This is a genomic window from Acidobacteriota bacterium (assembly GCA_012517875.1).
In the GTDB taxonomy this organism is placed as follows: Bacteria; Acidobacteriota; JAAYUB01; order JAAYUB01; family JAAYUB01; genus JAAYUB01.
The window spans coordinates 1-57,671 of sequence record JAAYUB010000139.1; the positions used below are offsets into that span (position 1 = coordinate 1).

Sequence of the window (57,671 nt, forward strand, 5' to 3'; positions counted from 1 at the left end):
CCGCTCCGGACGGGCCGCCGGCGGGCGGGCGGACGGCGGCGGTCTTGCGGACCGCCTGCTGCGCCGCCTGCTGGGCGCGGACCATCTGCTCCTCGCGGCTCTCGCCTTCCATGGCCGCGACCTGGACGGCAAACCCTTCGTCCAGGCTGTCCTGGCCTACCGTGACCACCTTCTCCCCCGGCTGCAGGCCGCTGGTTACCTCCACCCACGGCTCCTCGGTGAAGCCCAGGGTGACCTTGCGCTTCTGCACCTTGTCTCCCTCGCCGATGATGAAGACCCAATCCTCCTCTTTCTCGTGCCAGATCGCCTTGCGGTAGATGCGCACCACGTCCTGGTGCACCGAGGTGGTCAGGTAGACGTTGACGAACATGCCCGGTTTGAGCTGCCGGGAGGCGTCGCGGATCTCGACGGTCACCTTGCCGGTGCCGGTGGCGGCGTCGATGGTTGGGCTGATGAGCTTGACGGTGCCGAAGAAGCGCTTGTCGGGCAGCGATTCGGGCTCGATACGGGCACTGAGCCCCTCGCGGAGCCGGTGCAGCTCGGTCTCGGGGACAAACACCCGGGCCAGCAGCAGGTTCAGGTCGGCCATCGCGGCGATCTTGTCATTGGCCTTGACCATGTCGCCCGTTTCCACCAGCCGCTCGCTCACGACGCCGTCGATGGGCGAGAGGATTTCGGTGTTTTCGAGCTGGATCTTGGCGGCGGCGTAACGTTCCCGCGCCACCTTCAGTTCGAACTCCGCGTTCTCCAGGGCCAGTTGGGAGTAGTCGTCGTCCAGTTTGGACTTTTCATACTCTTGGGTGCTGACCAACTTCTCCCGGAAGAGCTCCTCGTTGCGTTTGTAATCGCTGGCGGCCTGCTCCTTGCGCACCTTCGCCTGTGACAGGGCGATCTCGGCCTGGCTGACGGCCAGGGCGTTCTGGTTGTACGTGTTGCGGATCTCCCGGTCATCCAGCTTGATGAGCACCTTGCCGGCGGCGACGTAGTCGCCTTCCTCGAAGTTGACGCTGGCGGCGATGCCGGTCGCCTTGGAGAAGACGTCGACGCTGCGGACGGCGTCCAGCGTGGTGGAGGCCATGATGAAGGTGGCCACGTCGCCGCGGTCGGCCAGCTGCGCCTTGACCGAGACCGTGGGGCCGGCGCCGCCGGGCCGAATGCCGTTGGCGCCGCTGGGGCGGCCGTTGGTGCCGTTGGCGGCCGGATTGCCACACCCGGCGGCGAGCAGGGCCAGAGCGGCCAGACCGACAATCGAAATGTGACGAAGCGCGTGTTTCATGATTTTAAAACCCGTTTATGGAATGCGAACTGCTTTCTACGCCGGTCAATGTGGAAAGTTGCAGCACCGGACAGATTCAATCCCGAATGTGTGTCCGGGATCACATGTGGAAAGATCAAGATGCGCAAAGTGCGGCCGCAGGTTCTGAAAATCCGTCGGCATCCGTCGACCGCCGCCGAGGCCCAGCGGGCGCCCGTGCAACTTTCGGGTGATTGGGAGTCCGTTCCCCCGCCGGTCGTGGCTCCAAGACATGTTCAACCCCGGACGGTCCTTTTGGTTTCTAAAAAACTGCCCGGCGTGCGATGACAGGGTCGGCCGGTCAGAAACTGGCCTCCAGGTTGAATTGGAGTCTGTTCCAGCGGTCGGAGCCCGACACGTTGTCGGTGATGTAGAGGGTCGGCCCGAAGGTGATGCGATCCTGGAAGTTGTACTTGAACGTAAGCTGAGAACCCTGCCGGTTGGCGTTGCCGAAGTCGCTGTCCACGTAAGCGCCCGCCAGGGCGTTGGCGTCGATGTGGGTGTAGCGGTAGAACAGGGACCATTGGCCGGTTTTCCGGTTCTGACCGATTTGGCCGCCCAGGCTCCAGGCGGTATTTTCGTCCGCGTGGGGTCCCTTGGCGCCGACATTGACGCCGTAGTCCGCGAAGGCCATCAGCGGATGCCGCCACCCCGTGTAATCGATCTGGACCAGGGCGTTGACAATGTTGAAATCGCCGGCGTCCAGCACGGTCGCGCCGTCGACGACGGTGGTGAAATTGCCTTTCGCGTACTTGAAGTTGGCGGCGTAGTTGTGAAAGTCGTAAAAACTGACGGCGCCGGCGAGCTGTACGGGGCCGGTGTCATACTTCAGGCCGCCCTGGTAGGCCAGCATGAAGGCGTCCTCCCCGTCGCTGACTTCGCGGATGACCGTCTGGCCCAGGGTGGCGAACACCTCGACCGGGTCGGCGGCGAAGCGGAACTGTTCGTAAAAACCTTCCGGATTGACATCGGTGTCCCAGACCATGGGGGTGGACATCCAGGGATTCTGAAATTTGCCGCCGGCGAGCGTGACGTGCCGGCCGAATTCCGGCGGCGTCCAGGCAAGGTAAGCCTGATCGAGCCAGATGCCCTTGCCGTCGAAACTGTCGGTGAATGTCTGGTTGGTGGAGATCGCATCGGCGCCGAAATCCCAGCCGGGCACTGCCTTGGCCATCCCGGAAGCCAGCCGGAAGACGCTCTTGACGCCATGGCCCAGATCGGCTTCGACCTTCACGCGGGCACGGAGACGGAAGGCTTGGCGGTCGGCCGTGGCGTCCTCGTCGAAGAAGATGCTGTCGTATCGCAGGCGCGAATCGCCGCTGAATGTGATCCGGGACAGACCGTGGGCCGCCAGTTCCTTCGCCGCTTCGGCTCGGGCAGTCTCCGGAGCGGCCGGCGGCTGGCCGGCCGCCTGCTGCCGCACCTCCGCCTTCAACTGGTCCAGCATGGCCTGCTGGGCGGCGAGCTGCTGCTCCAACTGCCGGATCCGTTCCTCCAGGGCAGCGGTGTCCGCTCGGAGGACGGGGCCGATGGCGACGGCGAGCGCCAGGATGAGAGTCCAACGCGCTGTTTTCATGGGATGGCTCCTTCGTCGGGCTGTTCCCCACGGATCGGGAAACGGCTACAGCCGGAAATTAACGTTCGGTTCAGATCATGTTAAAACAGCCGCCACCCATCCGGTCAACTGTTTTGAAGAGGCGGGATGGACGGAGAGACCGGCGGAGGGGATTGCCTTCGGCGGGCGATTCCGGTACATTGGGCCCATTCTGTCCCCGTCCAAAGGAGCGCTGAAGATGGTCTGGATTTTTCTCGGCTACCTGGTACTGACTCTGGTGTTGGGCCTGTGGCAGGCCACGCGCACGAAATCGCAGGCGGATTTCGTTTTGGGCGGCTCCAAGCTGCCCGGCTGGATGCTGGCGCTGTCGGAGCGGGCCACCGGCGAATCGGCCTGGCTGCTGCTCGGATTCACCGGCCTGGTGTTCGCCAAGGGGCTGTCGGCGATCTGGGTGGGAGTGGGCTGTCTCACGGGGATCAGCACCGCCTGGCTCGTGCTGGCAGCCAGGTTTCGGTCGGAATCGGAGCGGTACCGGGCCATGACCATGCCCGAGTACTTCTCGGCCAAATTCCCCGACAAGGCGAACACCATCCGGTTGCTGTCGACGCTCATCATCGTCTTCTTTTTCGTGTTCTACGTGGGCGCGCAATTCGCCGGGGCGGGCAAGACCATCCAGACCACCTTCGGGCTGGAGCCCCTCTACGGGCAGATCATCTGCGCGGCCGTCATCCTGCTCTACGCCACCATCGGCGGATTCATCAGCGTGGTGGCCGTGGACGTCTTCCAGTCCGTCCTGATGATCATCACCCTGATCGTGACGCCGGTGGTGCTGCTCGTCCAGGTGGCCGGCCAGGGGCTGAGCATCCCGGCTGCGCTGGTCGAAGCCGGTGCGGGCATGGATTCGTGGACCGGCGGCCTGGCCGGCTTCGCCGGCGGGCTCATCATCTTCAACCATTTCGCCTGGTTCTTCGGCTACCTGGGCGGCCAGCCCCAGCTCAACGCCCGTTTCATGGGTATGCGGGACGACCGCCAGGTGCGAATCGGCCGGAACATTGCCATCACCTGGACGGTGCTGGCATACGCCGGAGCGGCGGGCATCGGCCTGGGGGCGCTGACCCTGTTCGGGCGCCAGGCGGTGCCCGACGCCGAGATGGTTCTGCCCTACGTGCTCACCACGATGTTCCCCTGGTGGCTGGCCGGCGTGCTGCTCGCCGGCGCGGTGGCGGCCATGGTGTCCACGGCCGAGAGTATGCTCATCGTCGCCGGCACATCCATCAGCCAGGATGTCTATCAGGGCATTGTCCGAAGAGGGCGGGCGCCCGACCGCACGGTGCTGATGGTGTCGCGCGCGGCGACGCTGGCGGTGGGCATACTGGGACTGGTGATGGCCCTGACGACGGAAAAGCTGATCTACACCATCGTGTCCTACGCCTGGGCCGGGATCGGTTGCTCGTTCGCGCCGGCGGTGCTGCTGTCGTTTTACTGGGACCGCTTCCGCGGCGCCGGCGTGGTGACCGCGCTGGTCGCCGGCCTGGTGACCACGGTGGTCTGGATCGCCACCGGCCTGGACGCGTCCGTCACGGCCATGGGTGTCACCTTCGCCGTCGCCATGGCTGCGGCGATACTGGTCACCTTGGCCCGGCCGGCCGAATCAGCCGGTCATTGATGGGGAACCAGCCTCGAGTCCCGAGCCTCGCGCCATGTCGCATCATGGTGGGTTCGGCGAATATCAGATCTTGAACAAATCGTCGAATGCCTTGCGGGCGTCGTTGACGGGCCCCTCTTTCCGCTCCTCCACAACTTTCTCGAAGAGGATTTTGGGCCGGAACTGCAGACACTCGTTGCGGACGTTCTTGCCGTCGATCCGCCGCGTCACCGGCTGCATGCACTCGTTGGGGGCGCCGGGGTCGAAAAACTTGCAATTGCGGCAGGTGCGCAGGTCGGCGTTGCAGCTGCGGCAGGTGTCGGTGGGCTTCAGCTCGTCCATGAACTGGACGTTGGCGGAGCACTCGGTGCAGCGGATGGTCCGCCGGTAGCGCGTCTCCACCCGGCCGCGGACGTGGTCGCCGTTACCGGCGGGGCGCGGGCGGGCCGGCCGTTCGGAATCGCCGTCCTGATAGCCCTTTTGCTTGTACTTGCGGCTCATGCGAGCCTCCATGGAAAGAATAATCCCGTCCGGAGGGGGCGGTCGCGTTCGTCAACCTCACCATTGGAAACGAGCGGGCGGGGTCCAGGAAACATCATTATACACGAAACGACCGAGTCAAGAAAAGTGTTAGAATGGGGATACCCGGCGAAGGCCGGGGGCGCAATCCAAAATGAATACCGGGACTTGGAACATCCGGACAGACTATGAACCGGAGCGACTGGCAACGCTGCTGGCCGCCGCACCGGCGGAGCGGCCTTGCGGCGAGCGGATCCGCCGGTTGTGCGCCGCGCTGGCGGGCGCGCCGTATCGCACCGCGCCGCTCGGCGGCGGGCCGGGACAGCCCGAGGTGCTCACCGTCTCGCTGGACGCCTTCGACTGCGTGACGTTCCTCGAGACGGTCATGGCGCTGGCGCGGTCGGCGGACGAGGCGGAGTTCCTCGACCACCTGCGGCTCATCCGCTACTCGGGCGGCCGGGTGGCGTGGGCGTCGCGCCGGCACTATATGTCCCGCTGGCTCGAGGAGAACGCGGCCGAGGGCCGTGTTGCGCCGCTGCCGCATCCGGCGGGACGGACGCCGCGGGAATGGACGCGGCACCTGGCGGTAGTGCCGGGCCTGCCGCCGGCGACTGCCGCCGTGCGGGGCTGGCCCAAGCAGGCCGTCGCCACCTTCCGCCGCGTGGTGTGCGACGGCGACTTGGCATGCTTCGTCTCCACCCGCCGCGGGCTCGACTATTTCCACGTTGGCATTCTCTTGGCCGAGGCCGGTGGGCCCATGCTGGTGCACGCGGCTCGCTCGGCGGGCGGCGTCGCGCGGACGCCCCTGGCCACGTTCCTGGCGGCGAACCGAATGAGCGGCGTGACCCTGGCCCGGCCGTGGCCCGAGCTGCCGCGGCCGGCGGAACCGAACGGAGGGACGGTATGAACCGGTGGACGGTGGCCATCCGGGTGGACGATCCGGCCGCCGCGGCGGCGGCCGCCGCCGCGTGGGCGGAGCGGGAGTGGGTGGCCCGCGTGGCGCTCCTGGTCCCGGTTGAGGCCGCGGAGAGCCTGCCGCCCGGCGTGCCGGCGGACGTCCGGCGGGTACCGGCTTTCCTCCCGGGCCGGGAACTCGAGCGGCTCATCAGCGACATGGCCGGCGAGTACCTGGCGCTGGTGGAGGAGCCGGTGGCCGCGGCCCCGGAAGCCGGCTTCCCGGAGCGGCTCGTGGCCGCGTTCGAGCATCTGGGCGCCGGGTGCCTGTACAGCCACTGGCGGCGCGAAGCGCCCGACGGCGCCGTGGAAACGGTTTTCGCACCGCCGTTCCAACCCGGTTCAGCCCGTGACACCTTCCCCTGGGGGCCGCTGACGGCCTGGCGGCGCAAGGCGGTCGCGGCCGCACTCGACGCCGAGGGGCCGCTCGCTCCCACGCGCTGGTCCGGTCTGGCGGAGCTGCGCCTGCGCCTGGCCCGCGCCGGCGCCGTCGCCCGCGTGCCGGAGCCGCTGTACCGCGTGCGGCCGCCGGCCGGCCCCTCGACCGACCGTCACTTCGAGTACCTGATGCACGAGCACCGGGACCGCCAGGCGGAACTGGAAACGGTGTTCACGGAGCACCTGCGCCGCACCGGCGCCTGGCTGCCGCCGCCGGCGGCGCCGTTGCCACCCACCGGGGAATTCCCGGTGCTCGCGAGCGTGGTGATCCCGGTGCGGAACCGGGCACGGACCATCGGCGAGGCGGTCGAAAGCGCCGCGAGCCAACGGGTGGACTTCCCCTTCAACGTCCTGGTGGTGGACAACCACTCCACCGACGGCACCGGCGCCGTCGTGGAGGCGGCGCGGCGGCGCCACGCCTACGTCCACCGGCTGGTCCCGCCGCTCCCCGGCCGGGGCATCGGCGGCTGCTGGGGGCTGGCGGTCGAGTCGCCGCTCTGCGGGCGCTACGCGGTGCAACTCGACTCCGACGACCTCTACGCCGGGCCCGACACGCTGCAGCGCATGGTGGAAGGCCTCCGCGCCGGCGGCGCCGCGCTTGCCGTGGGGAGCTACCGGCTGGTGGACCGCGACCTCAACGAACTGCCGCCGGGTGTCATCGACCACCGCGAGTGGACGCCCGCCAACGGCCACAACAACCTGCTCCGGGTGGAGGGGATCGGCGCGCCGCGGGCGTACCACGTGCCGGCGCTCCGCCGCGTGGGCTTCCCCGACGTGAGCTACGGCGAGGACTACGCCGCCGCCCTTGGCCTGAGCCGCATCTGGCCGGTGGCCCGGATCTTCGAGCCGGTGTACCTGTGCCGCCGCTGGGAGGGGAACACCGACAGCGGCCTCACCAGCCTCCAGCAGGCGCTTCATCACGAGTACAAAGATTATGTACGCACTTTGGAGCTCGCCGCAAGGCGGAAGATGGCGGGAAGTGAAGAGTGAGCAGTGACCAGTGAGGGACGAGGAGGATGGGAGGGAGTAAGAGATTGGGACGTTCTGCCCGAGTTCATTCAAATCAAATGAACAAACTGTCACATCGGTAGGCCGAAGATGGACATGCGCCAGGAAGCGACCTCTGAAATCGATGCCGTTACCTGTCTCAACTGCAAGGCGGCGGCTGTGGGGCAGGCGTGCCAGGCATGCGGCCAGAAGAGAATCCCCCCAGACGCGACGAGCCTGCGCCATGTCGCGGGCACGCTGGTGGCGGAGACGCAGGAGCTGGACGGCAGGCTGCCCCGGACCTTGCTGAACCTCCTCTTTCACCTCGGCCGGCTCACCGTGGACTGCCTGGACGGTCGGCGGCAGCGCCACATCCGGCCTATCCCCCTGTGCCTGGCGCGTCGGGCGCATTTCTTTTCCTCAACCACGATGAGCCGGTCAATCTGGCCAGGCTGGTTTCCCATCAGCCGGCGGACAGCCAGCTCCTGCAACTTGTGGACGGGTAGGCCCGGGACCCCGGCCAAACCCGGCAGCAGTTCGTGGCCGAGCGGGATCCGCGCTACGTGGAGGCCCACAAGTCGGCCAGCACGGTCCTGGACCTGGGGCGCCTGGGTCCCGCCATGTTCCTGCTCTACCGACGCCGCCGGCTCTTCACGGCGCAGCACCTGGTGATGACCCTGCACATCAACAGCTTCGGCTGCCTGCTTGGACTGATGCCGCTGGCGGTCATGTCCACCAGCAGCGGTGAGTCGATCCCCGTCACCCTGTTGTTCATGGCGGTCTATTTGGGCTATATCTACCTGGCGCTCCGCCGAGTCCGCGGGCAGGGGCAAGGGATCACCGCGATCAGGCTGTTCACGCTGATTGTCCTGAACCTGGTCGCCGCGATCGTTGGCACTGCCGGCGCCATGATCGATGCCCTGTTCAGTTGAAATCGGGTACCTCGCGCTGCTGCCGTACGCGAGTTCAGCCATAACAGGAACAAGTGCCTCGCGCACTCCGTGCGCGAGATTGGCACGGCAAGATCAAACGTTGCCACTGACCAGCCGCGCAGATTACCCGAAATCCCCCGCGATCGGGCCGCTGGAACCCGCGGCCGGAGGCCGCGAGGTACCCGGAAGAAATTGCCGCATCTTTTCCCGCGCGGGATGCGTATATTAAGCTGATGTTATGGTTATGATCCGGGGAGAGGAGTGTCTGGACGACATGAGGCAAAAGACATGCAACCGGGCGATCCGGCTAATCCTGTTGTTTCTTGCCTTGGCCGCCGGCCTGTGCCCGGCGCAGGCCGCCGGCGCGGCGCGCACCGAGCAGCCGGTGCGGGACATCGAGACGCCGGTGCGGCTCGTGCACGTACAGAACCTGGCCGGTGACATTCTGGTGGAAACCTGGACCGAAGGCTACATCCGCATCCTGGCGGTGCGGCGCGACGGCGCCGAGGTGGACCCGGTGGCCGACGTGCTGGACCAGCCGGGCGATGCCGGCGAGGTGGACGTCTGGACCCGGCCGGAACTGGCCGGCGACGCGGCCGTGGATCTGCGGCTGCTGGTTCCGATCGGGGTGCAGGTGGCGGCGCGGAGCCGCACCGGCGTCATCACGGTGCGCGGGGTGGGGCGGGGGATCACCGTAGAGACCGACTCGGGCGACGTCCGCTGCGGCCTGCCCGCGGGCGCCGACGCCGACGTGTCGCTCCGCAGCCTCGAGGGGATGGTGGAAGCGCGGCTGCCGCTGGAGTTTTTCGGCACGCCCCAGCGGGGGCTCCTCGATGGGCGGCTGGGCCGCGGCGGCACGCCCGTGATGGCGCGCACCCGGTCGGGCCGCGTCACCGTGTTCGCCGACGACCCGGCCCGGATCGGCCGTCAAGCCGACGTCGTGCCAAGTGGCGTCCCGGCGGAGTCCACCTCCAGACCGACGGCTGCAGACGGAAGTCCGGCGAAGCGGGAGGCCCCATCTGCTGTGCCCGCCGCGGACCCGGCGGCGGGGACAGTCGGCGGTTTCCGGATCGGCGTGAGCACCCGGCTGGTGACCCTGAACGTCCAGGTGGCCGACGCCAACGGGGCGGCGGTGACGGACCTCGTTCGCGAGGATTTCCGCGTGCTCGATAACGGCGCCGAGCAACCGATCGTCTACTTCGAGCCGCAGACCGCGCCGCTCAACCTCCTCCTGCTCCTGGACCTGAGCGGCAGCACGAAGGAGATGACCAAGGTCATCAAGCAGGCGGCCGCCCGGTTCGTGGACATGCTGAACCCCGCCGACCGCGTCGCCGTGGCCGCCTTCACCAGCCGCTACATGCTGGTGTCGGGATTCTCCGAGAACCGCAGGCTCATCCGCCAGCGCATCGATGACATCAAGAACCGCGGCGGCGGCACCGCGTTCTACGAGGCGATGTGGTACGCTTTGGACGAAATGGCGGAGACCAAGGGGCGCCGCAACGTTATCGTGGTGATGAGCGACGGCGTGGACAACATCCTGCAGCGGCCCGACGACTACACCTCCAAGTGGTCGTACGAGGAGATGCGCGACCGCGTCGCTGCCGCCGACGTGACCGTCTTCCCCGTCTACATCGACACCGAGTACGAGCAGGTGGTCAAGGAGGGGAACGTGTCGAGCGTGGTCTACCGCACTGCCCGCCGGCAGATCGCCGGCCTGGCCGAGAGCACGGGCGGCCGGATGTTCCCCGTCCAGCGGTTCGAGGACCTGGAGGCGGTCTATCGGACGGTGGCCGCGGAGCTGCGCAACCTGTACAGCCTGTCGTACTACGCCCCGGCCAAGGCCGGCGCGGGGCGCGCGTGGCACGCCGTGGCGGTGGAGGTGGCCCGCCGCCCCGCCGTGCAGGTCAAGACGCGCCCGGGATATTTCCTCGAGTGACTTTCTGTTGAGCTAATCCGACTGCACCGGCGGCCGTGCGCGGTAGCGGTCCCGCTGGGCGAAACAGGTGACGTCGGCATAGCCGGCGTGGATCCGCGCCGAGTGGGGCACCCCGGCGGGGATGGTGTAGGAGTCGCCCGGACCGAACGTGCGGGGCACGCCGCCGATGACGAGGTCGATGCGGCCGGCCACGACGACGCCCCACTGGGCGGCGTGGGCGTGCTCCGGCACCTCGGCATCCGCGGCGAACTCCATGAAGAGGATCTGGATGTCCTCGCCCTGGGAGAGATAGGCGCGGACACCCGGCATGGGGATGTCCGCGCGGGGCAGGCAGCGGATCATTTCAGGGAACACGTCAGTCATGTCACGGCGCCTCCGGGTCGCCGGAACGGGCCCGCAGGGCCTTTACTTGAACGCCTTCTCCGCCGATGGCGGCGGCAGGCGCTTCGGCCAGCGGGGCGGGTTCTTCCGAATCTCCTCCTTCAGCAGGGCGATGGCCGTGTCTAGCTGCGGGTCCCGCCCGGCCACGAAGGCGTTCGGGTCGTCCTCCACCACGTGGTCCGGATTGAAGCCGTAGCCGTCGGGGAGCCACTTCCCCTCGGGGGTGAAGCTCCCCTGCTGCGGGCAGGATACCATGCCGCCGTCGATGGCGGCGAATCCACCCACCGCCATGTAACCGCCCCAGGTGCGCGTTCCCACGGAGGGTCCGAGCCCCATGTAGCGGAAGCCGGTGCTGAAGTACTCGCCGTCGGACCCGGTGCGCTCGTTGCACAGCAGCACCACCCGGCCCAGGTAGGCGGTGCGGTGGTACGGCTCCGGTATGCCATACCGGGCCTGGTCGTATTCGAAGATCACCCGGCGCAGACGCTCCAGGATCATGCCGGAGGTGATGCCGCCGCCGTTGTAGCGCACGTCGAGCACCAAACCGTCCTTGTCCAGGTTGGCGTAGAAGTGCTTGGCGAACTCGGCCATGCCGTAGTTGCCCATGTTGGGCACGTGGATGTAGGCCAGATTTTCGCCGCCGTGCCGCCGGACGTAGTCCCGGTTGCGGGCCACCCAGTCGTAGTAGCGCGCCTGATTCTCGTTGGCCATTGCCTGGACGCGGACCTGGCGCGCGCCATCGACGGCGGGCTTGTCGTTGACCTGGAGGAGAACCGGCTGGCCGCCCAACCCGACGAGCCGGGCGTTCGGATCCTGGTCCGGCGCCAGGGGCCGGCCGTTGACGGCGAGGATGTAGTCACCCGCCTTCACCTTGAGCCCGGGCGCGAGCAACGGCGAGCGCGCCGCGTCGCCGAAGCCGTCGCCCTCGAACAGCCGGACGATCCGGTACGCCTTCCCGGCGGCGTCCCATTCAAGTTCCGCCCCCAGCGCGCCGATGCCGGGAGCGGGCGGGGCGCTGCGGCGGCTGTAGCCTCCCCGCACGTATTCGTGGGAGACGTTGAGCTCCGCCTGCATGTCGCCGATGACTTCGTTGAGCTCGTCGCGGCAGCCAACCGCCGGCAGCAGCGCCTCGTACTTGCGGCGCATCGCCTCCCAGTCCCGGCCGTGCATGGCGGGGTCGTAGAAGGTGTCGCGGTGCACCCGCCACGCCTCCAGGAAGATCTGCCGCCATTCCAGTTCGGGATTCACCTCGAAACTCCAGGCAGCGGTGTTCACCTTGGGGGCGTCGGGTTTGACGGGGGCGCCGGCGTCCACGATCTGGAAGCCGGCCCGGGTGCGGAGCGCCACCTTCTTCCGGTCGAACGACAGGTCGTACCCCGTCACACCCGCGGCCATTTCGGTGACCTTCCTGGTCTTGAAGTCGTACACCTTCAGCTTGAAAGCCGGCTGGGACGGCCCGCCGGCCGCGTCCCCCTCGTCCTCTTCGGGGGCCAGGTAGAGGAGTTTACCGGCGATGGATTGAAGGCCGGCGTAGCGCCCGGCGGGCACCGGCACCTCCAGGATCCGCCCGGCGATCCCCTCCAGGTCCACCTTCATGTCGGGGAGCTTCGGAGGCCAAGCGGGTTTGTCGGCCGAAGGCATGTCGCCGGCGGGTTTGTCACCGGCCGGTTTGTCCCCGGCCGCGGCCTCGGGCTTGGCCCCGTCAGGCGGCACGGCGGCGTCCCTCTTCTCCTCGGTGGGACCGCCCGGCTCCTCGTCGCTTTCCACCGGAAGCGGAGACAGGGTGTCGGCAGCCAGTGTGATGACGTAGATCTTGGTGGTCCGGTCCTGGTTCATCTGGAAGTCGAAGGAATCCCATTGCGGGGTGACGCTTCGCTCGGTGAGAAAGAAGAGGTACTTTCCCTCGGCGTCGAATACGGGTCCGTGGTCGCGCGTGGGCGCGTGCGTGAGCCGCGTGGCCTGCTTGCGTTCCAGGTTGTAGAGATAGAGCGAGCGGACAAAATGATTCTCCGGCCGCACGTATACGAGCCACTTGCCGTCGGGGGCGAACCGGTAGTCGCCGACGCCGCCGTACTCGCCGCGGGCGACCTCGCTCACGGCGTGGCTCTCCACATCCACGACGTGGAGGGCCAGCGAATTGTCACAGAACGCCAGTCGCTTGCTGTCGGGCGACCAGACTGGGCCGGCCAGGCGCCGCTGCTCGATCCGGGTGAGCTGGACCGCTACGCCGCCGCCGGCCGCCGGGGCGAGCCAGAGATTCTCCTCGCCGCTGCGGTCGGAGACGAATGCGATCCACTTGCCGTCAGGGGACCACGCCGGCTCCTTGGAGCGGGCGCCGGCCAACGGCGCCACGGCGCGGATTTCGCCGTTTTCCGCCGGCAGGGTAAAGAGCTGGCCGCGGCTTTCCGCCACCAGGCGCTTGCCGGTGGGCCCGACGCCGAACGCACCCGGCGCGCCGGCCACGCGGACCGGCCGGGCGTGGATGCGATCGGACGCCAGGGCCAGCTTCAGCGGCTGCGCCCGACCGGCGGTGATGTCGTAGACCCACAGGCCGTCGCCGTGCTGGTAGACGATCCGCCGGCCGTCGCCCGCGGGCGACTTGACGTCGTAGTCGGCGTGGCTGGTCACCCGGGCCGCCTCGCCGCTGCGCGCGTCCCAGCGCCACAGGTTGGCCGGCCCGTCCTTCTCCGAGACGTAGAACACCGCCTCGCCCGCCCACACCGGGTACTGCTCGTTGATGGAGTCGTCGTGGATCCGTCGGAAGGTCTTCGCCTTCAGGTCGGCGATCCAGATGTGGTTGGCCATGCCGCCGCGGTACCGCTTCCAGTGGTGGCTCTCCAGGGCCATGGGGCAGTAGGCGAGCCGGTTGCCGTCCGGGGCAAACGCCCCCTGCGCCGCCTTCTCCATGGGCAGCGCCTCGGGCAGGCCGCCGGCAGCCAGCACAAGGTAGAGCCGGGAGCCCACCAGGGGGACGCCGCGGCGGGAGCGGAACAGGATGCGCGCGCCGTCGGGGGTCCAATCCACCGCCTCGGCGCCGGCCGGGTCGAAGGTGAGCCGGCGGGGCGCGCCGCCGGCGGCGGGCATGACGTAGACGTCCTGGCCGCCGTCGTAGCCGGCGGTGAAGGCGATCCACGCGCCGTCAGGCGAGAAGCGCGGCCCGTACTCGTCCGCCTCGTGGAGGGTGAGCCGCTCGGCGGTGCCGGCGGCGACGGAGCCGAGCCACAGGTCCCCCTCGGCGCTGAAGACGACGCGGTCGCCGTGGATGTCCGGCGTGCGGACCATCCGCGGCGGCGTGATCTGGGCTGAGGCCACGGCGGCCAGCGCCAGCCAGGCGAGCGCCACGATTCCGGCGGTCACGCGGTCCTGTTTCATGTAAGCACCCCTTTGCAGGATTGGCTGAGAATCGTCTGAAGATACACCTGCCGCCGACGGATTTCAACGCCTCCGGCGCCGTCCGGTTGAACTCCGGAAATGAAGGGGACCGCCGGCTGGGCCGGCGGCCGGTCGAAGTTCCGCCGGCCGCGACGAGCCGAAAAAGCGTTGGCGCCGGCGGCGTCTTGCGCTATCATGGCGCCATGCTTCGGATGCGCCACGCCACCTTGGGCGAACTACCCACCGGCCTTGCGGCCACCATCTGTTTCGTCAACCGCTTCAGCGGCCTGCGGTAGATTCCCATCCGCTTCTCGCGACTTGCGGCCCGGTGGGCCTGTCCTGCGGGACGGGCCCGTCGTCCGGCCGGCGGCGCGGGGCGCATGACCGGGGCATGATGAACCGACACGATTCACCAGAGGAGCAGTCATGAAAATCATCGTACTCGGCGCCGGACTGGTGGGGCGGCCCATGGCGGGCGACCTCGCCGCCGACCCTGATTTCGAAGTCACCGTCGCTGACATCAATACGGACGCCCTGGCCCAGGCCGCGGCCCGCTGGCCCGTACGCACCGTCCAGGCCGACCTGCGCGACGCGGCGCGGGTCCGGGAGCTGGCCGGAGCCGGCGACCTGGTGGTGAGCGCCGTCCCCGGCTTCATGGGCTACGCCACCCTGCAGGCGGTCATCGAGGCGAAGCGGCCGGTGGTGGACATCGCCTTCTTTCCCGAGGACCCCTTCGGCCTGGATGCGCTCGCCCGGAGCCAGGGGGTGACCGCCGTGGTGGACTGCGGCGTCGCCCCCGGCATGAGCAACCTGCTCGTGGGGCACGCCGCCCGGCAGATGGACGCGGTGGACCGCGTCCTGGTGTACGTGGGCGGGCTGCCCGAGGTGCGGGAATGGCCGTACGACTACAAGGCGGTCTTCTCCCCCATCGACGTGATCGAGGAGTATGTCCGGCCCGCCCGCTACGTGGAGAACGGCCAGCTCGTGGTGCGGCCGGCGCTCTCCGACCCGGAGTTCGTCAACTTCCCGGGCATCGGCACACTGGAGGCGTTCAACACGGACGGCCTGCGGACGCTGGCCGCCACCATCGACGCGCCGAACATGAAGGAGAAGACGCTCCGCTACCCGGGTCACATCACCAAGATGGCGCTGCTGCGCGAGACGGGCTTCTTCGGCACCGAGCCGGTGGAAATTGCCGGGGTGAAGATCCGCCCCGTGGACTTCACCGCCAAGATTCTGTTCCCGCTGTGGCGCCTGAAGGAGGGCGACACCGACCTCACCGTGATGCGCATCATGGTGGAGGGGCGCGAGGCGGGGCGGCGGGTCCGCTACACGTGGGAGCTGCTGGACCGGTTCGACGCGGCATCGGGGGTCCATTCCATGGCCCGCACCACCGGCTACACCGCCACCGCCGCCGCCCGGCTGCTGGCCCGGGGGCTGTACCGGGGCGAGGGCGTCGTCCCGCCGGAGTTCATCGGACGGGAACCCGACTGCGTCGCCTTCATGCTGGCGGAGCTGGCGCGCCGCGGCGTGATCTACCGGCAGACGGTGGAACCCGTCGCCTGACCTCGGCTCGTTGGGCGCCACCGCGGCGGTCGGTCCGCTCCGTGAGCGGAACCGGCGCCGCCATTATATAAGGAATGCGCCCGCCGCATTTCACCGCCGGGGCCCGGATTGTCAACCCGGGCCCCGGCGCCTTTTCTTCAGCCAACACCATGGAGTGAACGGGTCCCGAGCCTGGAGTCTCGAGCCTCGATCGCAACCGACGATCTCGAGCGCGAACGCTCAGGGGATTTGGACGCAGCGGATCTCCGACAGGGCTTTGACCCCGCGGTCCACGAAGAAGTCGGGCCCCGCGAACAGCGGGAACCGGCCGCCCTTGGCGCCCTCGCCGCGGTCCTGAATCAGAAACTCGGCCCGGTCGCTGCGGTTGAACAGCTCGCTGTACGACACGGTGCAGCGGTAGCCGTCGGCCGCGGCGAACACCAGGTAGCCCGCCCGGAGGCGCGCGGGGGTCGGGGGAAAAGCCGCCAGCAGGACGTCCCGGGCCGCGCGGCCGCGGATTTCGTTGAAGCCGTGGAAGCCCATCCCGTGCCCGTAGGCCACCGTCGGGTACACCCGCTCGCCGGCCGCGGCGGGCAGGCTCTCCAGCCGGCCCTTCTCCTGGCCGTCCGCCACGAGGCGGATGGCGGGGCTGTACAGCGGCTTCAGGTCGCGGTTCACCGCGAAGCTGTGGGGGCAGGTGAGGACGGTGATCTTGACGGGTTGACGGATTTGCCGCGCGCTCACCATGTCGTCGGCGCAGACCAGGCGCGTGTCCGTCGGGACCGGCCAGCGGTCGTCGGCGTGCGACGGGATGACCGGCGACACCCGGATGGCGATGAGGCTGCGGTGCAGGACGTTGGTGTAGAAAATTTCCCCCCAGCTCAGGACCGCCTTCTCGCCCGCGGCGTTTTCCACCACCACCAGCAGGTCGATCACGGGCCGGAACTCGGCTTCGTTTTTCTTGATCACCTTGACGTCGCGCAGGATGTCGAACAGCGAGTAGCCGTCATAGCGGTAGGCGCCCACGAACGCCGGCTGGCCGTCCTTGAGCTCGGTCTCGCGGACCGTCACCGAGCGCACGGGCAGGCGGGACACGTCCACCGGCCCGGGCGTCGCCACGTCGCCGGCGACAGCAAAATCCGGCCCGGCCAGGGTGGTGGCCGCGGCGTCGTCGAAGTAGTCGTTGTTCTCACCCGCCGCCGCCCAGCCGAACAGGAAACCAGCCACAACCAGCAGCAGCACGCAGTTTCGGATCATGGTCACTCCCCCAATCGGATTGAGTTCATTCCCGGTCAACATCAGTCCGCGGACGGACCGATCCGTTTTACCTTTCCGCTCGCAGCCACTCCGCCAGGCGCGCCCGCAGCGCCGCCAGGGCGCGGCCGCGGTGGCTCAAGGCGTTCTTCTCCGCCGGCGGCAGCTCGGCGAAGGTGAGCGCCGTCTCAGGCACGAGGAACACCGGATCGTAGCCGAAGCCGCCCGTGCCCCGCGGGGCCTCGAGAATCCGGCCTTCGCAACTCCCCTCAGCGGCCACCACCTCCCGCCCGTCCGCCACCAGCGACACGGCGCAGCGGAACCGCGCGGTGCGGCGCTTGGCGGGCACGCCCGCCAGCTCCGCCAGCAGCTTTTCGATGCGTTGGGCGTCGGTGGCGCCGGGGCCAGCCCAGCGGGCCGATCGCACGCCGGGGGCGCCGCCCAGGGCGTCCACCTCCAGGCCGGAGTCGTCGCCCAGCGTCGGCCAGCCGGTGATGCGGCTGTAGAAAGCGGCCTTGGCGCGGGCGCCGTCGGCGAACGACTCGTCCCCCTCCTCGAAGAGCGGCACCCACGGCACCGCCTCCAGGCCGGCGACCCGCACGCCCAGGTCGCCGAGGATCTCGGCGATCTCCCGGGCCTTGCCGGGGTTGGTGGTGGCCACGAGCAGGCGGTCGATGCGGGGCATGTGTTCACTCCATGGAACCGGCGCGGGCGGCGCCGCGATTGTGGCGCTCAGCTGCGGTAATGGGGGAGCAGACGCTCCAGGTCCAGCTTGCCGGCCTCCAGCGTCCGGCGCTGCAGCTCGATGATCTCCTCGATGCCCATCCGGGCGATCTCCAGCATCTCGTAAAGCTGCTCGTGAGTAAAGGGCGTCTTTTCGGCGGTGCCCTGGATCTCCACCAACCGGCCGTCGCCCGTGGCGACGACGTTGAGATCCACGGCGGCGGCGGCGTCCTCCACGTACTCCAGGTCCAGCAGGGTGGCGCCGTTGACGAGGCCCACGCTGGTGGCGGCCACGAAATCCTTCAGCGGACTGCCGGCGACGGCCTTGCCCTTCATGAGCCGATCCACCGCCAGCGCCACCGCGACGAAGCCGCCGTTGATGGCGGTGGTGCGGGTGCCGCCGTCGGCCTGGATGACGTCGCAGTCCACCTGGATGGTGCGCTCGCCCAGCCGCGGCAGATCCAGCACGGCGCGGAGCGAGCGGCCGATGAGCCGCTGGATCTCCTGGGTGCGCCCCGACAACTGGGCCCGCTCGCGGGGCGTGCGGGACTGCGTGGCGCGGGGGAGCATGGCGTACTCGGCGGTGAGCCAGCCGGAGCCGCCACCCCGCAGGAACGGCGGGACCTTCTCCTCGACGCTGGCCGTGCAGACCACCCGGGTGGCGCCGCAGGTGACGTAGACCGAGCCTTCCGCGTGGCTCAGGAAGTTGGGCTCGAACTGGATGGGCCTCAGCGCGTAATCGCCGCGTCCGCTGCGGGGCATGGCTTCACCCCTCCCGCCGCGGGGCGGCGCCCAGGTCCACCAGGCGGATGCGGTCCAGCTTGCGCTCCAGGAAGATCTCGGCCACCCGCTGAAACCGCGGGATGGAGTCGGTGACGTAAAAATCGTCCTCGGCGGCCCCGCCGGCCTCGGGGCGCCGCTCGAGATTCAGCGCGGTGAGGATGCTGCTGATCTCGCCGGCCAGCGCCGCCGCCGAGTCGACGAGCTGGACGTCCGGGCCCAGCGTGGCGGCGAGCACGCCCTTGAGCAGGGGGTAATGGGTGCAGCCCAGGATGAGCGCATCCACGCCCTGGGCCCGGAGCGGCTCCAGGTAGATGCGGGCGACCTCCCGGGTGACCGGGTGGTCCAGCCAGCCCTCCTCCACCAGCGGCACAAACAGCGGGCAGGCGGCGGCATGGACCTCCGTCTGCGGGCCCAGCTCCCGCAGCAGGTTCTGGTAGCTGGCGCTGCCCACCGTGGCCTCGGTGGCGATCACACCCACCCGTTTGTTCTTCGTCAACGTCAAAGCCCGGCGGACGCCGCTGGCGATGACGCCGACGATGGGCATGTCAAACCGGTCCACCAGCGCGTCGAGGGCGAACGACGAGGCCGTGTTGCACGCGACCACCAGCATCTTCACCCCGAGCGAGACCAAAAATTCGGCGTTTTGGAGGGAGTACTTGATGACCGTCTCGGCGGACTTGCTGCCGTAGGGAAGCCGGGCGGTATCGCCCAGGTAGATGAACCGCTCGTGCGGCAGCCGCGCCTTGAGTTCCCGATACACCGTCAGGCCGCCGATGCCCGAGTCGAAGATGGCGATGGGCTTGTTCTGCTTCATTCGAGGTTCTCCTCCTGGATGAGCGCGTCCCGGCCAGTCGCGCCGACGACGAATTCGGGCGCGGCGCCGAACGAACGGTCCAGGGCCAGGTGTCCGGACAGGGTGCTGTGCTCGGATCCGTCCACCAGGATCCGCACGCCGTCGACGCCGGGCACGTTGTCCACCACCGAATTGACGATGGAATAAACAGTGGCCATTTCCCCCAGAACGCCGCCAAGGTGGCGGACGGCGATCTCGCGGGAGAAATCGATCACTGCCAGGTTGTTGGCGATGAACACCTGGCGGACGATGGTTCCCTTGGGGATGGTGGGTCCACCGCCCTGGGTCGGGCCGGCGATGAGCGCGTCGAGGATGCGGCGGATGAGATACTCCTTGCGGATGGACTGGGGAATCGTCCGGACCTCGGGCGTGAGCAGGGCCAGCGTTCCCGCCGACGGCGCCGGCGCGCGAAAATACAGCTTGATCTGCAACTCGCCCTGGGTGACGTCGTCCGGGACGGCACCCGTCGCCATCGTTTCCGCCGCCGCCGCATCCGCTTCCTGGCGTTCGGCGGCCTGCTTGGCCAGCTCCGACCGGTACAGAATCCAGACTCCGGCCAGGGACAGGACCAGCGCCACCGCCAGCGCGATGAGCAGCACTCTCCGTGTCATGGTGTCTCCCGGATCGGCTCGCTCGCCTTGAGGAATTCGGTGATCGCCTGGCGGAGCACTTGGGCCAGGGCGGCCCGGTGGCCGGCGTCATCGAGGCGCCGCTCGTCAGCCGGATTGGACAGGTGTCCGGCCTCCAGCAGCACGGCGGGACAATTGACAGTCGCCAGCAATTTCAGCGGACCGCCCAGCGGCGCCCCGCTGGACCGGGAGTAGAACTCGTTGAGCCGGCGCTGGAGAATGCCCGCCATCTCCTTGCTGGCGGGAACCCACTGGAACTGGGCCAGATTCCAGGGGAGCACGCGGAGCTCGCGCCCGCCGAGCGGCGCCTTCAGGTAATGGTACGTGTCGGCCTGGTCGGCGTCCGGCTGGAAAAAGTAGATCAGGAAACCGCCCGACGACTCCTGGGGGGCATGGGCGCAGTGGAGACTGAGAAACAGATCCGCCCGCAGGCGGTTGACGTGGATGGCCCGCTCCTCGAGCGCCAGCCGCTGATCGCCCTCGCGGGTGAGCACGACCTGGATCTGTTTGTCCTGGCTCAATTCCGTCTGGAGCGCCTTAGCCAGCATCAGGTTGACATCCTTCTCGAAGGTGCCGGCCGCCGAGCGCGCCCCGTTGTCGTCGCCGCCGTGGCCGGGGTCGATGATGATCACCTTGCGGCCGGCCGCCTGTCCGAACACCGTGGCCGCGGCCAGCCATGCCGCCGCCACAACCGCCAGGCGGCGGAGCGCCGGGGTGGCAGGGCGGGCTGCTGAGGACGCCAGGCGGGCGACCGGTACGGGTGGCATGCGGGTCTCCTTTCGGGCAAAGGCGGATTATAGCGGCTACCGGGCGGAGGTGTCAACGCCGCCCCGCTTGCGGCACTCCGGAGACTCTTGACGCGCTTCATCGGTTCCATGTAAAGTGCGTGCAGCAACACCGCCACCAATTGATGCCGGCAGGGATGACCCGATACCTCATTTATTATGTATTGACAGGAGGAGATCATGATCCAGATGCAATGGACGATCCGCCTGATACTGGCCGGACTGGCCTTGCTCGGGCTGCTCGTGATGATGGGCTGCGGGATGTGCTCCCGGAAGCCCTCCGCAGAAAAGGCGGCCGATGAAGCCGAAGAAGCCCGGAAAGCCGCCGAGCCGGGGCTCCAGCAGATGGGCGACGCGTTGTCCCAGATGAAGGAAGTGATGGAAGGCAAGCGTGAGGCGGTTGAGCCGGTGGATCATCAGGCGCTCAAGGCGCTGTTGCCCGAGACAGCCGCCGACCTGGCGCGCGAATCAACCGAGGGTGAAAAGTCGGGCGCCATGGGGGTCAAGGTGTCCATGGCCCGCGCCCACTATGCCAACGAGGAATCCAGTCTGGACATCGAGATCACGGATATGGGCACGGCTTCGGGTTTGACCGCCATGGCGTCAGCCGCCTGGACCTTGGTCGACGTTGACAAGGAATCCGCTGATGGCTACGAGCGGACCACGACTTACCGCGGCCACCGGGCGTTTGAGGAATACGACAACAACGCCCAGCGGGGCAAGATGCGCGTGCTGGTCGCCAAGCGGTTCATCGTCAACGTCCAGGGTTCCAATCTGCCCATGGATCGGATCAAGTCCGCGTTGAACGAGGTGAACCTCGGCCAACTCGCCGCCCTCGCGAAGGAAACCGCGGAGCCCGCCCAATGAGGGATTTCCGACCCCGCGGCCGGCATCTGACCGTCGTCGTGCTCGGCCTGCTCCTGGCCGGCTTGACCGCCGGCGCGTTCGCCGCGCCAGCGGCCCTGTCACCCGGCGACATGTGCCGCCTCCGGTCCGTGACCGAAGCCCGGATCAGTCCCGACGGAAAGTGGATCGCCGCGGTGGTCAGCCGCCAGCGGGAAGCCGGCGACGCGCCCGGCGGCAACTATGCCGAGTTGCATGTCTGGTCCGTGGAGACGGGTCAGGCGCGCCCCTTCATCACCGGGCAGGTGGCGGTCAGCGCGCCGGAGTGGTCGCCCGACGGCCGCCTCATTGCGTTTCTGCTCAAACGTGGTGACGATGCCAAGACACAGATCTGGACGATTCCCGCCGACGGGGGCGAGGCCGCGCCGGCGACGCAGTCTGCGACCGACGTCCTCGCCTTCCGCTGGCATCCGGACGGCTCCCGGCTGGCCTACGTCGCCCAGCCGTCGCCGACGGCCCGCGAGCAGGAGCTGGAGAAGAAAGGTTACAACTTCATCTATTTCGAGGAGAACCTGAAGCCGCGCGCCCTTCACCTCGTCGGCCTGCCCGCGGGCGGGGTGTTCCCGGAACCCGTCCTCCTGGTCGGCGACCTCAGCGTCTGGGATTTCTGCTTCAGCCCGGACGGCGCACGAATCGCCCTGGCGGCCACCGAGCGCAATCTGGTGGATCACATGTACATGTTCCAAAAGATCTACCGGCTCGAGCTGGCCGACCGCGCGCTGACCCCGTGGGTGGATCCCGACGGCAAACTGGGCCGGCTGGCCTTCAGCCCCGACGGCGCCAAACTGGCGTACACCGCGGCGGCCGAGCGCAAGGACCATGCCGAGAGCCAGGTGTACGTGGTGGCGCAGGGCGGGCGCACGCCGCGCAACCTCACCCCGCCCGACTTCGCCGGACATGTGGCGTGGGCGGGTTGGCAGGATGCGGACACCGTGCTCTACCTCGCCGGCGAGGGCGTCAGCCAAACGTTGAGCGCCGTCGCCTGGCGCGGCGGTGAGCGCCGGCTGCTCCTGGACGGCGCGGCGTGTGGTCTGGTGTTCGGCGCACCGCATGCCGCGCGGGATGGGCGGGTGATGGCGATGACCGGCCACGCCGCCGCGCATCCGACTGAGCTCTTCGTCTGGACCGGCACCGGTGAACCGCGCCGCCTGTCATGGTCCAATCCCTGGCTGCCGGAGCGCACCCTGGGCCGGCAGGAGGTCATTCGCTACGCCGCCCGCGACGGACGCTCCATTGAAGGATTGTTGGTCCATCCGACCGCGGAGGAGCCGAGCCGGAAGCCGCCGCTGGTGGTGGTCGTCCACGGCGGCCCCGAGGCGCATTATGCCAACGGCTGGCTCACCCGATACTCCGAACCGGTGCAGGTCCTGGCCGGCATGGGCTACCTGGTCTTCCTGCCCAACTACCGGGCCAGCACCGGCTACGGTGTCGCCTTCGCCGCCGAGGGGTACGGCGACCCGGCAGGCAAGGAGTTTGACGACATCGCCGACGGCATCGACCACCTCGTCTGCGCCGGGATGGCCGACGCCGGCCGCGTGGGCCTGATCGGCGGCTCCTACGGCGGCTACGCCGCGGCGTGGTTCGCCAGCTACTACACCCGCTACGTCCGGGCGGTGTGCATGTTCGTCGGCATCAGCGACCTGGTCAGCAAGCGCGGCACCACCGACATCCCGTACGAGGAACTCCAGGTCCACTCCGGCAAACCGCTGGAGCAGATGTGGGAGTTGGCGCTGCAGCGCAGCCCCCTGTATCACGCCGCCAAGAGCCGCACCGCCGTTCTCATCATCGGCGGCGCCCAGGACACCCGGGTCCACCCGAGCCAGAGCCTCGAGTTCTACCGCCAGCTCAAGATGACCGGCCATCCGGCAGTCCGCCTGGTGCAGTACCCTGGCGAAGGGCACGGCAACCGGAAACAGCCCGGCCGCATCGACACGCTCCTTCGCCAGCTCGACTGGCTGGACTGGTACGTGCGCGACCTCAAGCCGCTGGACGGGCCGCTGCCGCCGCTGGATCTGAGCGACCGGTACGGTTTGACCCTGCCGGACCGTTGAGGCCCGTTTTTTCAATTAATCGCTTGCCAAACGGCGGGCGATTGCGATAACATGCAACTTTTGGAGCGGCGAACCCCGACGTGTTCGGGGTTCTTGTTTGATTTTTCGCTTGACGTGGGCCGCCGCCTGTGTTAGCTTAGGCGACTCGCGATGCTGGCGTAGCTCAACCGGTAGAGCAGCTGATTTGTAATCAGCGGGTTGGGGGTTCAAGTCCTCTCGCCAGCTCCACAGACAGCATAGTTATTTGCACCTGCAATAAGACGGAGAGGTGGTCGAGCGGTCAATGGCAGCGGGCTGTAAACCCGCCGGACTTAGGTCCTACGGAGGTTCAAATCCTCCCCTCTCCACCATGATTTTGAGGCGAGGTTCAGGCTTCAGAGGGAGAACGCCCCCCAGTTGTTCGCATACAGACCTCGGGCTGAATCGAGTCTTGACGCCTTGAAAGCGGGAGTAGCTCAGCTGGCTAGAGCATCAGCCTTCCAAGCTGAGGGTCGCGGGTTCGAATCCCGTCTCCCGCTCCACTTTGCCTTCAAAATTTCGATCGGCTCCGGGCCCACGTAGCTCAGTCGGTAGAGCACTTCCTTGGTAAGGAAGGGGTCACCAGTTCAATTCTGGTCGTGGGCTCCATCTCTCTTCATTTGGAACATGGCATTTATTAATGATGATTTTGGAGGAGATCAGCAATGGCTAAAGAAAAGTTTGAACGGACCAAGCCTCACGTCAACATCGGCACCATCGGTCACGTCGACCACGGCAAGACGACGTTGACGGCCGCGATCACCCGGGTCCTGGCGAAGAACAATCCCAAGATCAAGTTCCGCAGCTTCGACTCCATCGACAACGCCCCGGAAGAAAAGGCGCGCGGCATCACGATCGCCACCGCCCACGTCGAGTACGAAACGAGCAACCGGCACTACGCCAACGTGGACTGCCCCGGCCATGCCGACTACATCAAGAACATGATCACCGGCGCGGCCCAGATGGACGGCGCCATCCTCGTGGTGAGCGCGCCGGACGGCCCCATGCCCCAGACCCGCGAGCACATCCTGCTGGCCCGCCAGGTCGGCGTCCCCTGCATCGTGGTCGCCCTAAACAAGGTGGATGCGGTGGACGATCCGGAGCTGCTGGACCTCGTGGAAATGGAAGTGCGCGACCTGCTCAGCAAGTACGAGTTTCCCGGCGACGAAATCCCCATCGTCCGTGTCAGCGCCCTCCGGGCTCTGGAAACCGACGATCCCGAGGCTGAAAAGGGCATCCTGAACCTGATGGATGCGGTGGACAGCTACGTGCCGCTGCCGCAGCGTGACGTCGAGAAGCCCTTCCTGATGCCCATCGAGGATGTGTTCAGCATCAGCGGCCGCGGCACCGTCGTGACCGGCCGCGTGGAGCGGGGCAAGGTCCATGTCCAGGAAGAGATCGAGATCGTCGGCATCCGGCCCACCATGAAGCGCGTGGTCACCGGTGTCGAAATGTTCCGCAAGCTGCTGGATGAAGGCCAGGCCGGCGACAACATCGGACTGCTGCTTCGCGGCACCGACAAGGACGAGGTTGAACGCGGCCAGGTCGTGGCTAAGCCCGGCACCATCACCCCGCACACTCACTTCAAGGGCGAAGTCTACATCCTGACGAAGGAAGAGGGCGGTCGTCACACCCCGTTCTTCAACGGCTACCGGCCCCAGTTCTACTTCCGGACCACCGACGTGACCGGCAACGCCACTCTGAGCCAGGGCGTTGAAATGGTCATGCCGGGCGACAACACCAGCCTCGAGATCAAGTTGATCACCCCGATCGCCATGGAAAAGGGTCTCCGTTTCGCCATCCGCGAAGGCGGCCGGACCGTGGGCGCCGGGACCATCACCGAGATCATCGAGTAGCCGGGCGCTTCCCGGCGGGGTTTGACCCATGCGTGAACAAGTACAACTGCAGTGCAGCGAGTGCAAGAACAAGAACTATACGACGACGCGCGACAAGAAGAAGCATAGCGAAAAATACGAGCTCAGCAAGTATTGCCCATTCTGTCGCCGGCACACGCCGCACAAAGAAGCCAAATAGTCGGAGTTTGGAGCGTGCAGGCCAGTAGCTCTAATGGCTAGAGCGCCGGTCTCCAAAACCGGATGTTGGGGGTTCGAATCCCTCCTGGCCTGCCATTTATTCCTTTTGATAAGCCGAGGAATAGCCTGTGACGAACATCATTGAAGCGGTCAAGCGTTTTTTCACCTCTGTTGTGGACACGTTCAAGCGGTTCTTCAGTTTCATCAGCGAAACGAAGTCGGAACTGAAGAAAGTCTCGTGGCCGGATCAGAAAGAGGTTTACAGCACCACGATCGTGGTCATCTTGACCTCGGTCTTCTTCGGCTTCTACCTGTTTCTGGTGGATCTGGCCCTGCAGCACGGGATTCACTACTTGAGCACACTGTTCCGGGAATGATCCATGGGCGACAAGAAGTGGTACATCATCCACACCTATAGCGGCTTCGAGCGCCGGGTCGCCGAGAGCCTGATGAACCGCATCCAGATCGCCGGGATCGAGGGCGCCATCGGGCAGATCCTGATCCCCACCGAGGATCTCGTGGAGATCAAGGGCGGCAAGAAGGTGGTCACGTCCAAGATCGTGTATCCCGGGTATGTGCTCATCGAACTGGACATGACCGACGAGATGTGGCACCTGATCCGCTCCATCCCCCGGGTGACGGGATTCATCAGCTCCGGCGGCAAGCCGACGCCGCTGACCGAGGAAGAGATCAACAGCCTGATGAGCTCCCTGATGGCGTCGGCGGAGAAGCCCAAGCCCCGCTTCCGGTTCGAGAAAGGCGAAACCGTCAAGATCATCGACGGTCCCTTCTCCAACTTCGTCGGGGTCGTGGATGACATCAACAACGAAAAGAGCACGCTGAAGGTTTCGGTCACCATTTTCGGGCGTCAGACCCCGGTGGAGCTCAACTTCCTTCAGGTGGAGAAGATTTAAGGAGTTCCCATGGCCAAAAAAGCGGTTGGTTTCATCAAACTGCAGATACCCGCCGGTCAGGCCACTCCGGCCCCTCCCGTGGGCCCGGCACTCGGCCAGCACGGCGTCAACATCATGGATTTCTGCAAGAACTTCAATGCGAAGACTCAGAAGGAGTCGGGACTGATCATCCCGGTGGTCATCACGGTTTACAGTGACAAGTCCTACTCCTTCATCACCACGACGCCGCCGGCGGCGGTGCTCTTGAAGCAGATGGCGAAAATCGCCAAGGGTTCCCCCGAGCCCAACAAAAACAAGGTGGCCAAGCTGTCCATGGCTCAGGTCAAGGATATTGCCAAGACGAAGCTGCCCGACCTGAACTGCTACGACGTGGACGCCGCGGTGAAAATCATCATGGGCACCGCGCGGAGCATGGGCATCGAAATTAGTGAATAGAGGTGGATTCCGATGGCCAAACGCGGAAAGAAATACAACAACGCCTCCCAACTCGTGGACCTGCGGGAATATGAACTAGACGAGGCTGTTGCCCTGATCAAGAAGATCGCCTTTGCCAAATTCGACGAGACACTCGAAGTCTCCATGCGGCTGGGCGTCAATCCCAAGTACGCCGACCAGATGGTCCGCGGCACGGTGGTGCTGCCCCACGGTCTGGGCAAATCGAAGAAGGTGGCGGTCATCACCTCGGCCGAGAAGTTCAAGGAAGCCCAGGACGCCGGCGCCGACGAAGTGGGCGCCGAGGACCTGGTGGAGAAGATCTCCAAAGGCTACCTGGACTTTGACGCCGTCGTGGCCACACCCGACATGATGAAGTTCGTCGGCCGCCTCGGCAAGGTTCTGGGCCCTCGCGGCCTGATGCCCAACCCCAAAACCGGCACCGTAACGACGGAGGTGGGGAAGGCCATCAACGAGATCAAAGCCGGCAAGGTGGAGTTCCGGGTGGACAAGGGCGGCGTGGTCCACGCTCCAGTCGGCAAGCTCTCCTTCGATGTGAAACAGCTCATCGAGAATGCGTCGGCCTTCATCGACGCCGTCGTCAAAGCCAAGCCGCCCGCCAGCAAGGGCAAGTATATCCATAGCATCTTCGCCTGTTCGTCCATGGGGCCCGGGATCCAGATCTCCCTGCCCGCGTTCGAAAAAGGCGCGAGGAAATAGCCGTGAACAAGACCGAAAAAGAACAACTGCGCGAAGAACTGCACCACATCTTCAAAACCCACCCGTACGCCCTCGTACTCAGCTTCAGCGGGTTGAAGGTGAACGACGTGGCCGCCCTCCGGCGCAAGCTGCGCGATTCCAAGTGCGCCTACCGGGTGGTCAAAAACACCGTGGCCAAGATCGCCGCCGACGGCACGCCCATGGCCGCCCTGCTGGATCAGTTCGAGGGGACTACGGCCATTGCCTACCACCCCTCCGATCCCGTGGTCCTGGCCAGGATCTTCAGCGACTTCACCAAGGAAAACAAGGCCATCGGGTTCAAGGGCATCCTGCTCGAAGGCCGGCCGCTGCCCGCCGACCAGCTCGAGATGGTGGTCAACATGCCCACCAAGGACCAGTCGCTCAGCAAGCTGCTGTTCCTGCTCAATTACCCGGTCACCAGTCTGGCCCGCGTGCTCCAGGCGTCGCTCCGCGACCTCTGCCTGGTCATGAAGGAAGCTCGGAAAGAATCCTGAGATTGATAAGCAATTAATTCTGGAGGTACCATAATGTCTATCACCCGTGAAGAAGTCCTCAACTGGATCGAGCAGTCGACGATGCTGGAAATCGCCCAGCTGGTCAAGGACATCGAGACGAAGTTCGGTGTCTCCGCCGCCGCGGCCGCCCCGGTCATGGTGGGTGCCGCCGCCCCCGGCGCTGCCGCTGCGGCTGTGGCTGAGGAGAAGACCGAATTCGAAGTGGTCCTGAAGGAAGTGGGCGCCGAGAAAATCAAGGTCATCAAGGTGGTCCGCGAAGTCACCAGCCTGGGCCTGAAAGAGGCCAAGGACCTGGTGGAGGGCGCACCCAAGCCGGTCAAGGAAGGGGTCTCGAAGGACGAGGCCGAGTCCATCAAGAAGAAATTCGAAGAAGTCGGCGCCAAGGTTGAAATCAAGTAGGTCCGCGCCGGGGGACCGGCGAGAACCGGGAAAACGGGATGGAAGGGAGCGTTTCCCTTTCATTCCCTTTTTCCATTTAACCTTTTCTTTTTGCCCGGTTTAGGGTAGAATTTGTGACATCCCGGCGGACGGTTGCAGCCCATCAGCTAGGCGCCCGTTGCCGCTCTGACAGATGCCGACCCCCCTTAACTGAGACGAGCCCGGACCCATTCTTACCCTGGAGATTTACGCCCATGGCCGAATCTATCACCCCTCAGCAGGATAGACACGATTTCGGACATATCTCGGCAACCGTCCCCATCCCCAACCTGCTCGAGATCCAGATGAAATCGTACCAGACCTTCCTGCAGATGGAACTGCTGCCGAACGAGCGGGAAGATATCGGAATCCAGTCGGTGTTCACTTCGATCTTTCCCATCGAAGATTTCCGCTCCACCGCCAGTCTCGAGTTCGTCCATTACACGCTGGGCGACTGGGAGTGCAAGTGCGGGAGTCTGGTGGGGATCGAACACCTGCGCTCGAAGTGCGTGGACTGCGGCCAGACCATCGTCACCAATCCGCAACACCTCGGTCATATCATCTGCCCGGCGTGCGGCGCCCGCAACGAAAACAAGTTTTCCCGGTGCGTCTCCTGCGGCGATCCGGTCGAGCTGAAAATCAAGTACACCATCGACGAATGCATCGACCGCGGCATGACCTATTCGGTGCCGCTCAAGGTCACCGTCCGGCTCGTGCTCTACGACGTCGATGAGGAGAGCGGCAGCCGGACCATCCGCGACATGAAGCAGCAGGAGGTGTTCTTCGGCGAAGTGCCGCTGATGACGCCCCGGGGCACGTTCATCATCAACGGCACCGAACGCGTCATCGTCTCCCAGCTGCACCGCTCGCCCGGCGTGTTCTTCGAGGTGGACTCGGAGCGCAAATACTACCTCGGCAAAGTGATTCCCTACCGCGGCTCGTGGGTGGAGTTCGAGTACGACCACAAGAACATCCTGTACATCCGCATCGACCGCAAGCGCAAGTTCCTGGCCACGATCTTCCTGCGGGCCTTGGGCTACGAGAGCAACGAGGAGATCCTGAACCTCTTTTACCGGCCGGTTACCATCACGCTGAAAGGGGGCAAGATCAGCCGGATGCTCGACGAGACTCTCATCGGCAGCAAGCTGCGCCAGACCGTCACCCACCCGGATGATCCCACCGACGTGCTGTACAAGAGCGGCGAACGATTCAATTTCGGCCACCTCGAGGACCTCAAGAGCATCGGCATGAAGCAGCTGTTGCTCACCGCCGACGACCTGCAGGGCGCCATCCTGCTTAACGACGTCGTTAACATGGAAACCGGCGAGATCCTGGGTGAAGCCAACGAGGACATCACCGCCACGATGATCAACCGGATGTTCGAGGCCGGGGTCAAGCAGCTCCAGATCTGCTACCCCGAGTTCGACGACGCCGGCCCGACCATCTCCGCTACGCTCCACAAGGACCCCATCCAGACGAGCCAGGAGGCGCTGATCGAGTTCTACAAGAAGCTGCGTCCCGGCGACCCCCCGACCCTCGAGGTCGCTTCGAGCATGTTCCAGGGCATGTTCTTCGACGCCAAGCGCTACGACTTGTCCAAGGTGGGCCGGCTCAAATCCAACCTGAAGCTGGACCGAGACATCCCTCTGACCCAGCGCACACTCACGCAGCAGGACTTCATCGACGTCCTGAACTACCAGTTGAAGCTGCCCGTGGGCATCGGCACGGCCGACGACATCGACCACCTGGGCAACCGTCGGGTGCGTGCCGTCGGCGAGCTGTTGGAGAACCAGTTCCGCATCGGCCTCGTGCGCATGGAGCGCGCCATCAAGGAGAAGATGTCGGTGTTTCAGGAACTGGCCCAGATCATGCCCCATGACCTGATCAATTCCAAGCCGGTCATGGCCGCGCTGAAGGAATTTTTCGGCAGTTCCCAACTGTCCCAGTTCATGGACCAGACGCACCCGCTGTCGGAGATCACCCACAAGCGCCGGCTGTCGGCCCTGGGCCCCGGCGGCCTGTCCCGCGAGCGGGCCGGCTTCGAGGTCCGCGACGTGCATACGAGCCACTATGGCCGCCTCTGCCCCATCGAGACCCCGGAAGGCCCGAACATCGGCCTGATCAGCTCGCTGAGCTGCTTTGCCCGGATCAACGACTACGGGTTCATCGAATCGCCGTATCGCAAGGTCATCGACGGTCGGGTGGTGGAGCATGTCCGGATCACCGACCGCGGCGACTCCTCCTTCAAGATCTCCGAGATCGTCCTGCAGGAGGAGGCGGACGCCGAAAACGAGCGGCTGCGCAAGCGGAAGAAAAAAGTCTGCCTGTACGAGATCCACCCCTTCTACATGACTGCCTGGGAGGCGGAGAAGTACGTCATCGCCCAGTCCTCCATCCGGCTGGATGAGAAGGGCCACATCGTCGACGATCACGTGGATGCTCGCAAGGGGGGCAACTTCATCCTCTCCGCTCGCGAGGACGTCAACTTCATCGATGTCTCGCCCAAGCAGCTGGTCAGCGTGGCCGCCGCCCTGATCCCGTTCCTGGAGCACGACGACGCCAACCGCGCCCTGATGGGTTCCAACATGCAGCGCCAGGCGGTGCCGCTGCTTGTGGCCGAGCCGCCCATCGTGGGCACCGGCATGGAAGCCATCGCCGCCCGCGACTCCGGCGCCGTGGTGGTCAGCGCGCGGGCCGGGATCGTCGATCGCGTGGACGCCGAGCGCATCATCATCCGCGTCACCGACCCCGGCGACAGCAAGCGCCTCGCCCGCGAAGCCGGCGTCGACATTTATCTGCTCAACAAGTTCAAACGCTCCAACCAAAACACCTGCATCAACCAGAAGCCGCTGGTCAAGACGGGCGAATTCGTCCAGAAGGGCCAGGTCATCGCCGACGGCCACTGCACCAGCCACGGCGAACTGGCCCTGGGCCGGAACGTCCTGGTGGCCTTCATGCCCTGGGGCGGCTACAACTTCGAAGACGCGATCCTGATCAGCGAGAAACTGGTCAAGGAGGATGTGTACACCAGCATCCACATCGAGGAGCTGGAAATCGAAGCCCGCGAGACCAAGCTGGGTTCAGAGGAAATCACCCGCGACATCCCCAACGTTTCCGAGAAGGCGCTCAAGGACCTGGACGACAGCGGCGTCATCCGCATCGGCGCCTCCGTCAAACCGGGCAGCATCCTGGTGGGCAAGGTCACGCCCAAGAGCGAGACGCAGCTGTCCCCCGAGGAGAAGCTGCTGCGGGCGATCTTCGGCGACAAGGCCAGCGACGTCAAGGACAACTCCCTGAAATGCCCGCCGGGCATCGAGGGCATCGTGGTGGACGTCAAGATGTTCACCCGCAAAGGCGTCCAGAAGGATCTGCGCGCCCTGGCCATCGAGCAGGACCAGGTGGACAAGATGCGCTCCGACCTCGACGAGCAGATCCGCATCCTGCGCGAGGAGCGTGACAAGCAGGTCAGCCACCTGCTGGTCGGCCGGATCCTGGCCAAGCCGGTGAAGCACAAGGCGCTCGGTGTGGCGTGGGACAAGGGCACCGTCCTGACCGAGGAGATGCTACGGCCGCTGGGCATCAGCGACCTGAAGCTGCTCAAGGTCGAGGGCGAGGGCGTCGACCTGGCCCAGGAGATCCGCCTGATCGAGGACAAGATCAACAACAAAATCAGCGTGCTCGATGGCATCTTCGAAGAGAAGAAGAACTCCCTGGAGATCGGTGACGAGCTGCCCCCCGGCGTGAACAAGCTGGTCAAGGTCTACGTCGCCATGAAGCGCAAGGTGTCGGTGGGCGACAAGATGGCCGGCCGACACGGCAACAAGGGCGTCATCGCCAAGATCCTGCCCGATGAGGATATGCCCTTCCTGCCCGATGGCACGCCGGTCGAAATCGTGCTGAACCCCCTGGGCGTGCCCTCCCGCATGAACGTGGGCCAGATTCTGGAGACCCACCTCGGCTGGGCCGGCGTTGTACTGGGCATGCAATTCACAACGCCCGTGTTCGACGGCGCCAAGGAAGACGAGATCCGCGATCTGCTCAGCCGGTCCGGAATGGACACCTCTGGCAAAACGGTGCTGTTCGACGGCAAGACCGGCGAGGCGTTCGAGCAGAAGGTCACCGTGGGTTACATCTACATGATGAAACTGTCCCACTTGGTGGACGACAAGATCCACGCCCGCTCCATCGGCCCCTACTCCCTGATCACCCAGCAGCCGCTGGGCGGCAAGGCCCAGTTCGGCGGCCAGCGTTTCGGCGAGATGGAGGTCTGGGCGCTGGAAGCTTACGGCGCGGCGCACATCCTGCAAGAGCTGCTCACCGTCAAGTCCGACGATGTGCAGTGCCGGAACAAGATCTACGAATCCATTGTCAAGAACAAGGCTTCGTACGTGCCCGGCATCCCCGAGTCGTTCAACGTCCTGGTGCGCGAGCTGCAGAGCCTCTGCCTGGACGTTGAGCTGATCAAGTTCAGAGAAGACTGAGCGCTTCCGGCCAAGGAGGAACGAGCTTGAGCCAGACAATCTTCCGTGAAGACAAGCGCCGGTTGACCACTGATTTCGATTGCATCCGCCTGGGAGTCGCCTCCCCGGAGAAGATCATCAGCTGGTCGCACGGCGAAGTGAAGAAGCCCGAGACGATCAACTACCGCACGTTCCGGCCGGAACGCGACGGCCTGTTCTGCGCCAAGATCTTCGGGCCCACCAACGACTGGGAGTGCTTGTGCGGGAAGTACAAGCGGATGAAGTACAAGGGCGTGATCTGCGACAAGTGCGGCGTGGAGGTCACCCACTCCCGCGTCCGCCGCGAGCGGATGGGCCACATCACGCTGGCCTCGCCCAGCTCCCACGTCTGGTTCTTCAAGGGCCTGCCCAGCCGCATCGGGCAGCTCCTGGACATCAGCCTGAAGAACCTGGAGCGGGTGCTCTACTTCGAGTCGTACATCATCCTAGACCCCGGCACCAGCGGCCGCAAGGAACGAGACCTCCTCACCGAGGACGAGTACCGCACCATCCGCCTGGAGAACCCGGACAACTTCCGCGCCGGCATGGGCGCCGAAGCCATCCGCGAGATCCTGGCCCGGATGGACATGGAAGAGATGTCCAAGGACCTGCGCGACAAGATGCGCGCCGAGTCCTCGCACATGAAGAAGATCAAGCATGCCAAGCGGCTGAAGGTCGTGGACAGCTTCCGCAAGTCCGGCAACAAGCCGGAGTGGATGATCCTGACGGTCATTCCGGTGATCCCGCCCGAGCTGCGCCCCCTGGTGCCGCTCGACGGCGGCCGGTTCGCCACCTCCGACCTCAACGACCTGTACCGTCGGGTGCTCAACCGCAACAACCGGCTCAAGAAGCTGCTGGAGCTGCGCGCGCCCGAGGTGATCATCCGGAACGAGAAGCGCATGCTGCAGGAGGCGGTGGACGCGCTGTTCGACAACGGCCGGCGCGGCCGCGTGATCCGCGGCTCCAACAACCGTCCCCTGAAGTCGCTGTCCGACAACCTGAAGGGGAAGCAGGGCCGCTTCCGCCAGAACCTGCTGGGCAAGCGTGTCGACTACTCCGGCCGCTCCGTCATCGTGGTCAATCCCGAGCTGCGGCTCCACCAGTGCGGTCTGCCCAAGAAGATGGCGCTGGAACTCTTCAAGCCGTTCATCTACCACCGCCTGGAGGCTCTGGGCTACGCCTCCACCGTCAAGAGCGCCAAGGAGATGGTGGAAACCGAGCACCCCGACGTCTGGGACATCCTCGAAGAGGTGATCAAGGAGCACCCGGTGCTCCTCAACCGCGCCCCGACGCTGCACCGGCTGGGCATCCAGGCCTTCGAGCCTGTGCTGGTCGAGGGAAAGGCCATCCAGATCCACCCGCTGGTCTGCGCGGCGTTCAACGCCGACTTTGACGGCGACCAGATGGCCGTCCACGTGCCGCTGTCACCCGAGGCACAGGTCGAGGCCGCGGTGATCATGCTCAGCACGAACAACATCCTGAAGCCCGCCGACGGCCGGCCCATCACTGTGCCGTCGCAGGACATCGTGCTCGGCCTGTTCTACCTCACCAGCCTCAAGGCTCACGCCCGGGGCGCCGGCAAGGTGTTCGGCAGTTCAGACGAGATCTACTACGCCTTGGAGAACAAGGAAGTGGAGCTGCTGACGCCGATCCGCTTCCGCTACACCGGCCGCCTGATCAACCTGTCTAAGGACGACCAGGAGATCAGCGCCGCCACCGTCCAGGATGTGACCAACCACTACATCGACACCACCGTGGGCCGGGTCATCCTCAATGACCGCCTCCCGGCGGACATCCCGTTCATCAACGGCCGCCTGAACAAGGACGGCCTTAAGAAGCTGGTCACCTACGCCATCCTCAACCTGCCCCATCCGGTGACCATCAAGATCCTGGACGATCTGAAGGCGGTGGGCTTTGCCTACGCCACCCGCGCCGGCATTTCCATCGGCATCGACGACCTGGTCGTCCCCGCTGTGAAGCAGCAGATTGTCGACCGGGCCAAGAAGGACGTCATCGAGGTCGAGAACCAGTATCTCGCCGGCACCATCTCCAACGGCGAGCGCTACAACAAGGTGGTCGAGATCTGGAGCCAGGTGACCCACCGCGTGGCCGAAAAGATGTTCGTGGCCATGGAGGAGAAGGAGCGCACCACCGGCGAGTTCAACCCCATCAACCTGATGGCCACCTCCGGCGCCCGCGGCAGCAAGCAGCAGATCCGCCAGCTGGCCGGTATGCGCGGCCTGATGGCCAAACCGTCCGGCGAGATCATCGAGACACCCATCACTTCCAACTTCCGCGAGGGCCTCACCGTGCTGCAGTACTTCATCTCCACGCACGGCGCCCGCAAGGGTCTGGCGGACACCGCTCTGAAGACCGCCGACTCCGGCTACCTGACCCGCCGCCTGGTGGATGTGGCCCAGGACATGATCATCACCCAGGAGGATTGCGGCACGCTCGAGGGCGTCGAGGTCGGCGCCATCATCGAGATGGGCGAGGTGATCGTGCCCCTGAGCGACCGCATCGTCGGCCGCGTCTCCCAGGAGGACATCCTCAACCCCATCACCGGCGAGGCCATCGTCAGCCGCAACGAGGAGATCACTGAAGAGAAGGCCGCCGAGATCGAGAGCCTCGGCATCGAGAAGGCGCTCATCCGCTCGGCGCTCACCTGCAACGCCGCCCGCGGCGCCTGCATCAAGTGTTACGGCCGGAACCTGGGTACCGGCAACATGGTGGAAATGGGCGAGGCGGTGGGCGTCATTGCAGCCCAGTCCATCGGCGAGCCGGGCACCCAGCTCACCATGCGCACGTTCCACATCGGCGGCGCCGTCAGCCGCGCCGAGGTCCAGTCCACCATCGAGATCAAGCACCGTGGCAAGGTCCGGTTCGAGGGCGTGCAGTGCATCACCAACGCCCGCAACACGCTGACAGTCATGAACCGCAACGGCGCCATCGTCATCGAGGACGAGAAAGGCCGCGACCGCGAGCGCTACTCCGTCGTCTACGGTGCGCGCATCCTGGTCGCCGACGGTGACATCGTCGAGCCCGGCACCAAGATCGTGGAATGGGACCCGTTCTCCAACGTGTTCCTGAGCGAGTTCTCCGGCAAGATCCGCTTCAAGGACATCATCCCCGACGAGACGGTCAAGGAGGAGAAGGACGAGGTCTCGCTCAAGTCCATCAGCGTGATCATCTACTCGCCCAACGAGAAGCTGCAGCCCCAGATCGAGATCCTCGGCAAGAAGGGCGAGGTGCTCAAGTCGTACATGATCCCGGCCAAGGCCCACTTGGCCGTCAACGACGGCGACACCATCCAGGCCGGCGACATCCTGGCCAAGTTCCCGCTCGAATTCACCAAGGCCAAGGACATCACCGGCGGTCTGCCCCGCGTGGTGGAACTGTTTGAGGCACGCAAGCCCCGCCAGCCTGCCGTCATCACCGAGGTCGACGGCGTCGTCCACTTCGGCAATGTGATCCGCGGCCAGCGGAAGATCGAAATCAAGACCGCCACCGGCGACGTGAAGGAGTACTTCGTGCCGCGCGGCGCCTACATCACCTGCCAGGAGGGCGAGTTCATCAAGGCGGGCACGGCACTCATCAGCGGGCCCATCAACCCGCACGATATCCTCAAGGTCCTCGGCGTCAAACCGCTGCAGAGCTACCTGCTGAACGAAATTCAGGAAGTCTACCGCCTGCAGGGCGTCCAGATCAACGACAAGCACATCGAGGTGATCATCCGGCAGATGACCCGCTGGATCAAGGTCGAGGAGGTGGGCGACACCGAGTTCTACGTGGAGCAGCAGGTGGACAAGTTCCGCTTCCAGGAAGAGAACGAACGGATGGCCCGCGAGGGCAAGGTCCCGGCCATCGGCCGCTCGCTGCTGCTGGGCATCACCAAGTCGTCGCTGTCCACCGATTCGTTCATCTCGGCGGCGTCGTTCCAGGAGACCACCCGCGTGCTCACCGAGGCCTCCATCGCCGGCAAAGTGGATTACCTGCTCGGCCTGAAGGAGAACGTGATCATGGGCCGGCTGATCCCCGCCGGAACCGGCTTCAAGAAGTACCGCCAGTTCAAGCTCATCACCGAGCTCCGGGCGGAAGAAGCCGAGGCGATGCTCGAGAACACGGAAGGCCACGACATCGGCGAGCTGTCCGCCGAGGACTACATCCCCGAACGCGGCAAGCTGGCAGAGCCCGGCGACGAGTGAGTCGGGTCGGATCCTTCGTGCAAGGCCACCAACCGGCCGGAGCAGATGCTCCGGCCGGTTTTTTTTGAAGCGGGGAGAGGTGTGACCCCCAATCCGCCGCAGCGGATCGGGGACTTCCACCGGCGGGTCCCGCTGCGCCCGTTCGAGGCAGCCATGGATTTGTGGCCGGCGACGCGATCGACTGCAGGAGGCATCATGCCCACCTCTCCGTGTAGCGCAGGGGCGGTGTCGGCGCCGAGACTGGATGTGCGGGGTCCATCATGCGCGATGTTCCCCCCGTTGGCATCCACTCTCGAAGATGGTACACTCATCGCTTGGGGCTCGATTCGGCCCAATCCGACCAGGAGATTGATCGTGATGCTGATCCGCCGCCTGTTGCTGTTCGGCGCCGCCGCGGTCGCGCTGCTGCTGCCCATCGTTACGGCGGTGCCCGCGGACACCCGCCCTGCTGCGACGGCCGTGCCGCCGGCCCCGGCCGGCTACGAGGCCGGCTTGTGGCGGCGCGCCGTCACGCTGACCCATCGCGCCCTGGTCATCGACACCCATTGCGACGCCACCGGTCGGATGCAAAAAGCCGAGTACAACTTTGCCGCCGACACGCCCGAAGTTCACGTGGACATCCCTAAGATGCGCCGGGGCGGACTCGACGCCGAGTTCATGGCCGCGTTCACCTCGCCCCGCCATGAGGGCGCCGACGCGGTCACCGAGGCGCTGGGCCAGCTCGAGGCGCTGCGCGACACCGTCGACCGGCACCCTGGGGCGCTGGTCTTTGCCCGCACCGCTGGCGAGGTCGAGGCCGCGCCCAGAGCCGGCCGCCTGGCGCTGCTGGCCAGTCTGGAAAATGGCACGCCCATCCTGGAAAATCGGCTGGATCTGCTCCGGCTGTACCACCGGCTGGGAGTGCGCTATATCGGCCTCTGTCATAACACATCCAACTTCCTGTGCGACAGCTCCACCGACACGCCCACCTCCGGCGGACTCAGCACCTGGGGGCGGACGGTGGTGCGCGAGATGAACCGGCTGGGTATCATGGTGGACGTTTCGCACCTCGCCGACGCCACCGTGCGCGACCTGTTTGAGACGAGCCAGGCGCCCGTCTTCGCATCGCATTCCGCCTGCCGGGCGCTCTGCAACGCCCCGCGCAACCTGCCCGACGAGTTGATTCGCGCGATCGGCCGGCGCGGCGGTGTCGTCCAGGTGAACTTCTACGCCAGCTTCCTGAGCGATGAGTACGGCCGCCGGGAAGAGGAGCGGCGGGAGCGGCTCCGGCCGGAAATTGACAGGGTCCGGGCTCTGTTCACCACCGACATGGACGCGTATTTCCGCGAGATCACGCGAATCTTCAAGAATCACCCCATTCCACCGCCGCCGGTGTCCGCGCTCGTGGACCACATCGACCACGTGGTCCGGTTGGCGGGAATTGACCATGTGGGGATCGGCTCCGATTTCGACGGCATCTCGGCCATGCCCGAAGGGATGAACGGCTGCCAGGACCTGCCCATGGTGACCTACCACCTGCTGCAGCGCGGCTATTCCGAGCCGGACATTGAAAAAATCCTCGGCCGCAACTTCTTGCGCTACTTCCGGGAGGTGGAGCGGACCGCCGCCCGGCTGCAGCGGCCGGAACCGGCCGCTGTCGAGGCGGGCCAGTGAACCGGTTCCTGCCAGCGCTTTGGGTGGCGCTACTCCTCGTCGCGGCCTGGCTGCTCACCCTGACGGCCTTTGCCGTGCTCGAGGGGAATGACAGCGGCCTCTACTGCCGCGAGGAGGACCGATCGCTGGCGGTCATCGGAGTCATCCCCGGCTCGCGGTGGGCGACCGCGGGATTCCGGAGCGGCGATCGCATCACGGCCATCGACGGAGACACCGACCGGCTGCTCGACCGTCTGTATGCCGTCAAGATCGCCCAGCGCGAAGGGGATGCATACCGGTTCACGACCGTCCGGAGCGGAGTCGAAACGGAACGGGTCTATACCGCCGGGCCCAGCACCGCCCCGTGGCATAATTCGGCCAGTGTCTCCATCCTCTGCGAGACGGCGGTCAAGCTCGTCTATCTCGGCGCCGCGTTCTATTTTTTCTTCCTGTTCCAACCCGCCGGGCCCGTGAGCCGGGCCAGCGGAGCGCTCTTCCTGCTGCTGGCCCTGTTGACGCCGTTCTTTCAGCTCAACTTCGCCTACCTGTGCGATGTGCTGGGCGTCTGGAGCACCCGGGCGCTGACCGTGCCGCTGCTGACGGTGTGTCTGCTGCCGCTGGCGGTGTTGTGCGTGGGGAGCCGGCTGACGGAAGGGAATGCCCCGGGGCCGCCCACGGGGTTCGCCGGCCGCAGTCTCGTGGCGGTGTCGCTGCTGCTGTACGCCTCGTTCCTGTATGTGGCGCAGGACTATATCACGGTGTTGGCCCGTGGAGATCCGCCGTCGGCCCTGGTGCCCATCTTCAGCGTCTTCATGGTGCTCAACGGCCTGCTGCTGTTGCTGCTGGTCACCGCGACGGTGGTCGCCTTCCTGCTGGTCATCACCCGACTGGCCGGTTGGTCCGGAATCCGGCGCATGCCGGCCACCAACCGCCTGGTGGGCCTCCTGACCCTGGGCCTGGCCCTGCCCCTGCTGGCGGGCTTTTATCTGATGTACACGGATCAGCAGTTCACGCGCCTGTACGGACTGCGCAAGCTGCTGTACCTGATCTTCCCGGTGCTCTACATCCACGCCGTCACATTCTTCATGCGAAGCGCCGGCGGGGAGGATGTTGCCACCGGCCCCACCCCGCGGAGCGAAAACCCCTGAGCGCGGGGCCGGCCCCGCCGAGGAGATGCATCGTGACCGTCGCGACGACCACCCTGATTCTGATCCGACACGGCGAGACCGCCCTGAACGTGGAGAATATCTTCCGCGGCCGGACCGACATTCCCCTCAACGCCAACGGCCGCGAGCAGGCCGTGCGGCTGGCCGAGGCGCTCCGGACGCTGCCGCTGGCCGCCGTCTACTCCAGCCCCATGGACCGCGCGATGGCCACGGCGGCGCCTCTGGCCGCCGCCCACGGACTGACGGTTCAGCCGGCGGCGGCGTTCCATAACATCTGCTTGGGCGTGTGGGAAGGGCAGTCCAAGCGCGACGTCCAGCGGGAGCATCCGGAGCTCTGGCACCAGTGGGTGCACGACCCGGAGCACCTCCGCATCCCCGGCGGCGAAACGCTGGACGACCTGCGCGCCCGCGTCGAGGCGGGGCTGGCGGGGATCGTGGCCGCCCATACCGGGGCCACTGTGGCGGTGGTGTCGCACCGCAGTGTGCTCAAGGCGGCGCTGGCCGCCATCCTGGGCCTGGAACGACGGTACTTCTGGAAGTTCTACCTGGACAACGGCGCCTACACCACGGTGGAGCATCGTGCCGATATTGGCTACACCATCACCCGGCTCAACGAAGGCTGCCATCTGGGGGAGCGGACGGAGGAGCTGTTCTAGGAGCCGGGCTGGAGGCTCGGGGCTCGTTGCTGATCATCGTACTTCGGATATCGCGCTCGTAATTCGTAATCGTCATCGTAATCGCAATTCGTAATCGAGGCTCGAGACTCGAGGTTCGTGCCCGTAACGTGGACATCGGAATTCGGACCTGGGTTCCGGGATCTGGGTCACAGAACCCGGATCCTGTTAGCTATCCGCGAACCTGTGTACCTGCTAACGTGGGAACCTGCGAACATTCCAACGATCAAACCTTCGAACGGCTCGATTACGATCACGATTACGATGACGATTACGAATTGCGATAACGAATTACGAGTACGATTACGATTCAGAGCGCGGGTTAGGCGAGGCGGGCGTTCAGTGACAGGGCGAGGAGCTGCAGGTCGCGGTAACGCGCGCCGGCCCGCAGCATGGTCAGGGTTTTGTTGTGGCGGAGCGGCTCATCGCCGATCGCCGGATCCTGCTCCCGTGCCCGCTCGAAGTCGGGTGTGCCCGGGATGGGCGAGAAGCTGGCCAGCTGGATTTTAATTCCCAGCCGGTGCACGTACCGGATATCGACTTCCAACTCCGCCGGGTCCAATCCGGGCAGACCGAACAGCAGATAGGCGCCCATTTCACGCGCCGTGAAACCGGCCGCGCGCAGCGCAGCCACCGCCGCCTCGGCCGCGCCCCTGTCCACCTTGCCGGACGAGCGCGCCCGCGCCGCCTCTCCCATCCCCTCAAAGCCCAGTCGGATGGTGGCGAATCCGGCGGCTTGCAGGAGCCGGGCCGTGTCGCGGTCGATGTAGCGCGGATGGACGGCGTTGGGCAGATGGAACCGGATCGGCGGTCGCCACCGTGCGATCCCCTCCAGGATGGGCAGGAAGTGACGTTCGCGGTCGGCGAGCAGAGCGTCGTCATAGAAGGCCACGTGGCCCGCCCCCGTGACCGCCACCGTCTGCCGCAGCTCGTCGAGGACCGCTCCGGGCGCCTTGCGTCGCAGCCCGTCGTACATCATGGGGGTGGCGCAGTAAGTGCAGTGGAACGGACATCCCCAGCCGGTGAGCACGGCGGCGTGCCGCAGCGGATGGCCGTAGAGATGATAGGCCGGCCGGAGAGAATCGAGCGCCGCCACCGGCAGCCCGGTGATGGCGGCAACCGCCCGGGCGGCCGCCATCGGTTCCGCCGCGGCTACCACGTCGTCGAACAGCCCCGACCGCTGCGCGTGCTCCGGGCAGAGCGCGGCGTAGACGCCGCCGAGCACGATCCGGGCGCGGGGGAACGCGGCCCGCAGCCGGCGTGCCGCCCGAAACACGCCGCTGTACCAATACGTCATGGTGCTGCCCAGGAGGACAAAATCGGGCTCGGCCATCGCCGCCAGGCGGGCGTCGAAATCGATGTCGCCCATCCCGAACCGGTAATAGTGGCGGCGCGTGCCGGCCAGCGGCGCCGGCTTGGGGATCCGCACGGACGGGAACCGGCCGGTGGCATGGAACCGGTCCGGGCCGCCCACCACCTCTCGGGCCAGGCAGTCGAGCAGTGTCACGCCGGCGCCCGCTGCCTCGAGCAGTGCGCCGACGTGCAGCAAGCCCAACGGCCGGAGCCAGAGGTCGTAGGCGGTGAAATCCTCGATCCAGGGATTGACCAGCAGCACCCGGCTCATGGTTGCGCCTGGGTCAGTTCGCGCCGGTAGGCGTCGCGGAGCTCCGTGAAGAAGGCCTGGTACGCGGGGGAGCGAAAGTCGGGGAACGTCCAGGGGAGCGCTTCCCAGCGCCGGTTCCGCCACTGGAGGGTCACTTCGCCCCAGATGCCCTCGGCGAGGTACACGCGGTGGGCAAAATTCTTTGTGCTGGCCAGCACGATTTTGGCCTGCTCCAGGTAGCCCGGGTCCAGGTTCACCGGCCGGCGGAGACCCGTCGCCTCGTCGGCGGCCAACTCCGCCTCGAGGCGGTTGGTAGTCACTTTCAGTGCGGGCAAGCCGCCCGGCGGCGCCAATCCCGCGAAGGCGGCAAACCGGCGCCACACCACCGGCCCCATGTCGTCGCGGTAGTAATCGGTGAAGTTGAATGGCAGCGGTTCGCTCAGCCGGTCGACGGGACCGCATGCGGATGTGAGCCGCTCCAAGACCGCCGCCCACGGGAAGCCGTCGGCATAGAGCACGCCGCAGAACAGCTTCACCGGCGGGACGGATCGGATCTGGCCCACGACAGCCTCCTGGATCAGCCGCCATTATGCCCCAGACGCGGTGATTTGGCCAGCCGCGGAATCCCTCCGGCCGCTACCGCGTCATAATTGTGTGAATCGAACGCCGGGGATCTGGTACAATCATCTTTCTGAACCGGGAGGCCGCATGCTGGATTTCTCCCACCTCAGACCCGAAGAGCGCCACGTCCTCATCGCCGACGACGAACCCATGGTGCACTCCGTGCTCACGGCGATCCTCAACCGGCTGGGTTTCACCGCCATCAGCGCCTTCGACGGGCTGGAAGCCGCCAAGCAGCTTCAGGCGGTGCGGCTGCCCCTGGTGTTCACCGACATCAACATGCCCGGGATGAACGGCATCGACCTCTGCCGCTGGGTGCGGACCCACGCGCCGGACACGTCGGTCATCGCCATCTCCGGCGGCACCGACCTGACCACGGTGGTGGAGGTGATGCAGCTCGGCGCTTGCGACTACATCCAGAAGCCGTTCACCGTCCAGGCCATCGCCATCAGCCTGCAGAAGACGTTCGAAAAGCGCACTCTGGTCATCGAGAACCGCAACTACGTGGCCAACCTGGAGAACATGGTCCAGGAGCGGACCGTTGAACTGCGCAAGGCGCTCCACGAAGCCGAGCGGAGTTTCGACAACACCATCATCGCGTTCGCCCTGGCCCTGGAAATGCGCGAGCATGAAACCCACGAGCATTCCATCCGGGTGCGGGACTACGCCATGCTCCTGGCGCGCCGGGCCGGTCTGGCCGGAAGCGAAATCCACAACCTGTCGGTGGGCGCCATCCTTCACGACATCGGCAAGATCGGCGTCCCGGACCGCATCCTGCTCAAGCCCGGGCCGCTGACCCCCGACGAATGGACGGTGATGCGCCAGCACCCTGTCATCGGGGCCCGCATGATCGACCGCATCGATTCGCTGCCGGGGGCCACCCACGTGGTGCTGTCCCATCACGAATGGTTCGACGGCAGCGGCTACCCCCACGGTCTCAAGCAAGACCAAATCCCCCTGGAGGCCCGCCTGTTCGCGGTGGTCGACACTCTGGACGCCATGACCTCGGACCGGCCGTACCGCCGCGCCCTGAGTTTCGAGGATGCGTACGCGGAAGTCGGCCGGAACACCGAACGGCAGTTCGATCCCGAAATCGTCCGCGTCTTCCGCGACATCCCCATGGACGATTTTCTGGCCATCCGGGACCGGGTGGCCACCGCCGCCCCGGTCCCGTCAGCCGGCTCCTGACGCCGATGCGGGACCGGTGTCCGGCCGGTCCCTCGAATCCACCCCGACCGCCCCGCATCAAAACCATTCCGGCGATTCGGATTCCCGCGAACCGCCGGTGATCATGTGCAACATCATTCCGGCACTCACATTCTGTCTGACGAGGGAAAGCGACATGGACAAACTGCTCAATCAAACCTATCCGTTTCAATTGCCGGCGCTGGGATTCGCGTACGATGCCCTGGAGCCCCACTTCGATGCCCGGACCATGGAGATCCATCACACCAAGCACCACGCCGCCTACGTCAACAATCTCAACGCCGCCATCGAGAAGCACCCACACCTGCACCGGACGTCGCTCAGCGATCTGCTGCGCAACCTCGCGTCCCTGCCCGCCGAGATCCAGGCCGCGGTTCGCAACAACGGCGGCGGGCATTTCAACCACGCCTTGTTCTGGCAAATGCTCCAACCCGGCGGATCCGCCGTGCCCGGCGGCAAGCTCCGGCAGGCCATCGACGACGCCTTCGGTTCGTTCGGTGCGTTCCAGGAGAAGTTCGCCCAGGCGGCCGCAACCCGGTTCGGCTCCGGCTGGGCCTGGCTGGCCGTTGACGCATTCGACCGGCTTCAGGTGCTCTCCACCGCCAACCAGGACGGCCCGCAAATGGACGGCATGCGCCCCATCGTCGGTCTGGACGTATGGGAACACGCATATTATCTCAAGTTCCAGAACCGCCGGCCTGAATACATCCAGACATTCTGGAATGTGCTGAATTGGGACGTGGTGGACGGCTGGTTCACCGCCCGGCGCTGACCCCGTCCAGTGTGATAAACCCGGTCAGTCCGGCGGGACAGACCGCCGGACCCACCACCTTTATGCAAGGAGATCGTCATGATCCGAGTCGTATTCCTGCTGGCCCTGGCGGCGATCGCGACGGCCGTGGTCAATGCCGGCGCCGGTTCCGATGATGAAGGCACCGTCCACGCGTTCACCCTGAATACCATCGACGGCCAGCCCCGCCCGCTCTCGGCCTACGCGGGACAGGTCCTGTTGATCGTCAACACCGCCTCCCGGTGCGGGTACACCCCCCAATACGGTCCCCTGGAAAAATTGTACGAGAAGTACAAGGATCGCGGACTGCGGGTGCTGGCGTTTCCCGCCAACGACTTCGGCGCCCAGGAGCCGGGAACCAACGAGGATATCCGGGAATTCTGCGGCCGCACCTACGGGGTTACGTTCGACCTGTTCGCCAAGATCAGCGTCAAAGGCGACACCATGCATCCCCTGTACGCCTACCTGACCGCGCACGGTCCCAACCCCGGACCCATCCGGTGGAATTTCACCAAGTTTTTGGTGGATCGGCAGGGCCGCGTGGTCGCCCGCTTCGAGCCCAAGGCGGACCCGCTGTCCGAAGAAGTTGTGGCCCGGGTGGAGGCGTTGTTGCAGTGAGGCCCGCGGCGGCGGCGCCTCGAGGCGCCGTCAGGCGTGCAGCTGGTAGAGCTCGAGGAGCGTATCGGCGAACGGTTCGGGGAAGAACTCGGGCAGCCGCTCCAGAAACAGACGCCCGATGGCGTCCAGGGTGCTCAGCTTCGACAGCTCCGCGTGGAAGTGGGCCAGGGCCGGCTCATCCACATTCCGGAGCACGTAGCGCGCCAGCGGCAGCGCGGGCTTGTTCACGCTGAATCCCCGGAAGCCCACCGCCAGCAGCAGGAGCAGGAAGAATGGGTGGGCGGCCATCTCGCCGCAGCAGATGACCTCCTTTCCTTTATCCCGCACGCCCGCGAAGATCATTTCCAGCCCCCGCCGCACGGCCGGGTGAGCCGGCGCAAAAGCGGATGCGTCGGGGCTCGCGTTGCGGTCGTGGGCGACGGTGTACTGGACCAGGTCGTTGGTGCCCAGGGCGAAGAAATCCACCTCCTCGGCCAGGGCATCGACGATGAAGATGGTGCTGGGGATCTCCAGCATCACGCCGAGGGGTAGGGGGAGCCGGTGCTGGAGGTCCGCCTTCGCGGCGACGTCGGCGAGGATCGCTTTGGCGGTGCGCACCTCGTCCACGCTGGAGACAAACGGAAAAGTCAGGCGCAGGTTGCCCCGATCGTTGGCCCGAATGACCCCTTCAAGCTGCCGCCGGAACGCTTCCTGCAGAAAGATGCTGAGCCGGATACCGCGCATGCCCAGGGCCGGGTTGGTCTCATGGAACTGCTCACGCAGTTGGGGGATCTTGTCCGCGCCCAGGTCGAACGTGCGGATGTTGGCGGTGGCCGGGTACGCCTGCTCAGCCAGACGGCGGTAGACCGACTCGTGCTCGGCGACGGTGATGGCGTCCAGCGGCCGTCCCAGGTACAGGAACTCCGAACGGAACAGCCCGACTCCAGCGACGCCCAGCCCGGCGTAGTCGTCGAGATCCTGCGGAAGTTCGGCGTTGATATACAGGGCGCCGAGCGCCGGGGTCGGCCTCGGCCGGTCGTCTCCCCGCGCTTCCAGGAGACAGTAGGGGCCGCTGACCTCGCCGGCTGGCTGTCCCTGCTGGTGGCGGAAGCGTTCGATGGTCTCGCGGTCCGGATTGACCACCACCGCACCGCCGCTGCCGTCCACGATGAGGAAGTCGCCGGTGTGCACCTCCGCCGAGACAGCCTTGAGGTGGGTCACCGCCGGAATGTTCAGCGAGCGGGCGATGATGCTGGTGTGCGAGGTCCAGCCGCCGAAGTCCACGGCGAATCCCTTCAAGTGCTTGAGATTGATTTCACTGAACAACGACAGGCTGATCTCCGGACAGATCACGATCACGTCGTCGTACTGCTTGGTGTTGCCGTTGGGGATCCGCCCGGCGATGTTGTGCAGCAGGCGGTCGGCGATGTCGGCGATGTCGTGGAGCTTCTCGCGGAGATAGGCGTCCTGGAGTCCGACGTACACCGTCTGCAGATGCTCCGACACCACCTTCACCGCCCACTCGGCGTTCACCGCGTCGGCGGCGATGCGGCGCCGGATGGCCCCGCTGAAGTGGTCGTCCTGCAGGATGAGGATATGCGCGCTGATCATCGCCGAGTGCTGGCGGCCGAGCTCGTGCTCGAGCATCGCCTCGACCTGCTGCAGCTGGGCGGTGGTGCGAGCGACCGCCTCGTCGAACCGCCGCAGTTCGGCCGGAATGTCGTCCGGCCGGAGGCGGATCTTGAAGACGGGCGGGAGACCCGGGTCAACCTTCACCGCGTGGCCCATGGCGATGCCCGGTGACACGCCCTGTCCCGTCAGTTCCTTCATGTCGATTCCATCCCTTCGTCGAATGCGTTCGCGAACAGGCGCTCGATCTCGGCCATCGCCGCCGCCTCGTCATCACCCGTCACGGTCACCCGGAGCCGGGAGCCCCGGGAGGCGGCCAGCATGAGGATGCCCAGGATGCTTTTGCCGTCGATCTGCTCCTGCCGGTCCGGCCGGGCCAGATAGACCCGTGACCGGAAGCGGGAGGCCGCGGCCACCAGGCGAGCGGCGGCGCGGGCATGGATGCCCAGCGGATTATTCACCGTCAGCACTTTCTGCACCATGCGCGTTCCATTCCCGCAAAGGCGGCATTGTACACCCGGAGTCAAACGATGCGCCCGGCCGCGGACGGATGGGGCCGGCCGGCGGAGGGAACCCGGGCATCGCTCACAACTCGGCGAGGAACTGGGAGGCCACCGTGATGTTCGATTTGCCTTTCTCGCAGATCTTTTGGGCCAGCGAGGCGGCGGTCTCGCCGTCCGCCTGGTTGGCCGCCTTAATGATCATGGGCAGGTTGACGCCGGTGATCACCTCCACCCGATACTGGTCCATGAACGAGATGGCCAGGTTGGACGGCGTCCCGCCGAACATGTCGGTGAGGATGAGGATCCCCTGGGTGGCATCGAGGGAGCCGAGGATTTTGGCGATCTCCTCGCGGGCCTCGCTGACGTCGTCATGCCATCCGATGCATACGGGGATGATGTGTTCGATTTCGCCCACGATCATCTCGGCCGCCGCCACCAGCTCGCTGGCAAGCTGGCCGTGCGTCACCACCACACAGCTGATCATGGTGCCACCTCCTCGGTTCCAGCTGATGATGAGTTGGGATCCATCAGCGTCCGGTACAGGTCGCCCGTGGGATGTTGCCCGCTGGAGCGCATCAGGAAGACGCGGCAGGCCACCTCCACCAGCACCGACAAGTTGCGGCCCGGCGCCACCGGAATGCTCATGCTGGGCAGCTCGACGCCGAAGATCTCCCGCCGCTGCCAGGAGAAGCCGAGGCGGTCGTACTCCTTCTGGGGGTGCCAGCGCTCCAGCTCGATGTAGAAGACCACCTCCTTCATCCGGCTGACCGCCGAGATCCCGAACATCTCGCGCACGTTGAGGATGCCGATGCCCCGCAACTCGAGCAGATTCTGCACCGGCGGCGGCGACTCGCCAATGAGGTGCTTGCCGCCCACGTTGCGCAGGTCCACCACGTCGTCGGCCACCAGCCGGTGGCCGCGGAGGATCAGCTCCAGCGCGCACTCGCTCTTGCCGATGCCGCTTTCACCGCCGATGAGCACGCCCAGACCGTAGACGTCCATCAACAATCCGTGCAGGATCATCCGCGGCGACAACTCGATTTCCAGAAATTCGGTGAACCGGTAGATCGCCGTGGAACTGTCCAGTTCGGTGAGCAGGACGGGCAGGCCCTGCGTCCGGGCGAACTCGGCCAAGACCGGCGGCAATGCCAGCCCCTGGGTGACCATGAGGGCGGTGTTCAAGCGGGGCGCCAGTTTCGTGATCACGTCGCGGAGCTGGTCGGTCGGCCGGGACTTGCAGTAGCTGTCCTCGGTGTTTCCGAACACGTAGATCCGGCCGTCCTGGATATATTCGGTGAAGCCAGCCAGGGCCATGCCGAGTTTCTGCAACCGCTTTTTGGTGATGCGCCGCGTCAGCAGGACCGGATCCGAGCCTGGGTCCAGCCGGACAAACGACCGGTTCTTCTCGAGAAACCCGCCCACCGTCAAAGCGGGCGTCTGTGTCTGGGGGGCGTGGTCCTCCATGACCGATTGACCGGATTACGGGCGGATCAGTCCGAAATTGCCGTCGCTGCGACGGTACAGCACGTTGATCTGCTCCGACTGCGCGTTGTAGAACACCACGAAGCTGCCGCCCAATTCCCGCAGCTCCAGGATCGCCTCGTCAACGGCCATGGGCCGGGGATTGAGCGCCAGCTCCACCACCTGCGGATTCTCCGCCAGGACCGCCGGGCTGCCGAGGTCCGTGATGGAGTGGTGAAGCAGCCGCTCGTGGAGTTCCTCCTTGCCGGTGCCGCGGGCGATATCCTTCCGCCGGTCCTTGAAGCGGCGGATCTGTTTTTCCAGTTTTTCCACCACCGTGCCGATGGAGGCATACAGATCCTTGGACTCCTCGGTGGCGGTGAACGTGCCGTGCCGGGTGTTGAGCACCCCCTCGGCGATCTGACGGTGTTTCTCGACGGTGAGCACAAAATGGAAATCGCACTCGCCACCCACCAGCTTGGTGAATTTGTTGACGCGTTTCTGCACGTGTTCGCGGATGGGGGGGGTGATCTCGATGTGGCGGCCGGTGATTTCGATGTTCATGGCTCCTCCTTGTTTAGTTTTTCCGTCGTCGAGAGCGGGAGTTGGGCAGATCCATCTCCTCGCGGTACTTGGCCACGGTCCGGCGCTTGATCTCGATGCCGTCCCGGTTGAGGATGTCGGTCAGATCGTTGTCGGACAGCGGCCGGTCGGGATTCTCTTTCCCGATGAGATCCCGGATTTTCTCCTTCAGGATGTGGACCGAGATGTCGTCGCCTGCGTCCGTTTTGAAACCCAGGGTGAAGAACTGGCGAAGTTCCAGAATGCCCTGGGGGCAGTGCACCCACTTGTTGGTCACGGCACGGCTGACGGTGGACGTATGCAGCCCCAGCTGCTCAGCGACGTCCTTAAGCAGCATCGGCCGGAGATGGGCGATGCCGTTGTCGAGAAAAGCGCGCTGCCGCTCGATGATGATCTCGCAGACGCGGTAAATGGTGCGCCGGCGGTGGTCCAAGTTGCGGATGAGCTCGATGGCGCTGCGAAATTTATCCCGGATGAACCGTTTGTCCTCGCGGTTGGCCTGCCCGCCTTCGAGGATGCGGCGGTAGTAGGCATTGATGTGCAGGCGGGGCAGGCCGTCCTCGTTGAGAGTGATCACGTAGTTGCTGCCCACCTTGAGGATATAGACATCCGGCTGGATGTAGATGGTGTTGTCCGGCTGGTGCTGCAGACCGGGCTTGGGATTGAGATGGCGGATGCGCGCCACCGCCGCCTCCACATCAGCCGGCGGGCAGCCTTCGAGTTCGGCGATCCGGTCCAGCTGGCCGGCTTCCACGAGATCGGCGTGGCGCTCCAACACCCGGTAAGCCAGGGTGTCGGATTCCTCCCAGTAGCGCAGCTGGATGAGGAGGCATTCCCGCAGGTCCCGGGCGCCGACGCCCGGCGGATCGAAGCCCTGGACCAGGGTCAAGGCATCGGCGGCGTCGGCCGCCCCGACCGCGGCCGCGGCGGCGATCTCATCCAGGCCCACCTGCAGGTAGCCGTCCTCCGCCAGGTTGCCGATGATCTCCCGCGCCGCCCGCTCCACTTCCGGCCGCGTCTCGACCAGGTTCAGCTGCCAGTTCAGGTGCTCGTAGAACGAGACCGGGCGCACGGCGAATGTGTCGTACTCCGGCCGCTCGTAATGCTCGTACTCCGCGGTTTTGAAGCCGGGCGACAGGTACTCCTGGAAGTAGCTGTCCATCTCGACGTCGTCGAACGAGTCGCGGCCCGGTTCTTCGGTTTCCGCCGCGTCAGCGGCCGCAGCCGTCGGTGGTCCGTCCGCAAGGGGCCTCTCCGCAGCGTCTTCGGCCGTCTCGTCCAGAAACGGGTTTTCCAGCAGCTCGTTCTTGATGAATTCGCTGAGCTCCAGATGCGGCAGGGTGACCAGCTCGATCTTCTGGAGCAGGGCCGGGGTGAGGGTCAGCTTCTGAATGGGGGCGATCCGCAGGCTCTGGCGGAGATAGGGATTCTTATTCACCATGCGTTCGTTAAACCGTCACTCTGGGCCCATTATACCAGATCTGCGGGCGGGCGGGGAACCACGCCGGCGTCAGAGCAACTGGAAGTGTTCGCCGAGGTAGACGCGGCGAACTTCCTCGTCCGCCGCCAGCTCTTGCGGCGTGCCGTTCCGGAAAATTCGGCCTTCGTGGATGATATAGGCGCGGTCGGTGATCCGGAGCGTTTCACGGACGTTGTGATCGGTGATCACGACACCGATGCCCCGGGACTTGAGATGCACGATCAGCTTCTGAATGTCGATGACGGCCAGCGGATCGATGCCGGCGAATGGCTCGTCCAGGAGGATGAACGACGGTTTCAGCAGCAGGCAGCGGGCGATCTCCACGCGGCGGCGCTCGCCGCCCGAGAGGGTGTACGCCTTGTTCTTGCGCAGGTGGGCGATGCCGAACTCCTGCAGCAGATCGTTGGCGAGCTTCTCTTCCTGGCTGGCGGTGAGATTGAGGGTTTCGGCGATGGCCAGGAGATTCTCTTCGACGGTCAGCTTGCGGAAAACGGACGGCTCCTGGGGCAGGTAGCTGATCCCCTTCTGGGCCCGCAGGTACATGGGCATGTGTAGGATGTCTTCGTCGTTGTAGAACACCCGCCCGGCGTCGGGATGGGTGAGGCCGACGACAATATAGAACGTGGTGGTTTTACCCGCGCCGTTCGGTCCCAGCAATCCGACGATCTCGCGGTCGTTGATCGCCAGGTCGATGCCCTTGAGTACCTGGCGGCCACGGTACGACTTGGTGATCTGTTCGGTTCGGAGTTGGGGCATGCTGTTAAATTCTTATTTTTTAATGGTTTGCGAACTGGAATCCACGCGGATTTTATCATCCCCCCGGTGGAATGTCAATTGCGTCCCCCGGGTGGTGCGGCCTTCGACCCGGTCCACCACGACGGCCGGAGCACCGCTGAGCACGAACAGTCCGGCGGCCAGATCCAGTCGCAGCTGGTCGCCGGCGGCATCCCGGGCGGCCTGGTTGAGCCGCACGTGGCCGCGGGCGATCAGCTCGGACAGGCCGCCGCCCTCGCGGAACAGGCCGTCCAAGGTGTCGGCGCTCATCACGCCCTGGTCGGTTCGGGTCCTGACCTGGTCTTCGAAGCGGATCTCGCGGCGCTCGGGGTCGTACTGCATCCGCTCGGAGGTGATCTCGAACCGCTGCTCCTTTCCCTGGCCGTCCCGGGTGAAGAAAATCCCCCGGACCTTGTCTTTGGCGCTGAAACGGCCCCCGCGCTGCTCCAGCTCGAATTGGCCGGCCGTCAGGATGTTTCGGCCCTGGACCATCCGGCAGGGGCCCCGGTAGACCAGGCGCCCGGCCGCCTCATCGCCTTCCAGCCCGCTGGCGTGGAGGTAGACCGGCTCCCGTTTCCCCTCACCGTTGCTCATGGCCGACAGGTCGAACTTGGCACCGGGCTGGCCCGGCATGATCGTGGTCTGCACGGGTCCCTGACCGGCCAGCGTCCGGCGCCGGACGTCATAGACGAAAATCTCAGCGCGAGTGACGGCGCCGCCGGTTTCAAACCGCGGCTCTCCCTTGAGCCGGAGCAGATCGTCCTTGAGGTTGGCTTCGGCCGCCCGCACCTGCTGCTCGGGGTCCTTGTAGGTCACGCCACCCTTCAGGACCATCGTGTCGATTCGGTTGCGCTCCTTGGGCCGGAGCGATCCGGCCAACGATCGACCGGTGGCCTCGCTCCATCGGCCGCCCGCCGCCGTCCGGTGCAACCGGACAGCGCCGTCGGCTTCGAACGCCGAGGCGTCGGCGCTGCCGGGGAAGAAATCCACCCGGAAGCGGTCGGCTTGAATGGTCGTCGTTTCGTTCGACGCCGGGCGGTGGAGCTGGCAGTCGCCGTGGCCCCGTCCCTCCGCCTGCGCCGGGAATCGGCCCTCGGCATCGTACTGCACCAAAAGTTCGTCCGCGGTCGCCTGATATGCATCACCACCGGCGGTGGTAGCGGTCACCCGGCCGCGGTCAAGAACTGTGATCCGGCCGACGGCGGGAGCGGACGTTCCGGTTTGGAATGCGATCCGGATCCGGCCGCCCGACAGGCGGTTGACACGCCGCTCGACCTGCTGGCTGATCGATGCCTCGCCGTCCAGCTGCAGGGTTTCCGGCTGCAAGTCGGGGCCGATCGCCAGCCGGAGGCTCTGACTCGTCATCTCCTGGCCGGTCCGTGCGGCGGTGAACCGGCAACCACCCGTCGCCTGCGTGGCGCTGATCCGGCCGGTGGGGTCCGCGTCGATGCGGATTTGCGCCGCCGACAGCTCGTCGCCGTTCATCCGCAGCCGTGCGTGGCCGTCGGCGTTCACCGATTCCAGTCGGTCGTTGGCGGGAGTGAGCCGGAAAACGACGGTGTCGCCGGCCAGTTCCATCTCGCCGGCCGTGTCGCGGCGGGAGAACACCGCTGCACCCGAGGTCACGGTCTCCTGGACGCGGTGCTCCGCGTCGAGTCGGACCAGCATCTCGGCGCCGGTCAGACGGGAGAGCGCACTGCGCAAGGTTACCCCGTCCTCCAGCCGGATGGTTCGGCCTTCGTCAAGGATCCAGCCCGAACCGGCCGCCAGATCAAGGTACTTTTCCCGCCCCTCGGGACGGTCCCGCACCTCGTCGGGCAACGTGTATTTCAACTCCAGCGGCTGCGTGAGCCGGAAGGTTCGCTCGCGCAACGACACCCGGAAGCCTCGCCCCTGTCCGGCGAGCCCCGGGGCCTCGAGCCGGAAGTCCGCCTCGTTCACCACCTGCTCCTGCGCCTTGTTGTAATCGAGCCGGGAGGTGATGACGGTGTAGCCCTGCGAGTGGAGGCGCACATCCCCCTGGAAGCGGACGTTCTGATCCAACACCGAATAGCGGCACTGTCTGGCTTCGATACGGTCCTGACGTTTCCCCTGCGGCCCGTGGTAGACGGCGGTGATCCCTTCCAGGTCGTTGATGCCGCCCCGGGTGGCCACGTTCTTCCGGGCGGTGATGATGAACAGGGGACGTCCGTCGCGTGACTCGACATACCGGATCTCCCGGATGTCGCTGGCGACATCCCGATCCAGCATCGCGGCTCCAGAGCCGGGCCCGTTGTCGCCGCCGCGTCGGATGAAGAAGAAGAAAGCGACTGCCAGCAGCACGACCGCCGCCATGCCGATGCTGAGTCTCTTGATGTGCCTGAAAAATCGAGTGATGTCCAGGGCCCCGGTCCTCCGGAGGTGGATCGGACGGGATGATTTTACCACCATTCGTCCCCGACCGCTCATCTGAAAGTTGCCATTTGTCGACTGCTGTGGCACAATGAGCGTGTTCCACTAAGGCATGTTCTTTCAGTCAGATCGATGCAGGCCCGTCAGCCGTGAACCCGTTCCGGATCCGGGGCCTTCTGATGCGTGGTGCAACCGAGGAAGCAAAGGGGACTATGGCGCAGATCTCCCACGCCGAAAAGGAAATCAAGCTCAAGATCGTCTATTACGGCCCGGCCCTCAGCGGCAAGACCACCAACCTGATCTACATCCATCAGGTGCTCTTCCCCAACCAGGCGGTCAAGCTGTTCTCGATCAACACCGGTGATGACCGCACCCTGTTTTTCGACCTGCTGCCCCTGGAGCTGGGCCGGGTCAACGGTTACGACCTCAAGCTGCAGTTGTTCACCGTGCCCGGCCAGGTCCGCTACAATCAGACGCGGCGCGCGGTGTTGAGCAAGACCGACGGCGTGGTGTTTGTTGCGGATTCCCAAAAGGGCTTCGAAGACTCCAATCTCGAAAGCTACACCAATCTCAAGGAAAATCTCGCGCTGAACCACCTTTCGTACGCCAGCATCCCCCTGGTCATTCAGTACAACAAGCAGGACTTGGACGGGATCCACTCCGTCGAGGCCCTGGACCGTCAGCTCAACGATCGCCGGGTGCCCAGCTTCGGCGCCATCGCTATCACCGGCGTCGGCGTGCTCCAGACGCTGAAACAGTCGATCCTGCAGGTGCTGGGGCAATTCAGCCGGACATTTCCCGAGTTCCCCGTCTCTGAAATCGAGGACCGGATCGACCGCAGCTTCGAGGCGGTGCTCGACGCCTATCAGCAGGGCAGCCGCGCCGCGGCGCCGGTGGCCGAACCCGAAACCGCCTTCCGCGAGAAGCTCCAGGCCTCGGCGCACAACATCAAGGTGCGGGAAAGCCGGGATGAGATCTCTCAGGCCGAGCTGTTGGAGAAGGCCGTCGAGACCAACATCGAAATGGCCGAGCTCTACAACGCCCTGAACACCACGAAGAATCAGCTGGAACAGAAGAGCCGCGAGCTGACCATCCTGACTCAGGTGACGCAGGCGCTGGTGGAACCGTTCGATCCCGAACAGCTTCCGCGAATGCTGTTCAAGTCGGTGCTGATGACGTTCCAGACATCATACGGCTCGATCCTGCGGCTCGACCCCGGCAGCGGAAGGTTCCGGGAGTTGTTCATCTCCGGTTTCAGCAAAGACCCCCTGGACAGCCTCGCCTTGAGCGGCAGCGATTCCCTGGCCCGGCACTTGTTCGAACAACAGAAACCGTATTTTTTCAACGCCTTCTCCTTTGACGCGGACGCGCTGCCGGGCATGCCGCCGGCAGAGCTTGCCGAACAGCTGAAGAAGCGGCACATCATGGCGTTCATGAGCGTTCCCCTGCGCGCGGCCGATGCCCAGTTCGGCCTGGTGACTCTCTACCAGCTCATCAACGAAGCCAGCGTCCTGAAGGCATACGGGGCGGATGAACTCCGATTCCTGAACCGGCTCGGCGCCGTCATCTCCCTGGCCTTCGAGCGGATGGAGCAGGTCAAGCGGCTGCATGCGGTCGACAGCCAAGCGGACACCCTTATCGCCGAGCGCACCGCCGCGCTCGAGCAACAGGCCCACACGCTGTCCGCCCAGAACGCCGACTACCAGAACCGCCTCCACAAGCTGGAAACCCTGCTGGTGCCCCTCGTCCGGATGGACCAAGAGCGCTACCAGCGGGTGCAGGCTTTCCGGACCGACATCAGCAAACCGCTCTCGTCGGTGCTGACCGCGGGCAAGATCCTGGAAAAATTCGGCGTGACCAGCAAGGACAATTTGGACAAGTTCCTGGAGGTGCTGCGCGAAGAATCCGCCCGGCTGAACCAGGTGCTGGCGGGATTCGAAGCGGTCACGACCCGCTATTTCCGACCGGCAGATTTCGTCGAGGGCTCGTTCCCCCTGAGCGAGCTGCTGGCGAGGGTGCGCGAACTCTATCTGCCCGTCATCAAGATGAAGCGGCTGGAGTTCCGGGAGGACATCCCCGACGAACTGCCCAACGTGCTGGGTGATCGGCACAAACTCCAGTACGTGCTGAACCAGCTCGTGGAGAACGCCCTGCAGTTCACCGCCAGCGGATACTTGGAAATCCGCGCCCAATTCAATCCCGTCCTCAACGATCGGTTCATGGTGGTATCCGTTGCCGACACCGGCAGCGGGATCAGCCGGGAAAACCTGCCGCGGATTTTCGATCGGTTTTTCCGCGAGGCCGGCGATTTCGGCACGCAGCAGGTCAACTTCGGGCTGGGGCTGGCGTTCAGCAAGGAGATCATCGAGCATTACAGCGGCCGCATCTGGGCCAAGAGTGAAGAAGGGCTCGGCACCACGGTCTACGTGGAGCTGCCGGTCCACCAACGCGGGAGATGAGCATGCTGTTCTACAACAAGGCGCGCCTGAAGAAATCCGGCGAGAAGCTGGTTGCCCAGGGTCAGCTCGACAAAGCCGTGGCCGTGTTCGACAAAATCTTGGCCAACGAGCCGGAGGAGACGGACATCCTGTTCCTGGCCGGCGAGCTCAAGATCCGGCTCAAGCAGCGGGAGTCGGGCCTGGCCCTGCTGCACAAGGCCGCCTCCCTCTACGATCAGGGCAACGAAACGCAGAAGGCCATCTCAATCTTCAAGAAGTATCTCCAGCACGATCCGGATAACCTGGATATCCTGTCGAAACTGGCGGACCTCCACCTCAAGGCCGGCCACCCGGGCGAGACTTCGCAGACGCTGCTCCGCGCCGCGGCCGTCGCCAGCGCGAAGGACCCGTCGCAGGCCATTTACTACTACGAGAAGGTGCTCAAACATGAGCCCGACAATCCGGAGGGCCTGGCATCGCTGGCCGAGCTGTACCTGAAACAGAAGCTCATCCCGAAGGCTGTGGAGTGCAGTTTCCGGGCCGGCCAGAAGTTTTTCGAGAAGGGGAACTACGCCAAAAGTTACATGCACCTTTACACGGTGATCCAGCACGAGCCGGACAACCTGTCCGCCAACCTGATGATCCTCGAGACGCTCATCCGGTTGCAGAGCTACGAGGACGCGCTGGTCCACTGGAACGCGATGAGCCAGGGGGAGAAGGAGACCGATCTGAAGCTGCTGCAGTACCGCGGCGACATCCTGCTGGAACTCGGCCGGAAGGACGAGCTCAAGAACCTCGTCCACAAGATGAG

Annotated in this window: 49 protein-coding genes and 5 tRNA genes (1 of these 54 running past the window's edge); 33 read left to right on the forward strand and 21 right to left on the reverse strand. The window is 65.6% G+C overall.

Translation table 11 applies throughout. The features are described 5' to 3' along the window. A partial coding sequence (locus tag GX414_14050; GenBank protein NLI48225.1) for an efflux RND transporter periplasmic adaptor subunit occupies window positions 1–1,276 on the reverse strand: 1,276 nt, incomplete at its 3' end. 319 nt (window positions 1,277–1,595) lie between these two features. Beyond that, a complete protein-coding gene (locus tag GX414_14055; GenBank protein NLI48226.1) occupies window positions 1,596–2,870 on the reverse strand; it encodes a hypothetical protein in 1,275 nt (424 codons plus the stop codon). 217 nt (window positions 2,871–3,087) lie between these two features. Between GX414_14055 and GX414_14060 the strand changes: the two genes are divergently transcribed. Continuing rightward, window positions 3,088–4,515 carry a sodium/proline symporter gene (locus tag GX414_14060; protein ID NLI48227.1) on the forward strand — a complete coding sequence of 476 codons (1,428 nt, stop codon included), beginning with the start codon at window positions 3,088–3,090 and terminating at the stop codon, window positions 4,513–4,515. A gap of 63 nt (window positions 4,516–4,578) precedes the next feature. On the opposite strand, the gene GX414_14065 is transcribed toward GX414_14060, so the two are convergent. Continuing rightward, window positions 4,579–4,995, reverse strand: a complete 417-nt coding sequence (locus tag GX414_14065) for a hypothetical protein (GenBank protein NLI48228.1) — start codon at window positions 4,993–4,995, stop codon at window positions 4,579–4,581. Between the two features lie 172 nt (window positions 4,996–5,167). Between GX414_14065 and GX414_14070 the strand changes: the two genes are divergently transcribed. The 5 genes from GX414_14070 (at window position 5,168) to GX414_14090 (ending at window position 10,260) form a co-directional block, all read left to right on the forward strand. After that, window positions 5,168–5,920, forward strand: coding sequence for a DUF1460 domain-containing protein (locus tag GX414_14070; protein ID NLI48229.1), 753 nt, complete (start codon window positions 5,168–5,170; stop codon window positions 5,918–5,920). After that, the gene (locus tag GX414_14075; protein NLI48230.1) at window positions 5,917–7,395 is read left to right on the forward strand and encodes a glycosyltransferase; all 1,479 of its coding nucleotides are present in this window, start codon (window positions 5,917–5,919) and stop codon (window positions 7,393–7,395) included. Before GX414_14070 ends, GX414_14075 begins: the two co-directional genes overlap by 4 nt. Window positions 7,396–7,509: 114 nt before the next feature. After that, complete coding sequence (locus GX414_14080) at window positions 7,510–8,064, forward strand: DUF3667 domain-containing protein (GenBank protein ID NLI48231.1); 555 nt, start codon at window positions 7,510–7,512, stop codon at window positions 8,062–8,064. Next, window positions 8,013–8,324 (forward strand): hypothetical protein, encoded by a 312-nt coding sequence (locus tag GX414_14085; GenBank protein ID NLI48232.1) that lies wholly within the window; start codon window positions 8,013–8,015, stop codon window positions 8,322–8,324. Before GX414_14080 ends, GX414_14085 begins: the two co-directional genes overlap by 52 nt. 274 nt (window positions 8,325–8,598) lie before the next feature. Then, on the forward strand, window positions 8,599–10,260 hold the full coding sequence (locus tag GX414_14090) for a VWA domain-containing protein (GenBank protein ID NLI48233.1): 1,662 nt from the start codon (window positions 8,599–8,601) through the stop codon (window positions 10,258–10,260). 12 nt (window positions 10,261–10,272) lie between these two features. On the opposite strand, the gene GX414_14095 is transcribed toward GX414_14090, so the two are convergent. Continuing rightward, window positions 10,273–10,623, reverse strand: coding sequence for a cupin domain-containing protein (locus tag GX414_14095; protein ID NLI48234.1), 351 nt, complete (start codon window positions 10,621–10,623; stop codon window positions 10,273–10,275). Between the two features lie 42 nt (window positions 10,624–10,665). Then, entirely contained in the window at window positions 10,666–14,013 is a 3,348-nt protein-coding gene (locus GX414_14100; protein ID NLI48235.1) for a hypothetical protein, read from the reverse strand. 86 nt (window positions 14,014–14,099) lie between these two features. On the opposite strand from GX414_14100, the gene GX414_14105 reads away from it, so the two are divergent. Together GX414_14105 and GX414_14110 are read left to right on the forward strand one after the other, a co-directional pair. Next, complete coding sequence (locus GX414_14105) at window positions 14,100–14,309, forward strand: hypothetical protein (GenBank protein NLI48236.1); 210 nt, start codon at window positions 14,100–14,102, stop codon at window positions 14,307–14,309. Window positions 14,310–14,439: 130 nt separating this feature from the next. After that, entirely contained in the window at window positions 14,440–15,579 is a 1,140-nt protein-coding gene (locus tag GX414_14110; GenBank protein NLI48237.1) for a saccharopine dehydrogenase, read from the forward strand. 219 nt (window positions 15,580–15,798) lie between these two features. On the opposite strand, the gene GX414_14115 is transcribed toward GX414_14110, so the two are convergent. From GX414_14115 to GX414_14140, 6 genes are all read right to left on the reverse strand, one after another. Then, the gene (locus GX414_14115) at window positions 15,799–16,815 is read right to left on the reverse strand and encodes a hypothetical protein (GenBank protein ID NLI48238.1); all 1,017 of its coding nucleotides are present in this window, start codon (window positions 16,813–16,815) and stop codon (window positions 15,799–15,801) included. Window positions 16,816–16,882: 67 nt separating this feature from the next. Then, window positions 16,883–17,497: an RdgB/HAM1 family non-canonical purine NTP pyrophosphatase gene (gene rdgB / locus GX414_14120; protein NLI48239.1), complete on the reverse strand. Its 615-nt coding sequence runs from the start codon at window positions 17,495–17,497 to the stop codon at window positions 16,883–16,885. Window positions 17,498–17,544: 47 nt separating this feature from the next. Continuing rightward, on the reverse strand, window positions 17,545–18,297 hold the full coding sequence (gene rph, locus GX414_14125) for a ribonuclease PH (GenBank protein NLI48240.1): 753 nt from the start codon (window positions 18,295–18,297) through the stop codon (window positions 17,545–17,547). Between the two features lie 4 nt (window positions 18,298–18,301). Further along, window positions 18,302–19,132: a glutamate racemase gene (locus GX414_14130; protein NLI48241.1), complete on the reverse strand. Its 831-nt coding sequence runs from the start codon at window positions 19,130–19,132 to the stop codon at window positions 18,302–18,304. Further along, window positions 19,129–19,782, reverse strand: coding sequence for a GerMN domain-containing protein (locus tag GX414_14135; protein ID NLI48242.1), 654 nt, complete (start codon window positions 19,780–19,782; stop codon window positions 19,129–19,131). Before GX414_14135 ends, GX414_14130 begins: the two co-directional genes overlap by 4 nt. After that, a complete protein-coding gene (locus GX414_14140; protein NLI48243.1) occupies window positions 19,779–20,567 on the reverse strand; it encodes an N-acetylmuramoyl-L-alanine amidase in 789 nt (262 codons plus the stop codon). The genes GX414_14135 and GX414_14140 overlap by 4 nt, the downstream gene beginning before the upstream one ends. Window positions 20,568–20,765: 198 nt before the next feature. Between GX414_14140 and GX414_14145 the strand changes: the two genes are divergently transcribed. The 20 genes from GX414_14145 (at window position 20,766) to GX414_14240 (ending at window position 40,767) form a co-directional block, all read left to right on the forward strand. Further along, entirely contained in the window at window positions 20,766–21,452 is a 687-nt protein-coding gene (locus GX414_14145; protein ID NLI48244.1) for a hypothetical protein, read from the forward strand. After that, the gene (locus GX414_14150) at window positions 21,449–23,539 is read left to right on the forward strand and encodes a S9 family peptidase (GenBank protein NLI48245.1); all 2,091 of its coding nucleotides are present in this window, start codon (window positions 21,449–21,451) and stop codon (window positions 23,537–23,539) included. The genes GX414_14145 and GX414_14150 overlap by 4 nt, the downstream gene beginning before the upstream one ends. 152 nt (window positions 23,540–23,691) lie before the next feature. Then, a tRNA-Thr gene (locus tag GX414_14155) sits at window positions 23,692–23,767 on the forward strand. Between the two features lie 34 nt (window positions 23,768–23,801). Then, a tRNA-Tyr gene (locus tag GX414_14160) sits at window positions 23,802–23,889 on the forward strand. Between the two features lie 94 nt (window positions 23,890–23,983). Further along, window positions 23,984–24,060, forward strand: a tRNA-Gly gene (locus GX414_14165). Between the two features lie 30 nt (window positions 24,061–24,090). Continuing rightward, window positions 24,091–24,166: transfer RNA gene (locus tag GX414_14170), tRNA-Thr, on the forward strand. Between the two features lie 56 nt (window positions 24,167–24,222). Continuing rightward, complete coding sequence (tuf, locus tag GX414_14175) at window positions 24,223–25,413, forward strand: elongation factor Tu (GenBank protein ID NLI48246.1); 1,191 nt, start codon at window positions 24,223–24,225, stop codon at window positions 25,411–25,413. Between the two features lie 28 nt (window positions 25,414–25,441). Further along, window positions 25,442–25,591: a 50S ribosomal protein L33 gene (gene rpmG, locus GX414_14180; GenBank protein NLI48247.1), complete on the forward strand. Its 150-nt coding sequence runs from the start codon at window positions 25,442–25,444 to the stop codon at window positions 25,589–25,591. An 18-nt stretch (window positions 25,592–25,609) separates the two neighbouring features. Beyond that, window positions 25,610–25,686, forward strand: a tRNA-Trp gene (locus GX414_14185). 77 nt (window positions 25,687–25,763) lie between these two features. Further along, window positions 25,764–25,967: a preprotein translocase subunit SecE gene (gene secE, locus GX414_14190; protein NLI48248.1), complete on the forward strand. Its 204-nt coding sequence runs from the start codon at window positions 25,764–25,766 to the stop codon at window positions 25,965–25,967. 3 nt (window positions 25,968–25,970) lie between these two features. Beyond that, the gene (nusG, locus tag GX414_14195; protein ID NLI48249.1) at window positions 25,971–26,504 is read left to right on the forward strand and encodes a transcription termination/antitermination protein NusG; all 534 of its coding nucleotides are present in this window, start codon (window positions 25,971–25,973) and stop codon (window positions 26,502–26,504) included. A 9-nt stretch (window positions 26,505–26,513) separates the two neighbouring features. Next, a complete protein-coding gene (gene rplK, locus GX414_14200; protein ID NLI48250.1) occupies window positions 26,514–26,939 on the forward strand; it encodes a 50S ribosomal protein L11 in 426 nt (141 codons plus the stop codon). A gap of 12 nt (window positions 26,940–26,951) precedes the next feature. After that, window positions 26,952–27,656, forward strand: coding sequence for a 50S ribosomal protein L1 (locus GX414_14205; GenBank protein ID NLI48251.1), 705 nt, complete (start codon window positions 26,952–26,954; stop codon window positions 27,654–27,656). Between the two features lie 2 nt (window positions 27,657–27,658). Continuing rightward, window positions 27,659–28,171, forward strand: coding sequence for a 50S ribosomal protein L10 (locus GX414_14210; GenBank protein NLI48252.1), 513 nt, complete (start codon window positions 27,659–27,661; stop codon window positions 28,169–28,171). A 39-nt stretch (window positions 28,172–28,210) separates the two neighbouring features. Next, window positions 28,211–28,591, forward strand: a complete 381-nt coding sequence (rplL, locus tag GX414_14215) for a 50S ribosomal protein L7/L12 (GenBank protein NLI48253.1) — start codon at window positions 28,211–28,213, stop codon at window positions 28,589–28,591. 233 nt (window positions 28,592–28,824) lie between these two features. Then, entirely contained in the window at window positions 28,825–33,090 is a 4,266-nt protein-coding gene (gene rpoB / locus GX414_14220; GenBank protein ID NLI48254.1) for a DNA-directed RNA polymerase subunit beta, read from the forward strand. A gap of 62 nt (window positions 33,091–33,152) precedes the next feature. Then, window positions 33,153–37,313: a DNA-directed RNA polymerase subunit beta' gene (gene rpoC, locus GX414_14225; protein ID NLI48255.1), complete on the forward strand. Its 4,161-nt coding sequence runs from the start codon at window positions 33,153–33,155 to the stop codon at window positions 37,311–37,313. Between the two features lie 354 nt (window positions 37,314–37,667). Further along, complete coding sequence (locus GX414_14230; GenBank protein ID NLI48256.1) at window positions 37,668–38,966, forward strand: membrane dipeptidase; 1,299 nt, start codon at window positions 37,668–37,670, stop codon at window positions 38,964–38,966. Then, entirely contained in the window at window positions 38,963–40,093 is a 1,131-nt protein-coding gene (locus GX414_14235) for a hypothetical protein (GenBank protein NLI48257.1), read from the forward strand. The genes GX414_14230 and GX414_14235 overlap by 4 nt, the downstream gene beginning before the upstream one ends. Before the next feature lie 32 nt (window positions 40,094–40,125). Beyond that, window positions 40,126–40,767, forward strand: coding sequence for a histidine phosphatase family protein (locus tag GX414_14240; protein ID NLI48258.1), 642 nt, complete (start codon window positions 40,126–40,128; stop codon window positions 40,765–40,767). A gap of 340 nt (window positions 40,768–41,107) precedes the next feature. On the opposite strand, the gene GX414_14245 is transcribed toward GX414_14240, so the two are convergent. Both GX414_14245 and GX414_14250 read right to left on the reverse strand, forming a co-directional pair. Next, on the reverse strand, window positions 41,108–42,409 hold the full coding sequence (locus GX414_14245; protein NLI48259.1) for a radical SAM protein: 1,302 nt from the start codon (window positions 42,407–42,409) through the stop codon (window positions 41,108–41,110). Then, window positions 42,406–42,951 (reverse strand): DUF4416 family protein, encoded by a 546-nt coding sequence (locus GX414_14250; GenBank protein NLI48260.1) that lies wholly within the window; start codon window positions 42,949–42,951, stop codon window positions 42,406–42,408. The genes GX414_14245 and GX414_14250 overlap by 4 nt, the downstream gene beginning before the upstream one ends. Before the next feature lie 145 nt (window positions 42,952–43,096). On the opposite strand from GX414_14250, the gene GX414_14255 reads away from it, so the two are divergent. The 3 genes from GX414_14255 to GX414_14265 all read left to right on the forward strand — a co-directional run bounded on the left by GX414_14255 (window position 43,097) and on the right by GX414_14265 (window position 45,623). Continuing rightward, complete coding sequence (locus tag GX414_14255) at window positions 43,097–44,197, forward strand: response regulator (GenBank protein ID NLI48261.1); 1,101 nt, start codon at window positions 43,097–43,099, stop codon at window positions 44,195–44,197. Window positions 44,198–44,351: 154 nt separating this feature from the next. Continuing rightward, complete coding sequence (locus GX414_14260) at window positions 44,352–44,987, forward strand: superoxide dismutase (GenBank protein NLI48262.1); 636 nt, start codon at window positions 44,352–44,354, stop codon at window positions 44,985–44,987. A 78-nt stretch (window positions 44,988–45,065) separates the two neighbouring features. Continuing rightward, window positions 45,066–45,623 (forward strand): glutathione peroxidase, encoded by a 558-nt coding sequence (locus GX414_14265; protein ID NLI48263.1) that lies wholly within the window; start codon window positions 45,066–45,068, stop codon window positions 45,621–45,623. A gap of 30 nt (window positions 45,624–45,653) precedes the next feature. Here the strand turns inward: GX414_14265 and ptsP are convergent, their stop codons facing one another. From ptsP to GX414_14305, 8 genes are all read right to left on the reverse strand, one after another. Further along, window positions 45,654–47,432, reverse strand: coding sequence for a phosphoenolpyruvate--protein phosphotransferase (ptsP, locus tag GX414_14270; protein NLI48264.1), 1,779 nt, complete (start codon window positions 47,430–47,432; stop codon window positions 45,654–45,656). Continuing rightward, entirely contained in the window at window positions 47,429–47,713 is a 285-nt protein-coding gene (locus tag GX414_14275) for an HPr family phosphocarrier protein (GenBank protein ID NLI48265.1), read from the reverse strand. The genes ptsP and GX414_14275 overlap by 4 nt, the downstream gene beginning before the upstream one ends. A gap of 103 nt (window positions 47,714–47,816) precedes the next feature. Beyond that, entirely contained in the window at window positions 47,817–48,218 is a 402-nt protein-coding gene (locus GX414_14280) for a PTS sugar transporter subunit IIA (protein ID NLI48266.1), read from the reverse strand. Further along, window positions 48,215–49,198, reverse strand: a complete 984-nt coding sequence (hprK, locus tag GX414_14285) for an HPr(Ser) kinase/phosphatase (protein NLI48267.1) — start codon at window positions 49,196–49,198, stop codon at window positions 48,215–48,217. Before hprK ends, GX414_14280 begins: the two co-directional genes overlap by 4 nt. A gap of 15 nt (window positions 49,199–49,213) precedes the next feature. Beyond that, window positions 49,214–49,759 (reverse strand): ribosome-associated translation inhibitor RaiA, encoded by a 546-nt coding sequence (raiA, locus tag GX414_14290; protein ID NLI48268.1) that lies wholly within the window; start codon window positions 49,757–49,759, stop codon window positions 49,214–49,216. A 13-nt stretch (window positions 49,760–49,772) separates the two neighbouring features. Then, window positions 49,773–51,218: an RNA polymerase factor sigma-54 gene (rpoN, locus tag GX414_14295; GenBank protein NLI48269.1), complete on the reverse strand. Its 1,446-nt coding sequence runs from the start codon at window positions 51,216–51,218 to the stop codon at window positions 49,773–49,775. Between the two features lie 69 nt (window positions 51,219–51,287). Further along, entirely contained in the window at window positions 51,288–52,013 is a 726-nt protein-coding gene (gene lptB / locus GX414_14300) for an LPS export ABC transporter ATP-binding protein (protein NLI48270.1), read from the reverse strand. 12 nt (window positions 52,014–52,025) lie between these two features. Next, complete coding sequence (locus tag GX414_14305) at window positions 52,026–54,365, reverse strand: LPS export ABC transporter periplasmic protein LptC (GenBank protein NLI48271.1); 2,340 nt, start codon at window positions 54,363–54,365, stop codon at window positions 52,026–52,028. 269 nt (window positions 54,366–54,634) lie between these two features. On the opposite strand from GX414_14305, the gene GX414_14310 reads away from it, so the two are divergent. Beyond that, a complete protein-coding gene (locus GX414_14310) occupies window positions 54,635–56,881 on the forward strand; it encodes a hypothetical protein (protein NLI48272.1) in 2,247 nt (748 codons plus the stop codon). A gap of 2 nt (window positions 56,882–56,883) precedes the next feature. Beyond that, on the forward strand, window positions 56,884–57,671 hold the 5' portion of the coding sequence (locus GX414_14315; protein NLI48273.1) for a tetratricopeptide repeat protein. The gene runs 760 nt beyond the window's last position; 788 of the gene's 1,548 nt are visible here — the first part of the coding sequence; it begins with the start codon at window positions 56,884–56,886; its stop codon lies beyond the right edge, outside the window.

Excerpts from the sequence above, each read along its gene's own strand:
- GX414_14055 (NLI48226.1), bottom strand. The coding sequence starts at position 2,870 with ATGAAAACAGCGCGTTGGACTCTCATCCTGGCGCTCGCCGTCGCCATC.
- GX414_14060 (NLI48227.1), top strand. The coding sequence starts at position 3,088 with ATGGTCTGGATTTTTCTCGGCTACCTGGTACTGACTCTGGTGTTGGGC.
- GX414_14065 (NLI48228.1), bottom strand. The coding sequence starts at position 4,995 with ATGAGCCGCAAGTACAAGCAAAAGGGCTATCAGGACGGCGATTCCGAA.
- GX414_14070 (NLI48229.1), top strand. The coding sequence starts at position 5,168 with ATGAATACCGGGACTTGGAACATCCGGACAGACTATGAACCGGAGCGA.
- GX414_14075 (NLI48230.1), top strand. The coding sequence starts at position 5,917 with ATGAACCGGTGGACGGTGGCCATCCGGGTGGACGATCCGGCCGCCGCG.
- GX414_14080 (NLI48231.1), top strand. The coding sequence starts at position 7,510 with ATGCGCCAGGAAGCGACCTCTGAAATCGATGCCGTTACCTGTCTCAAC.
- GX414_14085 (NLI48232.1), top strand. The coding sequence starts at position 8,013 with ATGTTCCTGCTCTACCGACGCCGCCGGCTCTTCACGGCGCAGCACCTG.
- GX414_14090 (NLI48233.1), top strand. The coding sequence starts at position 8,599 with ATGAGGCAAAAGACATGCAACCGGGCGATCCGGCTAATCCTGTTGTTT.
- GX414_14095 (NLI48234.1), bottom strand. The coding sequence starts at position 10,623 with ATGACTGACGTGTTCCCTGAAATGATCCGCTGCCTGCCCCGCGCGGAC.
- GX414_14100 (NLI48235.1), bottom strand. The coding sequence starts at position 14,013 with ATGAAACAGGACCGCGTGACCGCCGGAATCGTGGCGCTCGCCTGGCTG.
- GX414_14110 (NLI48237.1), top strand. The coding sequence starts at position 14,440 with ATGAAAATCATCGTACTCGGCGCCGGACTGGTGGGGCGGCCCATGGCG.
- GX414_14115 (NLI48238.1), bottom strand. The coding sequence starts at position 16,815 with ATGATCCGAAACTGCGTGCTGCTGCTGGTTGTGGCTGGTTTCCTGTTC.
- rdgB (NLI48239.1), bottom strand. The coding sequence starts at position 17,497 with ATGCCCCGCATCGACCGCCTGCTCGTGGCCACCACCAACCCCGGCAAG.
- rph (NLI48240.1), bottom strand. The coding sequence starts at position 18,297 with ATGCCCCGCAGCGGACGCGGCGATTACGCGCTGAGGCCCATCCAGTTC.
- GX414_14130 (NLI48241.1), bottom strand. The coding sequence starts at position 19,132 with ATGAAGCAGAACAAGCCCATCGCCATCTTCGACTCGGGCATCGGCGGC.
- GX414_14135 (NLI48242.1), bottom strand. The coding sequence starts at position 19,782 with ATGACACGGAGAGTGCTGCTCATCGCGCTGGCGGTGGCGCTGGTCCTG.
- GX414_14140 (NLI48243.1), bottom strand. The coding sequence starts at position 20,567 with ATGCCACCCGTACCGGTCGCCCGCCTGGCGTCCTCAGCAGCCCGCCCT.
- GX414_14145 (NLI48244.1), top strand. The coding sequence starts at position 20,766 with ATGATCCAGATGCAATGGACGATCCGCCTGATACTGGCCGGACTGGCC.
- GX414_14150 (NLI48245.1), top strand. The coding sequence starts at position 21,449 with ATGAGGGATTTCCGACCCCGCGGCCGGCATCTGACCGTCGTCGTGCTC.
- tuf (NLI48246.1), top strand. The coding sequence starts at position 24,223 with ATGGCTAAAGAAAAGTTTGAACGGACCAAGCCTCACGTCAACATCGGC.
- rpmG (NLI48247.1), top strand. The coding sequence starts at position 25,442 with ATGCGTGAACAAGTACAACTGCAGTGCAGCGAGTGCAAGAACAAGAAC.
- nusG (NLI48249.1), top strand. The coding sequence starts at position 25,971 with ATGGGCGACAAGAAGTGGTACATCATCCACACCTATAGCGGCTTCGAG.
- rplK (NLI48250.1), top strand. The coding sequence starts at position 26,514 with ATGGCCAAAAAAGCGGTTGGTTTCATCAAACTGCAGATACCCGCCGGT.
- GX414_14205 (NLI48251.1), top strand. The coding sequence starts at position 26,952 with ATGGCCAAACGCGGAAAGAAATACAACAACGCCTCCCAACTCGTGGAC.
- rpoB (NLI48254.1), top strand. The coding sequence starts at position 28,825 with ATGGCCGAATCTATCACCCCTCAGCAGGATAGACACGATTTCGGACAT.
- GX414_14245 (NLI48259.1), bottom strand. The coding sequence starts at position 42,409 with ATGAGCCGGGTGCTGCTGGTCAATCCCTGGATCGAGGATTTCACCGCC.
- GX414_14255 (NLI48261.1), top strand. The coding sequence starts at position 43,097 with ATGCTGGATTTCTCCCACCTCAGACCCGAAGAGCGCCACGTCCTCATC.
- GX414_14260 (NLI48262.1), top strand. The coding sequence starts at position 44,352 with ATGGACAAACTGCTCAATCAAACCTATCCGTTTCAATTGCCGGCGCTG.
- GX414_14265 (NLI48263.1), top strand. The coding sequence starts at position 45,066 with ATGATCCGAGTCGTATTCCTGCTGGCCCTGGCGGCGATCGCGACGGCC.
- ptsP (NLI48264.1), bottom strand. The coding sequence starts at position 47,432 with ATGAAGGAACTGACGGGACAGGGCGTGTCACCGGGCATCGCCATGGGC.
- GX414_14275 (NLI48265.1), bottom strand. The coding sequence starts at position 47,713 with ATGGTGCAGAAAGTGCTGACGGTGAATAATCCGCTGGGCATCCATGCC.
- GX414_14280 (NLI48266.1), bottom strand. The coding sequence starts at position 48,218 with ATGATCAGCTGTGTGGTGGTGACGCACGGCCAGCTTGCCAGCGAGCTG.
- hprK (NLI48267.1), bottom strand. The coding sequence starts at position 49,198 with ATGGAGGACCACGCCCCCCAGACACAGACGCCCGCTTTGACGGTGGGC.
- raiA (NLI48268.1), bottom strand. The coding sequence starts at position 49,759 with ATGAACATCGAAATCACCGGCCGCCACATCGAGATCACCCCCCCCATC.
- rpoN (NLI48269.1), bottom strand. The coding sequence starts at position 51,218 with ATGGTGAATAAGAATCCCTATCTCCGCCAGAGCCTGCGGATCGCCCCC.
- lptB (NLI48270.1), bottom strand. The coding sequence starts at position 52,013 with ATGCCCCAACTCCGAACCGAACAGATCACCAAGTCGTACCGTGGCCGC.
- GX414_14305 (NLI48271.1), bottom strand. The coding sequence starts at position 54,365 with ATGGCGGCGGTCGTGCTGCTGGCAGTCGCTTTCTTCTTCTTCATCCGA.
- GX414_14310 (NLI48272.1), top strand. The coding sequence starts at position 54,635 with ATGGCGCAGATCTCCCACGCCGAAAAGGAAATCAAGCTCAAGATCGTC.